The organism is Streptomyces sp. NPDC048295, from assembly GCF_040652135.1.
Lineage (GTDB): Bacteria > Actinomycetota > Actinomycetes > Streptomycetales > Streptomycetaceae > Streptomyces.
This window is the reverse complement of the sequence record NZ_JBEZLL010000002.1, coordinates 342,751-400,421: the sequence shown is the minus strand read 5'-3', so window position 1 is coordinate 400,421 and position 57,671 is coordinate 342,751. Positions and strand designations below refer to the sequence as shown.

Genomic DNA, 57,671 nt, shown 5'->3' with positions numbered 1-57,671 from the left:
GACGGCAGCGCGGTTGACCTGGGCGGCCCCCGCCACCGTGAGGTACTCGCCCGGCTCGTCGCCGCCGAGGGACGGATGGTCACCACCGACACCCTTGTCGACGACCTGTGGACCGATCCACCGGCCCGCTCCGTGGGCGCTCTGCGTACGTTCGTCGCCGCGCTGCGCCGCGCCCTCGAGCCCGACCGGCCGCCCCGCAATCCGCCGCGCGTGGTCGTCACCGAAGGTCCCGGATACACGCTGCGCCTGCCGCGGGAGGACGTGGACGTCCATCGGTTCCAGGACACCCTGGCCCGCGCCCGGCGCAACCCCGACGCGGTGACCGACCTCGGCGCGGTACTCGCGGCCTGGCGCGGACCCGCCTACGCCGATGTGCCCGGCTCCCCATGGGCGCAGCGCGAGCGGGCCCGGCTGGAGGAACTGCGGTTGGAGGGGGTGGAACTGCGCGCCCGCATCCTCCTCGACTCCGGAGAAGGGGCCGGTCTCGTCGCCGAACTGGGTGCTCACGTCACCGAACACCCGTGGCGCGAGCCGGCCTGGGGGCTGCTGGCCCGCGCGCTGCACCGCGCGGGCCGCCAGGCCGACGCCCTGGCCACCCTCCGCCGCGCCCGCACGATGCTCGTCGATCAACTGGGACTGGACCCCGGTGCCGACCTTCGGCGCCTGGAGATGGACATCCTCAATGGATCCGCGCATCTCGAAGGCGTACGTACCGCGTGGACCGGCCCTGGTGCCCCGCTCGGCCCGCGCACCACCGTGGATCTGGCCCGCACCCTCGCACTGGCGGGTGGCGACGCCCTCGTCCACTCGCGGCGCGACCGCCTCGCCGCCATCCTGGTGGCGGAACGCACGGGAGACCTCTCCCTGACCGCCCGGATCATCGGCGCCTACGACGTGCCCGCCATCTGGAGCCGGGCCGACGACCCCGAGCAGTCCCGCGCCGTCGTCGCGGCTTCCGAGCGCACGCTCACCGCGCTCGGCACCGACGGCCCAGCCGACCTGTCCGCCCGCCTCCTGGCCACGATCGCCGTCGAGAGCCGCAGCGCCGATCTGTCAGAGACCGAGCTGAGGCGCGCGCAGCAGGCGGCTCTGCAGGCCGAGGCGCTGGCACGGGGCCTGGCCGATCCGGCCCTGCTGGCCTTCGCCCTCAACGGGGTGTTCCTGCAGTCCTTCAGCCGCCCCGGGCTCGCGGCGGTACGAGACGGGATCGGCGCCGAGATCCTCGACCTGGGTACCCGGCACGAGCTGCCGAATTTCGCCGTACTCGGCCGGCTCGTCCGCCTGCAGTCCGCCTCGGCCCTCGGAGACCTCGACGCCGCAGCCTTGCACGCCGAGGCTGCCGAACAGCTCGCCGCCACCACCGAGGCTCCCCTTGTCCCCGTCCTCACCGGGTGGTTCAGGGCCCGGGCCACGGCCGCCCGCAGCACCGAACCCGGCGGACCGACCGCCGCCACGGCCGCAGCGCACTACCGCGCTGCCGAGGAGGCCCTCCGGACGGCTGGAATGCCGGGGCTGCACCGCGGCCTGTTCCCGCTCGCCCTCCTGGGGCTGCGCCTGCTGCACGACCGGCCCGCGCCCACCGACCCTCACCTCGACTGGGGTCCGTACCGGCCTTGGGCGCGCCCCCTCGTGCTGCTCGCCCAGGACCGGGACGAGGAGGCCCGTGCCGCCCTCGCCGCGGTGCCCGAACCACCGCATGACCACATGCAGGAGGCCATGTGGTGCCTGACCGCCCGCGCCGCCGTACGCCTCGGCGAGCGCGGAATCGCCGCACACGCCGAGGCTGCCCTGCGCGATGCCGGGGCAGAACACGCCGGCGCCGCCGGCGGAATGCTGACCCTGGGCCCGGTGGCGCGATATCTGGCGGAGGCGGAGGCATGCGCCGCAGCGGGGTGAGCCGCGGCAATCAGTGAGACCTGAGCCCGTCACCGCGCTCCCACGGTCCCGCCCAGTCGACTCCGGCCACCTGCGCCGACGGCTCCGCAAAAGCGGCATCCGCCACCGCATCGCCCGCAAGGGCACCGAGTCCTCAACCCGCCTCGGCCGCCACCGCTGGGTCGTCGAACGGACGGTGTCCTGGCCCGCCGGCTGCCGACGCCTGCACCGCCGCCACGAACGCAAACCCGAGCACTTCCTCGCCTTCGTCGGCATAGCCGCAACCCTCATCTGCCACCGCCGCCTCACCGAGTGAAACGACCTCTTTCCGGCCGAGCCGGTCCAGGGCGAGCACGTTGATCCGGTCGCCTGGCCGCGCGAAGCCGAGTAGTACGGTCAGGCCCTCGCCGTCCACGCTCGCGCCGGTGCGCGTCTCGACGTGGATGTGTTCCTCGGCGATGCCGGCTTCGCGAAGCGCGCCGATCTGCCGGTCGAGGTCCTGAGCGGTCGTACTGACGCGGGCGTGGGCGAGATCGTCCTGCCGATCCGGCACACCCGGCCAAGCGGTCCGGGTGTGCCGGGCACGGTCCTGAGACCTACCGGCCGCTGCGGTCAGCGGCTGTAGCGGGGCGGCAGCACGAGGCGGTCGTTGGGGTCCAGAAGGATGTCGGCAGGGCCGAACTTTCGGGCCAGCTCTTGGATTTCGGGGTCGTCGAGGAGCAGCAGGTGGCCGTCCTCGATGAAGGGCTTGCCGTCGAGGGTGATGGTCGGCGTGTCGAACTGGCAGTCGCAGTGGGCGTGCCCGGGGCCTTTGCGGTCGGCCGTTCCCTCCGGGGTGAGGCCGTCGAGGCCGAAGTAGAAGGCTCCGGCGTGCTTCTCACGCTCGAACTGGGTTCCTCCTGCGGACCGCACCTTGGGGTTGAGCCCGATGAGCGCGTGACGCATGTAGTAGCCGTTCGGTGCGTAGCGCCGCAGTGCGGCGGCTGCGCCGCCCTCGATGGCGGTGACGCGGTTGTTGGCCAGCTCGATCGTGGTCCGTTCGGCGGGGACGCCGGTGACGGTGGATTCCTCGATGACGACGACGCCGTCGGTCTGGTCGGGGTAGAAATTGACACCGCCGTAGGGGAAGGGGCGCCACATGCCGGGGGTCAGGGGGGCGTGGTGTCCGGCGGTGGCGAAGTTACGGAAGGTCACGTCGGTGCCGAGTGCGGTGGTCACCCGGATTTCTTCGGCAGCGGCGAGCTGGGCCGTTGCCCTGGCCTCCAGCGCAAAGTACAGATCGAGGGGGAACCGGGCACCGGTGGACAGGGCCGCGGCGGTCGCCGTTTGGTGCAGCGAGACGAACCGGGCTCGGCGCTTGGCGATCTCGTCGAAGAACAGGTGCGGTGTGTGCACCTCTCCCCACCAGGTCAGTGAGATCACGACATCGGCAGCGCCATGGGCGGCGGGCAGGAGCGGGGAGGGCGTCGCGCGGTCCCAACCGCCGGCGCTGAACGGTGCGGTGGACAGCACGTGGACGTCGGCGTTGCGGTAGGCGGCCGCTGCCGCGATGGCCTGGATGACCACCGGGTCGGTACTGTGCTCGGCAAGTATCAATACCTGTTCCCCTGCCGCGACGGCGGCGTACTCCAGCAGGTTGTAGGCGCCGGGCATCAGCTCGGCGATCGACAGGGGTGCCGCTGTCGGCGTGTCCAGGTAACTGAAGGGGGCGGTTACGGTCATGGTCGTCAGTCTCCGATCCGTACGGGTGCAGAACTGCTTGAGGTGGTCTTCAGAAGGAGGTCCCGGCCGGCGCCGGCGCCGACGACGGCCTGGGTGAGGGTGAGGGCGACCAGCACGGTCAGCGGAAGCGCCCAGCCGCCGGTGAGGTCGTGCAGCGCGCCCAGAAGCAACGGCCCCAAAGCTGCCACCAGGTAGCCGACGCTCTGGGCCATGGAGGCGAGCGCGGCCGCCTGCGAGGCATCGGCCGCCCGCTGGCCCTGGAAGGCCAGGGCCAGGACCAGGCACGCTCCGCCGCCGAAGCCGATGAGCACACTGGAGACGACCGCCAGCTGGGGGGCCACCGCCAGCAGTGCGAAACCCAGAGCGCCGATCGCCGAGGCGGCCGCGGCCAGGATCCGCTGGTCTTTCCACCGGCGGGTCAGGACAGGCAAGGTGCTGCTGGAGACGAGGCCGACGATCTGGAAGAGAAACAGCTGCCACCCGGCGGCGGCCTCGCCCACTCCCTGATCGTGCACGATGCTGGGCAGCCAGGTGATAGTGCTGTAGAAGCCGAGGGACTGCAGCCCCATGAACAGGCTGACCTGCCAGGCAAGGGGGGAACGCCAGGGAATGCGCTGTCGTCCCCCATGCGTGGGCGTCGCGGGGCCGGTGCGGCGGTACTGCGGAGCCCACACTGCGTAGGCCAGCACCGCGAGGACGGCCCAGCAGCCCAGCGCTGCGCGCCAGCCCCCGGGCAGATGGTCGGCCAGCGGCACGGACACTCCTGACGCCACGGCGGCCATGAAACCCATGGCGGTGACGTACAGGCCGGTCACCTGGCCGATCCGGTCCTCCGGCACGGTGCTCTTGACCACGGACGGCAGCAGCACGTTGCCGTAGGCGATCGCGGCGGCGACCACCACAGTGCCCGCGAACAGGAAGAACGTGCCGGGAAGGGACCGCAGCAGCAGCCCGACCGCCAGGACGGCCAGAGAGAGGCCCAGGGTGCGCGGGGCACCGTAGCGGTGTGTGGTGCGGCCGACCAGCGGGGAGGTGGCGGCGAACGTGAGCAGTGGCAGGGTGCTGAGCAGTCCGGTCCAGGTTCCGGACAGGCCGGTCGATCTGCCGATGTCCGGAAGCAGCGGACCGACCCCGGTCAGCGCGGCGCGAAGGTTCGCGGCCACCAGCAGCACGCCCACCAGCAGCAGCGCGGACAACTGGCCGCCACGTACGGCACCGGGCACCTCACGCATCAGGACCGGCCCCGGTCCACCGCGTCGTCGTGTTCGACGACCGCGTCCTGGCCCGCTTCGTCGGCCAGCCGGCTGGTCACCCGGACCAGCATCGATGCCGCGTAGCGGGCGGCAACCGCGTCGCCTGCGGTGACTGCGTCGACGAGCGCACCGTGCCAATGGTCGTGCTCGGCAGCGACGTCGTCGTCCCAGGGCAGCGCGGTCAGCAAGGACGACAAAGCACTGCCCAGGTAGTCGTACAACTCCCCGAGCAGTTCGTTGCCACCGGCCTGTACCACTGCCTGATGGAAAGCGCCGTCGGCGGCGGCGACCTGCGTCATGGACCCGGAGCGGTTGCTCTCCTGCACCGCCGCAAGCACCTCGCGCAGCCGCTCAATGTCTGCCTGGGAGCGCCGTTCGGCGGCCAGCCCGGCGGCATGCTCCTCCAGCACCGCCCGCAACTCCAGAACATCGATCGGCCGCGTCGTGGCCGTCCGTCGCAGCAGGACGGCTTCCAACTCGTTGGCCACCCGGACATAGGTGCCGTCGCCGACCCGCGACTCCAGCAGACCCAGATGCACCAGGGCCCGCAGCGCCTCACGGACTGTATTCCGGCTGACCTGGAGCAGGCCGGCAAGCTCCAACTCTCCCGGGATCCGGGTGCCTACCGGCCATTTCCCCGTGGCCAGCTGCTCCCGCAGCTGGTCGGCGACCTGCGCGGCAAGAGTCGAAGCTCGGCGCGGCTGCCGCAAAGCATCCATGAAGACCTCCAAATGTTGGACATCTGAACATCTGCATAAGAACACACGGACAGCCGAATCGGCTAGGCCGCTTCGTTCGGATCACCAGGTGAGGCTGACGGCATTGCAGGTCGCCTCTGGACTGAACACCTGGCCGGCGCGATCCTTTGGATCAGATGCGGGCTGACGGCTCCGCTGCACGAGGACCATGTGCCTCTTCGTTCAGCAAGCAGCGTGCTGAGATGTGCACCGCGAACCAGGAGTGGGTGCCCAGGTGATCGCGTTCCTGATCGACGTGGTGGGGGGCTTCTTGGTCCCCGATTCCAGCGGGAGACGGCGAGCGAGGGCTCAGGCTCGCACCTTCACTGAGGGCGGTGAGGTCCTCTTCGAGGCGTGCATCCTCGGGAACCGCCCGTACTGCAGACCGGCCATAGCCTTCCTCGCAGCCTCCAGGACTGCTCTGCACGTATCGCCCACGGAGCTGAAGACGCTCGCGCGAAGCGCTCTGCCGACCGAACATATCGAGATACGCCAGATCCGCAGGAGGACTCGATCGGACTCTCGGATCATCCGCCCCTTCTGGCACATTGCCGAGTGCCACGACGGGAGCGCCGGCTTCGTGATCGCCTGCGCCCCTGAGCACATGCGCTATCTCACCGGGGCCCTCGCAACGGAAGGCCCCGGACTGAACACCAGAGATGCTGACTGACTCCCTCGGTCAACGGGCGGACCAGATGAAGATGCCTGCGAGCTGAAGTCCGGCGAGGTAGAGGATGGCGGTCTTTTCGTAGCGGGTGGCGAGGCCGAGCCACTGCTTCAAACGGTTGGTCGCCTCGGCGTCAGCGCGGTGAACACCCGCTCCCAGGTGCCGCCCGAGGCCCGCATCCGCAGCCGGTTGTAGACGCCACGCCAGTTGCCGTACCTCTCCGGGAGGCGGACCCACTGGGTCCCGGTCCGGAACTTGACGGCGATCGCATCGCTCACCTCCCGGTGATCGCGCCACCGGCCTCCCTGCTTCGGCGTCCGATCCGGAAGCAAAGGCTCAATCCTCGCCCGCTGCCCATCGGTCAACGACACGCTCCCGGCAACGAGCAGGTGATCCGAACGAAACGGCCTAATCGGCTTGCGAATCCCGCTCCGCCGCCTCGGCGACCTGCTTGATGTGTGCCAGCCGCCGGTCCCAGTCGGCGGCGAGCGAGGCCATCCATTGCGCCGTCGCATCGAGCGCCGCGGGCCGCACCGTATAGCGCACCTCGCGCCCGATGCGGCCGCCGCTCACCAGCCCGGCGGCGTCCAGGACCGCAAGGTGTTTGACCACGGCCTGACGCGAGACGGGAAGATGTTCGGCGAGCGTCGTCGCGGTGGCCTCGCCCTTGGCGGCAAGCAGTTCGAGCAGCCGGCGCCGCGTCGGGTCGGCCAGAGCCGTGAGAACGGTGTCGACCGCTTCGACGGCGCTGCGGGGTTCGTCGGTCACGCGGAGGGCTGTTCGGCGCGCGTCTTGAGTGCGTCGAGTTCCTGGGGCCAGCCGACGCTGTTGTCCCTGACCGCCTGGCCGCGCAGTTCCTCGGACCCGGCCAGCGCCGCGAACCCGCTCTCGACCACGCGCAGCCGTGTCTTGCCGTCTTCCGCTGTCAGCGTGAACTCCACGAGGGTGCTGTTGTCCTCGCGCAGTTCTTCTCCGGGGAACGCGCTGGCCCAGCGGTAGGCCAGGTAGGTCGGCGGCTCGACCTTCTCCACGCGCACCGGGAAGTCGCCGTACTCCGGGTTCTTCGCCAGCAACTTCTCGCCTTCCCTGGCCACGGTGCCGGGCAGGCTCGCCTTGTCGGCCACCCAGAAACCGGGCTCGGCCACCAACGACCAGACCCGCTCCAGGGACGCCTCGATCAGGGTTTCGCGTTCGATCCGGTCTTGGCTCATGAGGGGCTCCTTTTATGGTCGGCATTTGATGCAACTACAGAGTTGCACAATGCCCGATCGAGTGCAACCCAAGAGTTGCACCTCGATCCGGTCCGTCGATCAGGCCGCTTCGTTCGGATCGCCTGCTCGTTGCCGGGAGCGTGTCGTTGACCGATGGGCAGCGGGCGAGGATTGAGCCTTTGCTTCCGGATCGGACGCCGAAGCAGGGAGGCCGGTGGCGCGATCACCGGGAGGTGAGCGATGCGATCGCCGTCAAGTTCCGGACCGGGACCCAGTGGGTCCACCTCCCGGAGAGGTACGGCAACTGGCTTATCCAAACGCCTCCGAGGCCTATTCGCCCAGGACAGAGGCGGAAGACGCCCGTGATGACCTGGAGCGGGCGATGCTGCACCTTCCCCCCAGAGCCAGACGGGACTTGGGGCGACTGATCACGCGCGCGGGACGCTGCGGGGGCAGCCGTCGCGCAGGGCGCGGGTCCAGCGCTCGGCCTCCGAGCGGATGCCGGGTGCGAGACCCTCCAGTCTCTCGGCGAGCCAGCGCTCGAAGGAGGGTTCACTGTCGCCCTTGAGGATCCCTCGGCAACTGGTCGAACTCGCCGGCGACATGCACGTCATCACCACGAAGCGAGCCGCGCCTCGACAGCCCGAACATGCGCCGGGCCTCGCGCACCCGCCCGGCCGCCCCGGCTGCGCGAGTGTTCTGTACGAACACCTCAGCCAGGCAAGGACATGGGCCGAGCGGCGTTGAGCTTCCGTACTCGACCGTCATGTACGTGAGGTCAGTGAGTACCGGTCCTGGCATCGGCACTCATTGACCTCACGTACATGAGCCCTGCCCCTCGAAGCCGTTCAGGTTGCGCGGCGCAGAGGGACGACGACGTCCTCGCCCGCGCTTTTCGCGCTGAGCCGGTAGTTGCTGATGTGCGCGAGCCGGCCGGCCTCGATGACCTGGCGCCGGGTCCGGGAGAAGACGGTCGGAGACATGCCGACGAGCTTGGCGAGGTTGGCGCCGGTCTCGATGACGGCACCGGCACGGTCGGTGGGGTGCATCGCGTAGAGCATGACGACCAGGCGCTGGTTGGCGGTCATGCCCGCGGTGCGGTGGAGGACGTCCAGGAGCTCCTGCTTGTCGTCGTTGTTCACCGGGCCTCCCAGAGCGAAGGGATGGTGCTGTCGAAGTCGGGGATGTCCGGCGGGCTGCACGTCTTGATCGCTTCCCGCTGCTAGATCCCGGGTCCGTGGAAGGCGATGTACGGACTGATGCGGTACAGCCTGTAGTTGCCGATGCGTCCACGCTCGATCAGGATGCGTCGTTTGAGGAGTTTCTCACGATGCTGAGAACTGGCTGCCAGATCGTCAGAACCGGTTGCAAGCACATGTTTTCGCAGGTCAAGAAGCCTTTGAGGGCTGCGCTCTCCTTAACAGGAAGGACAGGCTGTCGACCCGACAGCTCCACACCACACTCGGCCTTTAAAAAAAAGCGGCCGTGCAGGACAAGGCTCAGTACTTCCGACAGGGCCTTCAGCCCGCGCCCGCTTGCTCCCGTCGGTGAAAACCCTTGCCCGTATCCCCCAGCCTCAGCCGACGAAAGCACGCCCCAACGCAGCCGCAGCCGACGGAGCAGCGGCCACGTATGCCTCGCTCAGCCCCACCGGCCTCGGCCACTCTGTCCGTCACTCCCCCTACCGGCCCGCAGTCGCCCGAGTGCCCGCGGACCCCGTCGGTGCACCGGAGGCCCTCCAGGGCCGAGGGCGCACCGACCCATGGGCGTGGAAAGCGGCTTTCGGCGCCTGGTACTGCTCAGGGTCAAGGAGATCTTGAGCCCCGAGGTCCGGACGCATGGAGGCCCGGAGGGCGCCATACACTCGGGTGGCTTCACAAGGCAGACGGCTGCCGGGCCCCGCCAAGCGTGGTGGCTTCCCCGTTTGTCGGCGACGGACGAGGAAAGCGTCGACCTTGGGGCGCGGGCGCCTGGCCGGGAAGGCCTGACTGAGCGCGATGATTGCCCGGGCTCCCGTCTCCTGCCTCGGTCGGCACCACGGCACTCATCTGTCCGAGCTATCCGCAGCTCATCGACGGCAGCGGCGGATCGAGGAAGGGGCGGCCATGCAGCGGTCGGGCACAGCCCCTGCACCGCCGTTCCCCGCCGGCGCCGTGCCTCATCAGGAACACATGCGCTATAGTCGATCTTGAAAGTTCGCCGCAACTCGCGGTGACTTTCACTGCGTTGGTGGTCCAAGGAAAGACGCCCCGCTTCCCGCGGGGAAATGCAGGTGCAAGGCCTGCCCAGCGCTCACCCACGAGGCCCTTCCCTCCACCAGGGAAGGGCCTCGTCGCATTCCCCTGATGCAGCCTTCGGAAGGCATCACCTGGGCCCTGTCACCTACTCCTCCGCCCGCACCGAGCGAGACCCGCTCGTCCGCACGGCCCGTGCCACCGGGCAAGAACAGCTCGCAAGGAAAGAGTCGCCGGCTCGGCCGTCCGCGAGAAAGCCACGAAGGCACAGGCGGTTGACGCCGCGGCCCTGGCCCGTATGAATCAGGTCCACTCGGCAGTTTCGTTTGGATCAGCGCCAGAGATCCCGCGCGCTCTCAGGCGACGGTGACTGATGGCTGCGGCGGTTCGAAACATACGATGCGGCCGTGGATGCATCGCGCAACGACTCGGACTGTGGGCTCTGTGGGCAGCCTTTGAGCGTCCAGCATGAGCAGCATGGCGATGGATCGATGGCTGGCTCGGGAAAGCGGGTGGAGTATGTAATCGTCGGGCTGCGTGGAGCCCTGGCCTGCTATCAGGCCGCCGATGACCTCTTGCGGACAGGCAAGACCGTTGCTGCCGGGCTGGCACAAGAGCTAGGGATTGGTCTCGCAGATCTTCCCGGACGCCGTTACACCTGCTGGGAGACACCTGCGGAGTACGGCGTCATCCAGAGTGGCTTCGAGTTGTCCTGACGCGCAACGGCACCGGACCATTGCCGGTGGATCATCCGATCGTTGGTTGATGTGGGGGCTGCCAGCCATGACCGAAGAACGTCTCGTTCGTGACGGTGACCGACGGCTCGGGCTCGACGGCCCGCGTCCGAGAAGGGGAAGTGACGTGGAGCCAAGGATGCGTTCCCAAGAGGCGGCGCCGTGGGCGGCAGTGGCTCGTGGCTCCCCTTGGGGGCGGTGGAGTCGAAGGGTACTGGGCTCCGTCGGCGGTGGTGACATCTCGGCGAGAGAGGTCGGTTTTGGGCTTGATGTCGAATTCACTGAAACTGCTTCAAAAGCGTCTCAGCTGAGGGAAGAACAGCAGGCCAGGAAGACTGCTCCCCGCGCCCGCGGGGATGGTCCCCGTTGTCGTTGGCCACGAGAACGTCATCACGTTGGCCACGAGAGGTGTCAGTAGCCGCCCAATGCCGCCAGGCGTCACGCAGCAGTGTCAGCGGCGGATGGCAGCATCGGGCCGCATGACGACTACGACATCTTTCGACTGGCGGCCGTTCCTGCTCAGATGGAGCGGGGAGTGGTCGGATTCCCTGCCCGATGACGAGACGCAGAGCGAGGGGGACGAAACCGCCCGGCGGGTGCGGTGGTTGGGGTTCCCGCGCGCCTCCGAGGAGCGGGTCGCAGCCATGGAGAAGCGCCTCGGCCGACGAATGCCTCCGTCGTACCGGGAATTCCTCAAGGTCAGCGACGGGTGGCAGCATGCCGGCGGTTTCATCAGTCTGCTGGCGGGGACCACGGACGCGCGTTGGCACAACAACGAGTCCGGGCTGGCGGACATGTTCGAGGAGTACATGGACGATGACGCCGGACCCGACGAGCGGCGGGAGGCGGACGTCTGGCGGCGCGGGCTTCAGCTCGACATCGAGTCCGACGCCACCTACGTCGTCCTGGATCCGGAGGACATGGGCGAGGACGGCGAGTGGGCCGTGTACACGTGGGCGAGCTGGCGGGCCGCGCCACCCGAGCGGTACGCGAGCTTCGTCGAGTTCATGCGGAGCATGTACCAGGAGTTCCACAGCCTGCGGGCGCGCCCGGCCGACGGAAAGCCGGAGTTCGCCAACGGCACGACGCGAGAGTTGGACGCCCTGGTCGAGCAGGCCCGGCTGCAGGCGCTGCGCGGCGACTGGGAACGGGCCGGGCATGCGTTGGACGAGGCGAAGGAGTACGGCAGACCGCGGGCCGTCGGGCTGGGCGACCAGATACGCCGCCTGCTCGGACGGACCTACATGGTGTATTTCGAGGACGTGGTGACCGACTCGCAGTACGCGCCCGATCTGCTGCCGGCGCTGGTCGCCGAACACGCGGCGCACTCGTACAGAGACGACTCCACGCTGATGTTCCACCTGCGGGGAGCCGGTGACGACGTGGTGTCGCTGGCCTACGCGACGCTGGAGCAGGTACGCAACGGCACGTACCGGTACACGGCGGCCGGACCGTTCGGGGCAGCGGTCGAGCGGGCACGGGAGCTGGCGCGGTGGGGCAACACCGACGGGGCATGGCGGACGCTGATGGACGCCCTGCCGGTATGGCAGCCGCTGGGACCTGACCACCTGGCCCCGCTGGGGTGGGTGGCCGACCCTCTGCTCGGCCCCTTGCTGACCCCGGAACGGGGCCGCGAGCTGCTGTCCACCCCCAGGGGCGGACAGACGGGTGAGGCACCCAGCCGGACGGCCGGCCTCGATCCGGACGACCTGGCGTGGCTCGCGGACCCGGAGCACCGCGACCACCTCACGTCCTACCGGTTCGTCCTGGCCGAAGGTGTGGAGCCGGAGGACCTGCCCGGACGCCTCGCGGACGGGGACGAGACGGCGCTGGACGTTGCCATGACTTTCGCCGAAGCGCGCCACCGATCGCTCCGCGGACAGAGGGAGTTCTCGTCCTTCGACGACAGAGCACTCGTGGCAGTCGGCCGGGCCGGGACCCGTTGGAGCTTCGCCTTCGACAGCGACCCTGCGCATTTCGACGCGCAGCGCTTCGTCTCCCCAGCCGCGGCCGCCAGCGCGGGCACCCGCGCGGTGGTCGTGTGGAGCGGACTGAGGAACCGGCGCGGGGAACCGTTCTTCCACCTCTCCGTGGCGCAGGACGGTGCCGAGCAGTACGCCTTCACGTACGCGGACGGACAGATCCGCCGGACCGGGGAGATACCACGGGCACTGGACCCGGACCGGTTCTTCGGCTCCCGGGACGAGGACGGAGAACGGCTGCTGCTGGAGGCCTTGACCGGCGAGTTCGGTGTCCAACTGCCGTGCCACGCGATCACGAACGGACGGCTGCACACCTTCACCACCCGCTCATGGACACGGCCGCCGGGAAACGGGGAGTCGTACGCCGTGATCAGCCTGAACTGGGATGCCGCGCGCTGACGAAGAGTACGGCTTCACGGCACACGTCGGCGTTGCGTAGACGTACCTTGCGGATTCGACAGGCCATGACTTGTCCGACCGTCTGCGGGCGCTCGAAGCCGCAGAGTATGTCGAGCACGCAGTAGGTGGCATCGAATCGCCCTCCGTGCGGGATTGCTCCGAGGGCGATTGGTGCGATTAGAGCTGGGTGGCGCCGCCGTCGACGAACAGTTCCGCGCCGGTGGTGAAGGAACTCTGGTCTCCTGCCAGGTAGAGGGCGGTGGCGGCAACCTCGTCGGGACGGCCGGGTCGGCCGAGTGGGGTCGGTGCGGCGGGCTCGGCGGCCTGGCCGTCTCGCGGGAGTGCGGCCCTCAGTTCGTCGGCGCCGGGGGTTGTGACGGGGCCGGGAGTGAGGGCGTTGACCCGGATGCCGCGATCGGCGAGTTCGGCGGCCCAGGTGCGGGCGAGGCTGCGGATGGCGGCCTTGGTGGCGGCGTAGACGCCCAGGCCCGGGACACCGCGCAGGGCCGCGCTGGAGGAGAGCAGGATGACCGAGGCACCGGCCGACAGCAGGGGAAGTGCCTTTTGGATGGTGAAGACCGTGCCCTTGAGATTGATGGAGGTGGTGCGGTCGTACTCCTCCTCGGTGATCGTGCCGAGCGGGCCGAAGTCGCCGACGCCGGCGTTGGCCACGACGATGTCGAGACGGCCGCTGCGCTCGGTGATCTCGGCGAAGAGTCGGTCGAGGTCGTCGAGTTTCGATGCGTCGCTCCGGATGCCGATGGCCCGTTCACCGATCTGTTCGACGGCGTTCTCGAGCTCGGTCTTGCGGCGGCCGGTGAGGTAGACGGTGGCTCCCTCGGAGGCGAACCGGCGGGCGATGGCCAGGCCGATGCCCGTGGAGGCTCCGGTCACGAGGGCGGTCTTGTTGTCCAGCTGTCCCATGGCATTCTCCGAACACTTGATGTAACTGTCGTGGTTACATTTATAGGCGAGAAGCGCCCTGTTGTCGCGACCCAGAGGGGGCCCACGGTCGAAGTCAGGCGGCTTTCAGTACGTCGCGCAGCACATCCTCCAGCGTGGTTCTTGCCAGTTCTGTACGCAGGGCGGTCTCGACGCCGTCGTAGGCGGCGTCCAGGACCGGCGCTATGCCGTGGCCCACAACGCACCCCGGGTCGGGTGCGGCGGGGTGCAGGGCGAAGATCCGTCCTGGCTCCACCGCTTCGTAGACGTCGAGCAGGGTGATCGTCGACAGGTCCCGCGACAGTGTCCAGCCGGCGCCGGCACCTCTTCGCGAGTCGGCCAGGCCGGCCTTGCGCAGCTGGGCCAGCAGGCGGCGGATCACCACGGGGTTGGTGTTGACGCTCGTCGCGATCTGCTCGGAGGTCGCGACCTCATGGCCGCGCCGCTGATACAGCCCGATCCAGGTCAGGGCGTGCGCGGCGACGGTCAGCCTGCTGTTGGCTCCCATGTCGTGCATTACCTCCCGTCCGTGTTGTAACAGTAACAGTTATGACCGTCTCCGGCGAGTGCAGTGGGCCGGTTGACCGGACAGAGGCCCGTTCGGGGAGTGAGCGCGACGGACCCGGCGGTCTCAGTCACCGCCGGTCGGCCGTGTCGCTCCGGTCGTCTGGGCCCTGTTCTCGTATAGCTACGGCGACCGGACATGTAGCGCTGCGTGACGGTCGGGGTGCGGTGTTGACCAGGTGGCGTGTAGCCCTGCGTGATGTTCGGAACTGCGGTCCTGGACGGCCGCTTCAGCACTGGATGTCGGCCACGAGGATGTTGACGCGGTTCTTGTACTCGCGGCGGGCCTTTCGCTGTGCCGGAATGGCCGGGGTGCCGTCGAGGGGCTGGCAGCGGGCTAAGGGCTGTCCCGCAAAACGATCTCCGTCTCAGGGGCGTCGGGGGTAGTCAGGATGATCGCCGTAAGGTGACGCGAGGTCGAGCAGGTCATCGCATGGCCAGGTCTCGCCGTCGTACTGGCAGTCATCGCGGTTGTCCCACGGTAGTTCAGGGTCGCCCGTGGCAGGACTGAGTACATGGCGGGCGAGCATGCGTCGCTTGGCTTCAACGTCCCGCAGGACGCGAGCCGGGTCGTGCAGCGCGACGTGCAGGGCGGTCGTGGGATGGAAGCCGGAGAGTTCTACTTGACAGAAGTCGACCGTGTGCCCGTGAGCGGTCCACTCCCCGCAGCCGTCACCGTCGCAGCGTCGGGCCAGGTCGGCCTCCTCATCCAGCCGTGTGTGGAGGAACGTCACAAGGTCTTGGCTCATGGGGTCATCCTGGATGATGCGCCAGGCCCGGTCGCCTGATTTCCATGCTGTGGGCAGGACCCGGCTGGCAGGCCGGCAACTGTAATGATCTTGATGTGGCTGGTGTGATCACGGCGTCGGAGCCGTCTGGACAGCCCCGTTCTCCGGGCTGAGTCCGAGGCAGTTCGGGAAGCTGGTGATGGTGCTGCGGCGCGAGGGTGCGGACGCGGTCCGCAGGGGCCGACCGTGGAGCCTTCCGCTGGAGGACCGGACCCTGCTCGTCGCGGCGTACTGGCGCACGAACCTGACCATGCGCCAGCTCGCCCCGTCGTTCGGGATCTCGAAGTCGCCGGCGGACCGGATCATCGACCACCTTGGGCCGATGCTCGCCCTCCAGTCCCGCAAGCGGTTCGCCAAGGGCACCGTGCTCATCGTCGACGGCACCCTGGCCCCCACCCGGGACCACGCTGTGGCCGAGCGGTCGAAGAACTACCGGTACTCCACCAATCACCAGGTCGTCTTCGACGCCCACACCCGCCTGGTCGTCGTGGTCGGTCGGCCCCTCGTCGGGAACCGCAACGACTGCAAGGCATGGGAGGAGTCCGGCGCCAGGCCGCCGTCGGCAAGACCCTCACGATCGCCGACGGCGGCTACCCGGGCACCGGACTCGTCATCCCGCACCGCCGCAAGCGTGGCCAGACCGAGCTCCCGGCCTGGAAGGAGGAACACAACAAGTCCCACAAACAGGTCCGAGCCCGCGTCGAGCACGTCTTCGCCCGCATGAATGCGTGGAAGATCCTCCGCGACTGCCGTCTCAAAGGCGACGGCGTCCACCACGCCTTGCTCGACATCGCCCGGATGCACAACCTCACCCCGACCGGATAGACCAGCGGGCCGCACTGCGGCCAACCACGGCCGAGGCGACTCGAAGATCATTTGCGGGACAGGCCTTGAAAGCTGCGCTCTCAGGGGCAAGGCCGAGGCGGACACTCCAGGATCCGGCCGTCGACGGTCCCAATGAGCAAGTTCCCTCGAGGTGCCACAGCGAGGGACAGTGCTGTGGTCGGTGCTCCGTCAATCTCAAGATCGGTATGCCATCGCACCGAGCCGTCGTTGGCGTCCAGTGCTGTCAGGGCGCCGGAGTTGTAGGCCACGTAGACGGTGTGCCCGTCGGTGTCGAGGGCGGTGGCGGGATGATCGGTGCGGTGTTGCCACCGCACCGAGCCGTTCAGAGATCGCCGCACTACGTAGGCGCCACCGGGTTGGAGTCCATGGCCGTGATGGACGGCGCCGGCATAGACCAGGGACTGCCCGATTTCTGCTGCGGGACCCCCGAAATGGTGTTCTGACGGTACCCAGGAGTGGGGGAAGAGCCGCCGCAATGTCCCATCGGGGTCCAGGTCGGTGACCCACTTGTCCTTGTGCGGCTTGTCCGGGTCAGTGCCGACCAGGACGTACGGGCGGCTTGCGCGACGGACCGCGAACGGGTGATTGAACAGGTCGAAGTGGCCCACTTCCGGACCGTTCACCGGACCGTCGAGGTCGAACATCATCAGCCGGTCGGGGTGCTTGCGGCGGCCGTCCAACGGCCTCAGGATCGTCCTCTGGCCGCCCGCGACGAGAACCGTGAACACGCCAGGGCTCAGGGTCTCCAGCACCTGCCCTGTGCCGACGGCGATCCGGGCGACTCGGGGTACAGATGCCTCCCAGCGCCTTCCCTTGCGCCGACTGCGGCGTTCGGCATTAGTCCAGACCGATGTGCCGTCGGAGGCCAGAACCAGCTGTCGGCCGCCTTCCTCGTCCTCGACCACCCATTGCAAGTCGCCTGATGGCAGCCACGACTCCGCCAGGACCCCGTCCAGAGCGGCCAGCACGCGACCGTCCTCCGCACCTTCGACAGCCCACACCCGCCGACGTACGGACCACTGTCGACCGGCAGAGACCGCGAGGTCCGTGAGAATTCGGCGGGCTTCCGCGCTGTGATCGGGCTGGACGGCCGCTTCCGCGGGGGCGGCCAGCTCCTCGGCGCCGATCGCCCCCTGCCCGACGGCACCCCAGTCTGAGCGAGCCACAACGACCGCATGCCCTTGCTCGTGTGCCTGTGGGTTCTCCCAGTCGTCACACGGCGCCAAGACCAGACGAAGTGCCGTCTCGCTGCGCCATTCCAAGTCGAGCACCTCCCGCGGATACTGCAGGGCGGACACCACGTCGCCGGAGCCCAGGTGGATCAGCAGCAGCTCGCCTTCGAACGAGTAGCCACCGTCGTAGCTCCCCGTACCAACGGCCAACAGGGGAAGAACGGGATGGAAGGCGAGAGACCGAACGGGGTACCTCGACCGCACCAGGTGCCGACACCGCAGCCCGTCCCGCTCATAGACACCGATGCGGTGTCCCGTCCATCGGGAGTCCGCGGTCCCACTGCCACTCCACTGGATATGTCCGAGGTCCCCACCCACAGCGACCGTCCGCGAGCACTCGTCAACGACGGCCAGAGCGGGTTCTCCGATCTCGGCGAATGGGCCGTTGCCGAGCACACGTCGGACAGTCGGCACGAGGGTCATACAGGGTTCCTCCCAAAGCGGCACATGAACGACCGCCGTCCAGAGCGCGGCACGGCGGCAGCTCATGTTCCCGCCGGGCGGCGGGGTACATCAACGGATTTCATCGGGGCAAGGCGCTGACCGTACAGCCCACGCCCATCTGGGTGAACATGGTGCGCTGATGGCATTGGAATCTCCCTGTCGCGAGACACCCAGATCGCGAAGAACACCTTCACGGCTACCTCGTTCCCCGCACCGCCAACGACGGCCTCGTACTCCCCTGGCCCCACCTCACCCGCGAACAGGAACCCACCCCATGAAGCGCAGCGAGACCGAATGCATCTGGCCCTCGGCGAGGATGCCGTGGAGAACGGCTTCGTCTCGCATCGCGGCCCGTACGAAGGCGCGACCGCGACCTGGGTAGCCTCACCCTCCCCAGCGCACCGTGAAGGCCCGTACCCGTCCTGCGCCCAGTAGGGAGATATGGGCCTTTTGCGTTTCATGGGCTCCGCGGCAAGTCGCGAGCCCCGGACGGACGGCGATGGCTTTGGTGTCCGCGTGAAAACAAGGAACCTCATGGACTAGCCCGACGAACTCGCCGACCTGCTGAGGGAGCGGTTCGGTCCGAGGAAGGACCGTAGCCAACCAAAGCGGTACACAGCAGCGGTCTACCTGACTCGTGCGATGGCCGGCCTTCTCACGGAAGAGGACTTCGCAGTCTTCCTCCAGGCCGCGCTCCGCGCCGACCCGCCAGCCACCGCCCGGACGTCAGGCGGCCACTCCCCAGGCATTCATTGACCACTTTGCTCGCGAAGTACGCACCCACCTCGGACCGTTCGAGGAAGCCGAAGAACGACAGCAGGCATGGCACGTCATGTTCACCCTGCACGCCGTCCTGGCACCGGATCTGGTCTGCCCGTACATCCGCTGCGCGTACGACGCACCGGAGAACACTACGGAAATCGCGCGGCGGCTGGCCGGAGAGAAAGCAAGGTGAGGGCCGGCCGTCGGCAACCGGGAGCTGCCGCGCCATCTCCTCACCTGATTCGTCTCACGAACCGACCCGAGCGCCAGCAGTAAGGGCCTCAGTTTCCCTGCAACCTGCAAAGAGACTGCTGGCCCAGTACGTACAGCGGGGCACTGAAGGCGTCGACGTCACACTCTTGAGAGGTCGTTTTCGTTCGATGTTTCATCCTGAGATGGGATGTTCTGTGGTCTCCTTCGGGTCACGCCAGGAGATGGTGTTCTTCCTGGTGAGGCTGCGGGACATGAGGTCGGTCATGGCAAGGTGGATCACGGCTTCGGAGCGGGTGGGCAAGGTTTCGCAGTCTCGGGCCAGACGGCGGTGGAGCATGAGCCGGCCGTAGGTTCGCTCGACCGCCCACCGCTTCGGAATGGGAGTGAAGCCTCTGTTCCCGGGCTTGCGGGCGGTGATCTCCATGTCGATGCCGAGGGTGGCGGCATGCTCGACGAGGTGCTGGCGGTAACCGCCGTCGACCCACACCTTGCGGATGCCCGGATGGTTGGCGGCGACCTGGTCGAGCAGCGCGGTGCCGGCAACAGAGTCCTGCACGCCGGCCGCGGTCACCAGCACGGTGAGGAGAAGGCCGAGCATGTCGGTGATGCATGCTTCCGGCGTACCGCGCCGGACCGAGTGCTCCCAGGCGCACAGCGATGGCGACGGAAGCACACCACCGCGGAGACCGGACATCCTGGGACGACACAGGAGCACGTAGTCTTCCGCCCCACCCACAACCCCACCCGCCCCGCAGGCATCGCCCACCGCCTGTCAGCCACGACATGGTCCGTTCGATGACCCACCTGTCGTTGTAGAGGACGAACAGGATGCCCTGGAGACAGAGCCGGTCCGACACCGGTCTCGGCCCCGGCGACCGCTCCGGCCAAGGACGCAGCAGCGGTTCAATCAGCGCCCACAACTCGTGGTCCACGATCCACGGTCGAGTACCCACAACATCACGAACAGCCGAATCATCACACCGGTCACAACCAACCAGGACGTTTCAGCAAGATCGTGTTACGAGTTCTGACAGCAATCACCACCTGGCTGCGAGACTCCCTGCGCTCGCGTGACCGTCGACCGTCGTCGCCCCGTTCACGCGTCTCACGCCCCCATTCGGATTTGTCTATTGTGGTGTCATGCGGGCATCGGATGGTTCGGTTGAGTGGCTTGAGGGATTTATCACCGCGTGGCACGGTCCACGCCAACCGAGCTATGGCCTGACCGAGACGGAACTTCCCGAGTTCCTCCCAGTGCCGCTCCGACGCCTGTATCGCCATGCCGGACGCTGGCCCGGCCCGAATCCGGAGGAGCACTTGCCGGACTCGCCCGGGATCTTCCAACAACAAGATGTGCTTGTACGCGCCGAGGCCCTGAGCCTTCACGATGGAACGGTCGAGTTCCTCAGCGAGAACCAGGACAGCTGGACATGTCGTGTTACAGCCGCCAGTCCAGCGGCACCCGTCGTGCTGAGCAACGCCCACTGGATGTGGGACGACGACTCGGAAGACGAGTACACCCCGCTGACACCCTCTCTCGAACAGTTCCTCACGAGCTTCGTGCTCCAAGAAACGGTCTTCGGATGTCGCAACCTCGCCACCACTTGCGAGCCGGCGGCCCTGCCCGACCAGTCAATCCCTCTCTGGCTGGACGGCTGGTACGTCTTCGAAGAACCCAGCCACAGCTTCTGGAGCGTTGACTCCGCGCTCGTCGCCGACATCAGTGAAACCCGCTGGATTGGCTGGAACGGTCCAGAAGCGCCCTCAGCTGAGCTCGGCAAGCTGGAAATGATCCGAAGCTAGTGTTCTGCGCCAATCGGCGCCCTACCTCAAGATCCGGACCATACGCGGGCCAACACCGCTTCCCATGCCTAAGAATCCTTGTGCGCGGGCGGACCGGATCGCGGCCGGTCGACCGGCCAGGCTGCCCGAGGCAGGATGGTTGGCGCCTGCTCGCCGCGTTCGTGACGGGCCAGGCCGACAACTGCCCGGCCGCGGCCTTCGCGGCCCCTGCCCGGGACCAGGTCGGGCCTGCACACCATGGGGGTCCGCACCAGCGGCCGCGCCAGCTCCAGAACGCTGTGTCCGCCGGGACGTGCCCACTGCGGCTTTCCCTTTGCACGTCGTCCGGTATCGCCTCCCCCGTCAGTGCTGGACGACCGTCACGAAGCCCCCAGCGACCGCTCTGCACCAGCAGCGCCGGGGATTTCTTCTCTGCGGGCGCCCTCGGCCGCCCGACCGGGCCAGAGCGGCGGGAACGGACCGGCTACGGGGCGAGCTCGAACGTCACGACCATTTCCGGGCAGCTGGGCAGCCGGGCTGGGCGCGGCGGGGTACCGCACGGTGGTAGTCGCGGCCGCCCGCGCCGCAGCCGCGACTACCACCGGCCGGGCCGGAGCATGGGGCCGTCGCCCCGGCCTGGGCCGCGAAGGCGGCCACCTTCTCCAGGGAGCCGCCCCTGAACGCCAGTTGGGACGCGAGGACCCACACCACCCGTTGCCCAGCCGTCGTTCACTGGTCCTGCCCTCGCGGTCTCTCGCGCGGGCCAGCAGCACAGGGAGCGCCTGGCGCAGGCGCCCGTACGCCCCCGCGGCGAACAAAAGCCGCACAGCCGCCAGGTCTCCGTCCGCCGCCCGCGCCCCCTCGGCGGGTCCGCCAGAAGGAGGCCGTGGCCGACGAGCCGTACGACCACGTACTCGCCTTCGCTGCTGTGACGGCCCCGTATGAGTACCTGAGCCGGCGTGGCATTCGGGTGGTTCTCCCACTCCGCCCTGCCCTTGTGGGTGGTGTTCGCGCTCTGGTCCCGTAAGACGGTCACCGGCTTCCCGGGCTGCTTCGGGCTCGGCTCGGTGAACGGTGTTGTGCTCCGTCGGCGTGATCACGGCGACGCCCGTGGGTGGGTGCCAGGCAGCGTCGGCCGCCCCGCGTTCCTTGCCGCTCAGATGGCCAGAATGCCGCCGTCCACCGCCACATGGCTGCCGGTGGCGAACGAGGAGCGGTCGCTCAGCAGCCACAGGGCCGCTTCCGCCACCTCTTGCGGTTCTGCCATCCGCTTTTGGATCTGGCGTGCGACGAATACCTCCTCCAGAGCCGGGTTGGCCGCCACCGCCGCGTTGATCATTTCCGTCCTGGTGGTGCCCACAACCAGGGAGTTGACGCGAATGCCGTACGCCCCGTACTCGGCGGCCGTGGCCTTCGTCAGGCCCAGCACAGCGTGCTTCGCCGCGACGTAAGGGGATGGTGCGCCGGTGGCGATGAGGCCTGCCGAACTGGCGGTGTTGACGATCGCCCCGTGGCCGGCGTCCAGCATGACGGGAATCTGACGGCGCAGGCAGTTCCATGTCCCGCGTACGTTGACATCCATGATGCGGTCGAAATCCTCTTCCGGCAGTTCGTGCGATCGGCCGAAGGCGGAGCCGGCGTAGCCGGCGTTGTTGAAGGCGCCGTCGAGGCGGCCGAAGCGTTCGACGGCTGTCGCCACGGCGCGCTCGACGTCGTCGGCCCGCGCCACGTCGCCGACGCTGCAGGCTGCTTGTCCGCCGGATGTCTCGATCTCATGGGCAAGGTCCTTGAGCCGGTCTTCGCGGCGGGCCATCAGGACGACGGCCGCGCCTTCGGAGGCGAAGAGTCGCGCTGCGGCCTCACCTATGCCGCTCGACGCTCCGGTGATCATCACGGTCCTGCCGGTCAGCAGGCCGGTGTTGTGCGCTGAGGATGTCCGATCGTTCATGACGCGAGTAAACCTGAAGCGGCGGGCCGTCACACTGCTTTCACCAGAGGGGCGTTCGATTCGGTGATGCGGTGCGGGCTCGATGGCGCATTGTGCCCTCAGCCTTGATGGCAGATATGAGCACAATGTGTCCCGTTCTCCGACTCAGCGGGAGGCCGTGGGGGCTTGGCGCCGAGATGCCTCAGGGGCCGATCTCAGTTCGTCCCCGTCCCCGTCCCCGCCCTTGTTCGTTTGGGCGGGACTCTCAGCTCCCGGTCTGATCTGCGGCAGTCGTCCTGTTTCTCTCGCGGGGGCTGTTCAGCATGTTCCTCGCAGGCGATCTGCCGGGCGAGGACGTCGCGGTTGGCCCACGGGGCGACGGCGGCGAGGACCAGGCACTGGAGCTCGCCCGACTCCACCACCTCCACCGGGCGACAGGGTCGCCGTGCCTGCCCTCGGTGGCGGGCAGCCCGTAGGCGCAGACCTGGTCGTAGGCCGGCAGAACCCCCTCGATCCGGCTGTCCGCAGCCGTCCGGCAGGCCTGCCTGTACACGACCGGCGTCGGCAGCGAGGTCTGCGCGTCGAGCTTCAGAGTGCGGGCATGCCGGAGGAAGCTGCTCTGCCCGGCGTCTGCCGCCCGTCCGACCAGGGCCACGACCCGAAACGCCAGGACTTGTCCGCCGATCGCGTTCGGAGCCAAATGGCGAGGGCTGCTGCGGCGGCTGCGCCGAGGAAGACATGGCCGAACTCTCCGACGCCGGCGAGCACGCCGGACGGAAGCCGGCCTCCAGCTCCGTGTTCCACCACCGTGCCGCATCGTCCAGGATGCGGTGGGCGCGCGGCTCCAGCGGGGTGTCGCCCGGGCCCGGACGACGCGGGGCGTGGGCGTCGAGCGTGGCCAGGAGCCGACAGACAGCAGCCGCGCCACCGGAGCCGACGCTCAACTCCATCCAGGTGGCGCGCGGATCGCCGAGCATGCCCTGGCCCATGAGCAGGGCATGCGCGAGGTGCCGGTCGGTGCCGGGCAGGTGCCCGCGCACCGCGGCCAGGAGCCGGCCGGGGTCCAAGGCGACCAGCAACAGGGCCGCGGCCGCTCCAGCACAGCCACGCGGCGACCGGCAACGGTCGGCCGGGGTCGAAGGCGTACGACTCGGGGGGCGCGACGGTGAACTCGCCGGCGTAGCGGTGCAGGGCCGGCAGACGCACGCCGACCGCGGTGGCGACCACCTCGCCGCCGGCGCGCGGCCAGGTCGTCGGCGACCAGGTCAAGGACGCTGCCGGACACTGCGGCGCCGCGCCGGCCCGGGTGGCGGCGTCTTTCAGCAGGCACCCAGCTCGCGCACCACCGAATCCGAGCCCGACAAACCCCGGCCGGAAGTACTGGCGGCGGAACTGGCCCGGCTCCGCCACGAGTGCGGGTGGTCCGCTCTCGCGTACGCGGGCACAGCTCTGGCAGCTGTCGTCAGTGGACACGCCCTGCGCGTCAGCGGCCAACTCGCCGTGCTGCGCACGGCGTTGGCTCGCCGGCGGAAGACCTTGATCACCCTTCGCGCGCCTGACGGGCCAATAATTGGTCTGTACCAAATCTGGCGAAGCTCTTGCCGGAAGCCGCGCACCTGGGCAGGATTTGACTCGCGATCAAGCAGGTAATCACCTGCTTTCACATCTATTGTCACGCTTTGGTATCCGCGGCGTCCGTGGCACCCCATGGAATCCGCCCGTCGAAGCCGGATCGCTCCTCTCCTCGCTCCACCTGTACATGCGCCTCTTCCCCTCACGCGTCGTCATCGGATGAAGGAGTCCCCATGTTCATGAAGTCCCCTTCCAGGAAGCGCGGTTTCGCCGGTGCTGTGGCCTTCGCGGCGGCCACGGCGGGCATGTTGCTGGCCACGGCACCCGCCGCCCAGGCAGCGCCCGGCGACTGCACCGTCCTGTCCGGGAGCAGCACCCTCTCCAGCCTCTGCACCAGCGGTACCGGTCAGCACCGGATTCACGCGGTGCTCAACCCGCTCGACCCCAGACTTCCGCAGCGCATCATCCTCGGTAACTGGGCTCCGGTCGGCCAGACTTCGACCGCCTCCAATCCGTGGGGTGCGCAGTACGTCGTGAGCGCCTGGGTGGACCGCGTCGACTAGGAACTGCCAGGTCGATCGTGTTGCTGGTCAGGGGTGCGAGCGTGTCAAGGACGAGCGTGAGCAACGAGACCAGCAACATGGTCCGCCTGTGGGTCGAGCCATGGGGAACCGATCACTTGATGCGGCCGGGTGAGGAGTTCACGGTGGTGACCGAGGCGGAACCGGAGCAGTCGCCGTTCAACGTGGCCGTGCATGACCAAGGCATCACAGTGTGGGTGAACGCCGGTCATGACGCCGAGGTCTTCGACGGGAACGACGTACTGGTGCCCTGCGGGCATCAGCGGCCCGTTGCCAAGGGCGGTAGCTGAGCTGCGTCCGATCGTCAGGTCCGGAGCGGGATGACCACGGTTGCGGCAGTGGCGATGCCAAGGAAGACATAGGCAAGCATGTCGTATCGCGTGGTCACCGCGCAAGACTGCTTCAAGCGACTGATCGTCTGTTGGACAGTATGGACGCCGGCGCGGGATCGCCGGGACAACTACCTGCAGGCAGTCCTGTCGAGGTCGAAGAACCGCCTCCCTGTACCGCAGAGGGACCATTGAGGCACCACCCGGAGGCGAACACCGCCTGGAAGCGACATCCTGTAAGGGAGGTATCGCTGCGTCCAGGCGGGACAGTCATGAGGGAACCGGAGATCGACTACAAGGCGGTGTTCCAGGCCCTTCCCGGGGCGGTGGCTCTCCTGACCCCGCAGCTTTTCTTCACGGACGTCAACAAGGAATGGCTGCTCATTGTCGGCCGCAGCCGCGAGCACGTGATCGGCAGCTACATGCCCGACGACTACGTCGACAGGCCCAGCCACCCCAATGCCGCCGTGGCACGCAACATCGAGGAGTCACTGCGCCGGGTCTCGGAGACCGGCAGGGCCGAGACCATGGAGCTGCAGCGGTTCGAACCGGAGGGCATCCCGGAGGCCACCGCCGCGCGGCCCGGGACGGCGGAAGCGCACTACTGGAGCATTACCAACATCCCCGTCCTGGACGCGGACGGGCGGGTGGCGCTGCTGTTGCACCGGGTGGAGGAGGTCACCGAACTCATCCAGGCCCGCGTGGTCGCACTGAGTCTGCAGGAGGCGATGCTGCCCGCTCCTCGCCCGGCCGGGCGCCATCCCGTGGCCGTGCGCTACCGGCCCGCCGTCGGCACGCTGGAAGTGGGCGGCGACTGGTACGACCTGGTGGATCTGCCGGGCGACCGCCTCGGAGTCGCCGTCGGCGATGTGGTCGGTCACGGACTGTCCGCGGCCAGTGTCATGGGGCAACTGCGCAGCGCGCTCAGCGCCGCCTCGCGCTCCTCCGTTGGTCCCGCCCAGGCCCTGGACATCCTTGAGTTGTACGCCCACTCCGTCGCCGGCGCCGGGAACACGACGGTGGCCAACGCATTCGTCGACTGGAACACCCACATCATCACCTACAGCAGCGCCGGCCACCTGCCGCCGGTCCTGTTGCGGAACAACGGCACTGTCGAGTTCCTGGACCAGGCCACCGACCCGCCGCTCGGCGCCTGCCTCGATCACGGCACCCGGCCGCAGGCCACCACGCCCTTCACCGAAGGCGCGTCCCTTGTGCTGTACACCGACGGCCTGGTCGAACGCCGGCGCGAGGACATCGACACCGGCCTCGACCGGCTCGCCGACTCTCTGGCCCGCCACTGCGGGACCGACGCCGAAGCCCTCGCCGATGCCCTGCTGGCCGACCTGTTCCCGTCGACAGGCAACAGGGACGACACCTCACTCGTCATCGTGCCCCTATAACCCGACGGTCCACGCGTTCACTCCGGGAAGTACCACGCAGATGCCCCGCTGCGATGTCGGTGCACGCCACACCTCAAGACGGCACTGTCACGTTGTTGGGTGCGCGTGATTCTGACGGCGCGTCGGGGCGCGCTGAGGCAGGTTGGTGTGCGCGACGCACACCTCGGTGGCCGAGTCCACCGACTCCACCCGGTCCGCATGATCACGCCGCTCGGCCGGGCCCGTAGTCGAACCCGCTCGTACGGGCTGGAGGCCCTGGAGGCGCCGCAGGGAGAAGGGGGCCGGGGCGGGGTGTCCTGCTTCTGTTCCCTCGCGACAGGTCGGTCACGGACGGGGTCGTCCGTGATCCGGCGATCCAGCCGCGGTTCACCGGGCGCAACGCCCGGTTGGCCTGCTCGGTGAGGTCGGTTGTCGCAGGTGTCGAACATCCGGGAGCGGGAGGTGGCCTCGGCGGGGTCGGCGGTGAGGTGGTGTGGCCTTCACGCCGATCCAGGCCCGGCTGTGGGTGGGTGATACGAATGGAGCGAGGGGCTCCAGTTCCCGAGGGTCTTGTCGTCCTTCCTCCAATTGCGGTTGCCCTGCACCGCGATCAGCTGCGAACCGGACCGGTTCATACGGGAACTGCCCGTTCCTCCCGCGGCTGCCCCGCTCCGGACCAGTGGTTCCAGTCTCCATTCGGTCCGAGGCCGGTTCTTCCGGACGGTGGTCCGCGGAGCAGCCGACCCGGGGGCTACCGCTGCGCGAACTTCTCCTGGAGTGCGGCCAGTCCGCTGCCGTAGGTGCCGTCCCCGAAGACAGCCTCGACCTGGGGCACGGTCTCCTCGGCGGCCCGGTAATGGGCGGACCAGACGACTTCGGTGGCCCCGCTGTCGTGCGGCAGGACGGCAAGCGTGGCGACGTATTCGGTGACCGGCAGCATCGGATCGAGCACGGTGTAGGTGTAGGAGCGGGCGCCGGGATCGCGGGAGAGCAGGCGTTCGCGGGCCAGGACCTTTCCGTCGATGGCGAAGACACGCACCGCAGCGTCCTCGCCCACCGTCGACGGGGGGACCTGCGGGTGCCAGTCGGCCAGCCCGTGGAAGTCTCCGACGAGGTCCCAGACCTGCTCGGGAGAGGCCGTGACGACGGCAGTGCGCTTCAGCGTCCTTGGCATGGTGTCGTTCACCAGGCACCGTCCCCGCGCAGCACGGCGTCGGCGCCGCCGTCGATGAAGACGACCTGGCCGGTGACGTGGGTGTTCTCGGGTGTGGTCAGCCAGTCCAGGAGCGGGGCGACCTGCTCGGGCCTCGCATGTCCGTGCAGCGGCATCGGGACGCTGGCGTCGACGACAGCGCGTGACTGCGGGTCGTCGAGCAGCGGCCGGGTCATCGGCGTGACGATGGTGCCGGGGGCGATGGCGTTCAGGGGGATCCCCGCGCCGGCCCACTCGTCCGTGATCGCGGTCCGGCGCACCCAGCGCGCGACGGCCTGCTTGGACGAGCCATAGATGACACCGCCCGCGCCGCGGTCCGCGGCTGCCTGGGCCGCGCGGACGGCCGCGTCCTCGTCGCCCGCGAGCACCGCCTCGACGATCGCCTGGTCGGCCGGGTGGACGGAGGCGACCGAGGCAACGACCACCGCCCGTGGGTCGTTGCCGGCCGCGAGCAGCGGACGGAGTCCCTCCAGCGTGGCGAACGCCCCGAAGCAGTTGACCTTCACAGTGAGCGGATCGAAGAGCGACAGCCCGGCGCAGGCGATCACGGCGTCCAGTCGCCCTCCGCTCAGCTCCGTGGCGCGTTCGACCAGTTGGGCGCGCCCCTCGGAAGTGGAGAGGTCGGCCGCGATGTCGCTGCCCTTGAGATCTGCGCCGATGACCCGGTGCCCTGCGCCCTGCAGTCGGTCCCTGGTGGCCTTACCGATGCCGGATGCGGCTCCGGTGACCAGATAGGTACGAGACACGTCGTACTCCTTACTGCTTGTGACCCCCGTCCGCTACGCCACTCTACGCCAACCTGGCACAACATGCCATGAGGCTCAGTTGTGCCAGACTGAGGCCGGGCAACGCCCGCCCCACGAGGAGGACCGTCATGGCAGGCGCCGACACACCGCGCCCCACGTTGATCGAACGGCGCCGGGAGACGACCAGGCTGGACATCGCCGAGGCCGCTGCCGACCTCTTCATCCGGCGTGGCTACGACGCGACGACGGTCGACGAGATCGCCCGTGCCGCGGGGATCTCGCTGCGCACCTTCTACCGGCACTGCCCCGCGAAGGAAGACGCCCTCACTCCCCTGCTCACGGGGGGCGTCGTCGGTCTCGTCGACCACCTGGAGCGGCAGCCGTCCGACGTGCCGCTGCCGGCCGCCGTGCAGGAGGCGTTCATCGCGTCGGCAGAGGGCCTGCGGCCCTCGGGCCCCGCCCGCACCCGGGAACTGATCCGCGTGATGGGCGGCGTGCCGGAGATCCGGATGCGCTGGCTGGCGGCTGCACGCTCGATGCAGGACCGGCTCGCGCCCGTGCTGGCGGCCCGGGGCGGACCGGCGGCGGACAGTCTGGAAGCGAGGCTGCTCGCGGCCGTGGTCATCGACGCCATCACCGTCGCGCTGGAGTACTGGGCCGAGCACGACAGCCCCGATGACGTCACAGACGTCTCCGCACGTACGCTCGCCCTGCTCCGGCTCGAAGACCGGTAGGACCGTAAGAACCCAAGCACCACAGCCCGGGCCGCCCGCGCCTATCTCGATGTCTGCTTCTTCCATCCCTTCGACGACGGCAACGCCAGGTCCGCCTTCCTCACCCTCGTCTTCGTCCTCGCCCGCGAAGGTGTCGCACTCGACGAGATCAGCCTGCTGCGCCGTGTCACGTTCCAGGCCGACGAGCCCGCAGACGCACTGATCCTCACCCGGTACATCGACGTCCACCTCACGGCGACCCGGCGCAGAGCAGCGATTCCCGGCTCCTGAGGGCTTGCAGAGAATCAACCGGTTGCTTCTCTGCAAGCCCTCAGGCAGCGTCCTGACGATCTCCGGCTTCAGTAAGCTCTCCTGAAGCCCAGGACCTGGAGCCCCAGGTCGGCCGACGACGGGGAAGGCCGGCAATGCGGGTCCAGTACGACGCATCGGCGAATATGGCGTACATCTACCTCGTCGACAGGATCGCCCCAGGAGAGGCCGTCCGACAGGTACCTGCCGAGGACGACACGGCGATACTCGACTACGACTCGCACGGACGACTTCTGGGCATCGAGCTGTTCAGCGCCAGACGCCGGTTGCACCCGGAGCTGCTGGCCAGCGCCGAGAGGATCGACCGTGAGCGGCGTCCGCCGAGCGCGTGATTCGTCGAAAGAGCTATGGGGAGTCGGGGCGATCCGACGGCTGCCCAGTGGGAGCGGCTTGAGCCGCTTCTGCCGGTGAGCAACGGCCGCTGGGGCAGGTGGCGGACCATCGGCAGGCACTGTGCGGCTCCCTCCTCACCGGACAGGACAGCATCCGGCTTTGCATCGCCGTCGACGAAGCCGATGGACTCGTCGCGGCCGATGTACGCCTCACCGGCGCACTGACCGCCCCGCTCTCCGCACTCCCCACACTCGTACGCGAAAAGGAGCGCTGGACGACCGACTGAACTGCGCCCACGCGGTCGACCTGGCCGTCTGGTAGCCACCGGGCAGAACAACGGCAGTCTCCGGACACCCCGTGGCCTGCGGGGGATCGCCACCGTCGTCATCGCCCACATCGGCGTAACCCTGGCCGAGCTGATCAACGACCAACGAGCACGTGCACAGTCAGTCCCAGCGAAGGTCCTCGGCATACGGGGGCGCATTCTCCAAGTCGGGCCGGAGTCGATTTGCACCAACGCGCCCCTCCCGGCATCACACGCTCCATCATCGGCGATTCCGCCAACCTCGCAGCTCCACAGACTTGTTGCAGGAAATGGGGCCATGCATCCTCCACGCGCCGCCACCCGCTCCGTCCCAGGATTCCAGGACCGAACGGAACACAGGTATTCGACATCCCGGCATGGCGGTTGAGCCGGACGACCTGCCGGACGACCACCATGGGGGGGGACCAACACCGACTACGGCCGCCATGAATGAGCAGCAGGTCAACGCGCCCGCTCCGCCATCGCCGGCGGAGATCGCCCACCACAGGCAGTACTCCGTCAAGCCGCTCGCCGAGGCTTCGTTCTGGCGGATGTGCGTGCAGATTCCGGCCCGCCCCGAGCCGGATCGCATGGATGCCGCGACAAACTGGCCGGCGGGCGTTGGGGTCGCTCGCCGCCTCCGGGCATTCAGGACGGCGACAGGGTGGAGGGAACGGGCGGAAGCCATGCAGGGGTGTTATGGCGGAAGCTGTACCCGACAGGGATGATCCCGGAGCCGTCGTCCAGGGCCGAGACGCAGATTCCGAGGTACTCCTCACCGTCGGCCGCCGCCCCGAGCGGCGTACTGCACACGGGGCAGGACCAGCGCTCCATCGTGGGCCAGGACCGGTACGAGCGCGGCGTCCCCGGCCCGGTCCAGCTGAAGGCGGTCCGGCGGAACCCGACCCAGGCCATGAGCGGGCCGCCGGACAGGCGGGAACAGTGGGGGCAGGCGCACAGGTGGGGATCGTAGGGCTCTCCGGTCGCTTCGAACCGGATGTGTCCGCACAGGCACCCACCGCTGAAAACCTCTTGGGCAGTTGCGTGGTCGTTCGGCATGGGAGTTCCTCGCTGTCGCGGCAGGGGCATCGGGCGCGCCGGTTCGCCCCGAGCGGGCGGGGCGGCGGGCGGAAGCCGGGGCGGCTGAGTGCGCCTCGGGGCGGCAGCCTGGCACGCCGGATCCGCGGCTGTGGTGCGACCGCGCAGGTTCGGGCCATTGCCGCCCCCCTGAAGCCGCGCGGTGCTTGCTGGAGGGGCACGGTCGCCGCACGGGTCGGCAAGGATTTCAGGTTGGCCGGAAACCCGCGACCGATACGGCCGAAGGGGTGACCATCCATCGAACGGAGACGTTTCAAACGCCCAGTCCCTGTGCGACCGGTGCAAACCGCAGTATTCGCACAAGCATCCAGGATTCCCCTCGCCGTCACCCGTTACGGCGAGCCGTGTGGCCCGTTCTTAGAGCACCCGTGCCATTCGATGACCTGATGGAGGACACGATGACTTCGCTTTCCGCCTCCGCGCACACGCCACTCGGATTCGAACGATTGCGGCCCGCCCCTGACCATCGCGCCACTGGTACGCAGCCGATTGGGGAGTCCGCCCGCTGCTCGTCACGGCCGGACACGGGGTGGTCGACCGAGCGGCTCCCGAACCGCCGGTCACCAGGGACGGACACGCCGGACGGCCGGATGTCCGCCGGGCGGGGGTACCGACGGTGAGAGCACGCAGGAAACAGGAACAGGGTGGTATCTCGCAAGCCGAGCAGGAGCTCTACGGGGGCCGGCTCAGGTGGGACCAGAGCTTCGTGCGCTACGAAGGCGCGCTGACCCGGCTGGGGTTCGGTCAGATGGCGGCGGCCTTGCCGCGGATGGCCGGGATGGTGCTGCGTACGGGGTGGGACGTCGACCGGCAGGCGCTGGCCGGGGTCGTGGCAGCGCAGGCCGGGCAGGGGGTGACCGCCGCGTGGGGTCTGGTGGCGGTCAACAGTGCCCTGACGCAGTTGTTCGCCGACGGCCCGACCGCGGACAGGCTTCGCGAGTCACTACCGTCCCTGATGGTTTTGGCAGTGGTGTCGGTGGCAGCGGCGCTGCTGGCCGCGTGGTCGACGGCGATGTCCGGGCGGCTGGAGCCTCAGGTGGAACGTGCTGTGTCCGCCCGCTACTACGAGGCCGTGACCCGGGTCGAGGTGGAGGCAACCGAGCGGCCCGAGGTCCAGCGTGTGCTGGAGGCGGGCAAGTTCGGAACGGACTCGGCGCGCGCGATGCTGCGGCTGACCGTGGGTGTGGGCAACGTCCTGATCGGCATGGTGGCGGCCGCCGCCGTGCTGGCGGCGCTGCACCCGGTCTTGCTGCCGATGCTGCTGGCCATCGCCCTGCCCAAGGGATGGGGTGCGGTGCGCTCGGCTCGCCGTGACTACACCTCGCGTCTGAACTGGGTCGATCACCGGCGGGCGATCGCCTCGCTGCTGGCGTATCTGACCCGGCCCCATGCGGCGGGCGAGATCCGTGTGCACGCGGCGGGCAAGAAGCTCCTGGCCGGATACGAGGAGATGTCGCGGCAGTCGGAGACCGAACAGCGGCGTCTGGCGCGGGCGCAGGCGCAGACCGACCTGGTCGCCGGAGGGTTCTCCGGTCTGGCCTCCCTTGCCGGCTACGGGTTGTTGTGGTGGCTGTTGAGCCGTGGCGGTCTGCCGCTGGCGGTCGGCGGGACTGCGGTCATCGCCATCCGTACGTGCACCGCACGGCTGACGTCGCTGGTGCAGCAGGTCAACCGGCTCTACGAGGAGATGCTGTTCCTCTCCGACACCAAGAACGCCACCGAGGTGGCGGGCAAGCACGCCATCCCGTCCACCGGCACGCCGCTGCCGCCCCGCGTGTCCGCCGTGCACGTGAAGAACGTGTCGTTCGCCTACCCCGGGGCGACGTCCCCCTCTCTGAAAAGGGTGAACATGTCGGTCCGACGCGGCCGAGTAACGGCCTTGGTCGGCGCGAACGGCTCGGGAAAGACCACGCTGACCCGTGTCCTCGCCGGACTGCTGCTGCCCTCCGAAGGCCACGTGTGGTGGGCAGGCGAATCCGGCGATCAGGTCGAACTGCGTGAAGCGGACCGGGCACAGGTCTTCGCCCAAGTGGCGGTACTCGCCCAGGACTTCCCACGCTGGGAGATGACCGCCGCAACGAACGTGGCCATTGGTATCGGTGACCGGCCCCGGGACATGGACCGGGTCGAGGAAGCCGCCAGAGCCGCAGACGTGCAGGACCTCGTCGAGAATCTTCCGCACGGCTGGGACTCGATCGTGTTCAAGGGGTACGAGCGTGGAGTCCAGCTGTCCGGCGGGCAATGGCAGAAGCTGGGTACCGCACGCGCCTGGTACCGGACTGCGCCGTTCCTCCTCGTCGACGAGCCGACATCGGCCCTCGATCCCCATGCGGAGATCGCCGCTTTTCAGCGTCTGTGGTCGCTGGCAGAACACGGTCACGCCGTTGTACTGGTCACGCACCGGCTGGCCGCGACAGCGAAAGCCGACCATATCTACGTCCTCGATCAGGGCGTCGTCGCCGAAGAGGGCACCCACGGCGAGCTCATGGCTGTCGACGGGGGTCTCTACCGGCAGATGTACGAGGCCCAGGCTGCTCAGTACGGGCTCGACCAGCCGGCAGCAGGCACGATTCCCGCGCCGCGGAGCGGCACCGACCGGCACCAGGGAACGCGATGACCCTTCGGGGGCGCGTACCCGAAACACCAATCAACTCCCCAGACCCAGGCGGTATTTCCTTGAACACGTCCACCTCCTCCCAGCCCGCAAGCACCGCCGTCCTGATCGTCAACGGGCGGGGCGATTACCTTCTTCACCTGAGGGATGCACACAAACCGATCTGCGACCCCGGTACCTGGTCCCTGGTCGGCGGCGGGCCCGAACCCGGCGAAACCCTGGACGAAGCGATCGAACGCGAGATCCTCGAAGAGACGGGGCTCGTCCTCTCCGGTATCACCCCTTACACGACCGTGCAGGCCCACGGCCCGAACGTCACCGAGGGACACATCCAGGTCTACACGGCCCGCTGGGACGGCGTCGCCCACGACCTGCCCGTCAGCGAAGGGATCATGTTCGCCTGGTTCGACATCGCCACCATGGAGCAGCTGGTGATGTGCTCGTGGGCTCATGACGTGATCGAGGCCCACCACTCCGAGTACCCCGCTCCGCCGCTGCCCGGGTCACCGGACGACGCCGGTCAGGGTGGGGCGGGAGCGGTGAAGAACGTGATCGGCGCGCACCTGTTCCTGGAGCGCGACGGCCGTACGCTGCTCGGTCGGCGTCATCCGGATGCGGAGTTCGCGGGTGGCGTGTGGCATGCCCTGGCCGGGCATGTGGAGTGGGAGAGCGTTCGCGCGTGTCTGGTCAGGGAGGCGTACGAAGAGGCCGGGATCGTCGTCGAGCCTGGAGACCTCACCCTGGTGCACACCGTGCACGTTCTCGACGATCGCAAGGGCGCCGAGCCCCGGATCCAGCTGTTCTTCCGGGCGAGCCGGTGGTTCGGGGAACCGGAGGTCCGCGAGCCCGACAGCTGCACGGCCTGGCAGTGGTGGCCGCTGGACGGCCTGCCGGAGCCGATGGTCCGCTACACCCGTGCCGCAATCGACGGCATCCTCACCGGTACCGCGTACACCGAGCTCGGCTGGGCGCCCGCGGTGCCTGCCACCGGTGGCAGGTGAACTGCGGTGAATCGCGAATCCGGTACGGCCGACCCGGTGGCCGAGGGCCGGGTCGTCGATGCAGCATCGGCGCGTCTGGCGCTCGTCGAACGCCTTCAAGCGGCTGGGGTGTTGACCGATCCACGCCTGCGGGATGCGCTGTCGCGTCCGGACCGCGGCGTGCTGATGCCACGGGCGTATGTGCGGCGTAGTGAACAGGGCAGCGAGCCTGTGGTGTGGGAGCTGCTCGACGGAGCACACCGCAAGGACCGGGCGGAGTGGCAGGACCTCGTGTACTCGGGCGAGTCGGTCGTGGTCCAGCGTGACGGGGAACAGCTGGAGGGGCAGGTCCGTGGCGTGGTGAGCGGGGGCCGCATGACGGCGAAGTCTACGTTCACTCCGTACACCGTGGCAGTCCTGCAGAGGATGCGGATCGCCGAAGGGCACAGGTACCTGGACCTCGGCACCGGGCCGGGTGTCTCGCTCGCGCTCGCTGCGACGCTCACCGGGCCCGGGCGGGCGGTCGGTGTCGAACGGGACGTGCGCATGGCCGCGTTCGTCCGGAAGACTCTCGACCGGGTCGGCGCCGGCGCGAGGGTGGTGGCCGGTGACGCACTCGACGGGCACGCTCCGCGGGCGCCGTACGACCGGATCCATTCAGGGATCGGCGTGCCGTGTCTGCCGTCGGCGTGGGTGGACCAGCTCGTCCCCGGCGGGCGGCTGGTGACCACGTTGGCGACGCGGATGCCGAGCCGGCCCGGGCACTGCCTGGTGACGCGCACACCGGCAGGGCACGTCGAGGCCGTGCTGGAAGGCGGACCTCGCGGCCACCGCCCCCTGCACGGATACACGTGGCTCACCGCCCGGCATCATCTCCCCCGGATCGCGGACTGCCCCGGGAAGAAACGCCCCACCGCTCTGGCTCCGCCGCCGGATCACACGTACGGGTTCTGGCCGGCCGCCGCCTATCTCGCTCCGGGGGTGGTGCGGCACTTCCAGGCCGACACACTCACCGTGGTGGCCCCCGAGGAGAACTCCTGGGCCGTGGCCGGCCCGGGTGACGGCACTGTCCGTGTCCACGGTCCGCGCGATGTGTGGGCCCCGGCTGCGCGCCGAGCACCGCTCCCGCGACTCATGGACTGGAGAACGCTCATGACCGACCCCTTGGCCCCCTTCGCTGCGGCCAGAACGCCGGGAACAGTCCGGCGACCGGTGGTCCGCGCGGCCCTTCCCGCAGACGCCGAGAGCATCGTCCGGCTGCGCTCCGCCTATGTCTTGTCCAAGCCCATGGACGAGGAGTGGATCCTGCGGTGCACCGAGAATCTGACGCCGCGGCTGGCACGTGCGGGGGACACGCGGGCGTTCGTCATCGATGCCGAGGACGGTTCGATCGACGCCTGCGCCCTCGGCCTGATCCATCCCGTACTCCCGTTACCGGCCTGTCCCAAGGGCCTTGCCGCCCGGGTACATGTTGTCGCTACGCGTCCGGACGTCAGGCGCCGTGGCTACGCCAGGGCCGTGGCGTCCGCCCTCCTCGACCACCTGCGCACCGAACAGGTCACGCTGTTCGAGCTCCACGCCAGCGAGGAGGCAGCACCGCTCTACCGCGAGCTGGGGTTCGCCGGCAGTCCTGCGCTGATGCGGATGACGGCTACGGCTACGGCTACGGCTACGGCTACGCAGATGACCGTCCCGGGCGTGCGGCCGGGCAACGCGGCCGACACGCCCTCGCCAACGCTGGAGCAGTATGCCGAGACAGTCCCCAAGGCAACCCTGTGGGGATGCCTCTACTTCACTGATGAGGACGACCGGCCGCTCCAGGTCCACTCCGTCTACTCCCCCGCGTACCCGTGGCAGCTGGTGGGCGGCACGACGGACCCGGGCGAGCACCCCTGGCAGACGGCCGTGCGGGAGTGCGGGGAGGAAATCGGGATCACGCCCGCCGGGCCGCCCCGGCTCCTGGCCACGGTGTTCAGCCCGCCCGGCGGCGGCTGGCCCTGTCCCACGATCGGTTGTGTTTTCGATGGCGGTCGGCTCACGGCCGCGCAGATCCGTGCCATCACCCTGAATCCGAAGGAACACGACGAGGTCCGCGTCCTGCCTCTGCCCGGGTGGAAGGAGCTGATGCCGCCCGGCGACTTCGCGCGCCTGAGCGCTGTGGAGGAGGCGCGCCGGACCGGCGTGGCCGCATATATCGACTCCTGGGGCTGGGGAAACAGTTGAGCATCATCCTTATGGCCGACCTGCGGGTGGTCGCGATTCCGGTGCGCGACAGCGGCGAGCCACTCGTCGATGTCCGCTCGGGCCCGACCATGGCCTTCGTCAAGCCGTAGCCCCTGTGGGCCGTTGGTGGAGGGGGCCGTCGCGAAGCATGGCGAAGGGGACGTCACCGCGGCGTCGGGCGAGTGCGATGTGGGCGGTGAAGACCTCCACGAACGGCCCCGGCCATCCGCAGTGCCTTGGGACGTGTCGAGGTCATGAGGCGACGGCGCCCGGCTTTTGCGGACCCGAGCCCGGGAACCGAACTCGTCGAGCAGCTGGAGCACGGCTTGGTGCTGGATGCGCGGGCCCAAGTCCCGTTCCAGGGAACGTGGATCCGGGTGAGGAGGTCGCGGAGCCGGTCGGTGATCCGGGTGGACCCACCTGCGAGGTCGTCGTCGAACCGTGTGAGCACCGCGAGCTCGGCTACGGTCTCGTCGTCGGGATCGATCGTCCGCAGGGTGCGGGGGCATCGCTCTGACGGCGTCCGCGATGACGACTGCGTCGCGGACGTCCGTCTTCGCCTCGCCGGAGCAAAGATCGGCGATCCACCGCATCGCGAACCGAGCACGTCCTGTTCGCCGCCCCCCGCGACGGCACCTTCTACGAACACGCCTGCCCGAGCAGCCGCCGGGTGATCACCTCGGACTTGACGCAGGGCGTGGAAGCCCGCGGGTGAAGGTCCTGACATGCCATTGGCTGGAGCAATGGTCGGCCCGAAGCGTCGCGGGGCAGCAGGATGGACGTCTTGCCCACATCATGTGCCAGGAGTCCCGCGTGTACAGGCTGTTTGAGTGGAGCCGCCAGGAGCAATGTCCGCATGCGGGCCCACACGGCGGCTTCATCCCCCGACTGAGCGGCGTCCGCGTCTGCGCTGCTCGCTCTGCGACGGAGTGAGCAGTGAGGTGGCCGGGCCGCCCCGGGGCGGCGAGTGGCGGGGCAGCGCCGCCCGGCGGGGGGGCGCCGCAGGTGCCGCCCGCGCCCGTGTGGATGCGGTGGCTGCCCGCCTTCTATGTCGCAGGCATCCTGGTGCTGGAACCACTTACGCCCGTGCAGTGGCCGGTGAGCTTCCTGCTCATCGCCCTCCCCGTGATCACAGCCTTCGCCCACGGCCCCGCTGCCGTCGCCGGCGTCACCGTGTTCGCGATCGCCTTCGAAGGAGTCCTGGCCGGCACCCCGTGCTGTGCGGGTCGCCCGGTGAGCTACGTGTGGGAGCGCCACTACGTGGCCACCTACCTGAGCACCGCTGTGGTCGGCGTCCTCGGAACTTTCCTGGCTGCCCACCGCGTGCGTCGGGAACGCACCCTCGCCAACGTGCGCTTCGTGGCCGAGATCGCGCAGCATGTCCTGCTGAGCCCGGTCCCGCACCGCGTCGGCCCGCTTCTGGTCGAATCCCTCTACCTTTCCGCCGCTGCGGAAGCGCGCATCGGCGGTGATCTGTACGAGGCCGTCCCCACCACGTACGGACTCCGCATTGTCATCGGCGACGTCCGCGGCAAGGGACTCCTCGCCGTCGAGACGGCCGCCACCCTTCTCGGCGCCTTCCGCGAGGCCGCCCACGACGAACCCGACCTCGCCGGCGTTGCCCGCCGGGCGGAGACGAGCATGAATCGCAGAGCCGCCCGCATGCCCGGAAACGACGTGAGCGAGCGCTTCGTCACCGCTGTTTTCGCGGAGATCCCCCGCAGTCACGTGGTCCGCATCGTCAACTGCGGTCACCCCCCACCCCTCCTCATCCGCTCCGACGGTGTCACCGAACTGGAGACGGCCGATCCCGCACCGCCCCTCAACCTGGGCATGCACCTCACAGAGACCTACCGGATCGACGAGTACCCCTTCGGTCCCGGCGACCAGTTGCTGCTCTACACCGACGGTGTCACCGAAGCCCGCGACCGCACCGGGGCCTTCTACCCCCTTCGCCGGCGTGTCCTCTCCTGGGGTCCTCTCCAGCCCCGAGAACTCCTCGACCGCCTCCACCACGATCTCCTCATCTACAGCAGCAACCACCTCCACGACGACACCGCGGCTCTCGCCATCTACCACCTGCCTGAATAGAAGTGCCTTGGAGATCTCGAAATCGCGCCCGCCTCGCATCGGTTTCATGCCGGTTGGTCTTCCGGTGATCCAGCGCGAACCCGAAAATAGGTGCAGCATCCACGTAGTTGTCGGTCCGGTTCCGGAGGAGTCGGCCGTCAGAGACCACGTCGAACCGTTTCGCATGGGCACACAGCACGCGCACGAAGTGGCGGGATGGGAGCAGGCCGCGTCGCGCTCGCCGCCCGACGCCTGAGCGAGAGCACCTCGTGCTTCTCACGGTCGTCGGTCCGCTCCTCGCCGGACGCGACAACCCCGCACAAAGAAATTGAGCATCCCCTGCGAACGCGGCCCGACTCCCCCGGCTCACCCCATGGAAACACCCTCGGGCCCCGGGGCAGTGGAGCAATCCGCGGCCGGCCCCGATGTCGCCGGGTCCGGCAACGGCTCTACGGGCACGGCAGGATGCACTACCAGTAGCGGCCCTCCGTCATGGCCTCCAGCGCCGCCCGGTTCATGACCAGGTCATCGGTGGTGGCCGGCGCCGCGACCTCGCCGAAGTGGATCTGCCGGTAGCCGACTCGTAGCATCACGATCGCGTGCCGAAGGCAGGCGTAGAGCGTGTGGAAGTCCATGTCCCGCGGTGTGTGCCCGGTGAGCTTCGCGTACCGCTCCTCCACCGCCGCCCGCCGGAAGAACTCCGGCAGTCCTTCCTGCCCCAGTGCGACTGTGAGGTCGTGAAAGAAGCGGTGCAGGTAGATCGCCCACCCTAGGTCCAGCTCCCGTGGTCCGAGGGCGGCCATCTCCCAGTCGAGGACGGCGGTGGGCTCGAAGCCGTCATAGATGATGTTGCCGATCCGCGCGTCGCCCCAGCTGAGCACCGTCTCGCCCTCCTCGGCCGGCCACAGCTCCTCCAACCGGGCGAAGGCGGCCTCGATGGCCGGTGAGCGCGGACGGCCGTCGACGACCCAGCCGTAGTACGTCCGAAGGTCCTCCACATGCCGCCGCAGCGGGCTGCCGCTCCCCCGCCCTGCGAGGAATCCCGCCTCCGACACCGGCACCTGGTCGTGCAGTCGCGCCAGGATGGAGATGCTGGCCTGCTCCAGTTGTTCGCGCTCGGCGTCCGTGGCGGCGTGCAGCCAATTGCCCTCGTAGGTGTACGGCATCACGTCGGGCGGCACACGCCCCTCGACGCGCTCCATCACGAAGAACTCCGCACCGAGATGGGCGGGGTCGGTCTCCAGCCAGTGCACGGCGGGTACGGGCAGGTCGGTGCGTGCGGCAACAAGACGCATCACCTGGTACTGACGGGTCATGTCGTAGGCGGGAAAGATGGTGTACGCGTTCGGGTCCGCGGCCAGGCGCAGTACGCAGCGGCGGACGGGGGGCGGCGCGGCGGCTTCGTCCTGCTCGATGTCGAAGAGCAGGGTCTCGCTCGACATGCCGTTGGAGTCCGGCACGGTGACGGTGGCCGGGCGGGCTCCGGGGTGGACGGCCGCCAGCCAGGATGCGAGCCGGCGGGTGAGTTCCTCCGGGTCGCGGGTGGTGCGCCGGATCCGGGGTGCTTCGGGAATTGCTGCCATACGAGGTCTCCGTACGTCAGGGCGCCACCGAGTCGTAGCCGGTGAAGCCGCTCGGGTCGTGGCGGCCGAACGTGCCGTGCTCGAAGATCCCGTAGCCGGTGGTGCCGTCGAGGGTGAAACGGGCGGAGTGTTCGGTGACGCCGAATGCGGCCATGGGGTGCGCAGACAGGTCTGCGAGGTCGTAGCTGCGTCGGTCGACCCAGTGGCGGCCGTGCCACGTCCCGTGGCTCCAGTCGTCAGCGGGTGGGTAGCCCGCGCCGACGGCCAGCGGGGAGGAAACGAGGATCTCCGCGGTGAGCTCGATGTCCTTGCGCCGGCGGTCGGCAAGATGAATGACCGCGTGCTCGGGGTGGCGTGTACCGGAGCGGTACGTGATGTCCGGCTGAGGCCAGCCCAGTTGGGTGTCGGGGTGGCTGTCACGTACCTCGACGGCGTCGCTGAGGGTGCGGTAGCCGTCGGGCTCCTCCTGGACGATCACCATCAGGAACCGGTCGTCGAACCGGACGGGGCACCACAGCCAATGGAAACCTCCGGGGACGTGCTCCTCCCCCGCGCGTCCGCCGTCCTCGCCGGGGATGGGCCGCACGCCCCAACTGCGGTCGCGTGTGCCGGTCCACTCGTCGGCGGTGACGTCGATCTCCTCGCCCTTCGCGCGGATGACGCCGGTCACCGTGCCGGCCTGAACGAAGCGGCGGCCTTCCAGAGTGAGGCGGTTGCCGCGGCGCATGGTGTGGTGCGGCTCCCACAGCGGCTCGAAGGCTCCTTGCCAGCTGAGATCGCACGACAGGCCGCCGGGGTCGGCCGGGTCGGCGGCGCAGTGCAGCGTGAAACGCTTCAGCGGCTCGTCGACGGTGATGCGGAGCGGGCCGACCTCCATCCGCATCCGGTCCTCGGTGAGGGCGTCGGAGGCACGTACGGCGAGGAGTTCGTCGCCCAGGCGGAGCGTGACGAAGGCGTCGATCACGCCGGTATTGGGGTAGACGCCCAGGCCCAGGACGAGCAGGGCGCTGCCGGTGTGGTCGAAGACGTGGAAGATGCAGCGGTCGTAGGCGTTGCGGTCGCTGGTGGCGATGTGACGCATGGAGAGCGGCACTTGATGCACGGGGTATTCATCGAGGGCTACGGGGCGTTCCGGCACAAGGGCCTCCGGCGGGGCTCATCGGGAGCTTGCACAGGACCTGACGATATGTCAGATCCATAACCGTGGCCAGAGGCTCGGCGCCGTCACGGTGTCCGTCGACAGCGGTGTGCCATTGCGGGGTGGAGTGGGCGAGGTGGACGGCGGCCCGTCTGTTCTCGATGCGCCCGGCAGCGCCGATGTACGGCTGCCCCAAGCCGACAATGCGGGTGCCTTTCCTCAGGTTGCCGGGCCTGGACGAACATTCCTGGACGAACCGCATCTTTCCTGCATCCAGCTGGTGAGGAAAGGGACTCGCAGGAACGGGCGGCCCTACGGCTGAGAGCGGAACCGTCCGGAGTACCGGTCGCCGTCGCGGACATCAGTGTCCGGGGCCGGCCGTGGTCGGCAGTGCGAGGGGCAGGCCCTTCCGGAATACACGGTCTGACAGAATGGTCTTCGAAACTCAGGCGACGCGCGTCAGGAAACCGGTGTGAATCCGGTACGGTCCCGCCACTGTGACCGGGCTGCAGCAGCCCGGAAGCCAGATACTGGCCGCGCCGCCTTCTCGTACGAACCAGGGGACGAGGACATCCCCCGGAAAGGCTCGGCCATGCCCCGAATCCGCCGCGTACCGCTCGCGCTCATACCGCTGCTCCTCCTGCCACTCACCGGCTGCGGCTCCGGCACGGGCGGCGAGAGCAAGCCAGAGTCCGCACCGGCCGCCGACGGTTTTCCCTACACGGTCACCAACTGCGGCACGAAGACGACTTTCGACGCCCCTCCGAAGCGGGTCGTCACCATGAACCAGCACGTCACCGAGATCATGCTGGCCCTCGGGCTCCAGGACCGGCTGGCCGGGACCGCCTACCTCGACGACAGCATCCTGCCGGAGTACCGGTCCGCGTACGCCGGGACCAAAGTGCTCGCGAAGGAATACCCCTCCAAGGAAGTACTGCTCGGCGCCAACCCCGACTTCGTCTACGGCGGGTACAGCAGCGCGTTCGACAAGGCCAAGGGCCAGGACCGGGCGGGGCTCCAGAAGGACGGCATCAACACCCGGCTGAACATCGAGAACTGCGCCAAGGGCAAGGTCGGTATCGATCAGCTCGCCACCGAGATCACCGAAGTCGCCAGGACCTTCGGCGTACCGGAACGCGGCAGGAAGCTGATCGCCGAGGAGCGACAGAAGATCACGACGGTCGAGGCGGGGCTCAAGGGCGCCGCACGTCCCTCGGTGTTCGTGTACGACTCCGGCGACAGCTCGGCGTTCACCGCGGGCGGCAAGGGCATCGGCAACGAGATCGTCCGGCTCGCCGGGGGCAGAAACGTCTTCACGGACCTCGACTCCACCTTCGGCGACGTGTCCTGGGAGCAGGTCATCAAGCGCAAGCCCGAGGTGGTCGTGATCTACGACTACGGGGGCACCACGGTGGCGGCCAAGAAGAAGCGGCTGCTCGACGATCCGGCACTCGCGGACGTACCGGCGATCAAGAACAAGAAGTTCGCGGTGCTCCCGCTGTCCTCGGCCGTGCTCGGTGTCCGGGTCGCCGACGCCGTACAGGACCTGGCCGGGCAGCTGCACCCCGGCACCCCGTGAGCGCGGGGTCCGCCCGCCCCGGTCCGAAGTCCGTCCTCCGCTCGGCCCCCGTCGTGATCGGCGTCCTCACGGTGCTGCTGCTCGCGGCGGTGGTGGCCGGTCTGGCGCTCGGCCCGGTACGGATTCCGCCGGGCGAGGTGCTGAGTACGGTCCTGGGCGGTGAACGCACCGGTGCATACCCGACGATCGTGTGGGAGGTGCGGCTGCCCAGGGTGCTGCTCGGGGCCGTGGTCGGCGCCGGGCTGGCCCTGTCGGGCACGGTGCTCCAGGCGCTGGTGCGTAATCCGTTGGCCGATCCGTTTCTGCTGGGCGCCTCGTCCGGGGCATCAGCGGGCGCTGCCGTGGTCGTCGTGCTGGGAGTCGGCGCCGGGGCGGCCACCGACGTGGCGCTGCCCATTGCCGCGTTCATCGGGTCCATGGCAGCGCTGGTCGCCGTCTACGCGATGGCCCGGCGCGGCGGCACCATGACAACGGGCCGGCTGATTCTGGCCGGGGTGGCGGTCCAGTACGTACTGTCCGCGTTCACCAGCCTGATCCTGGTGTTGTCCTCGCGGGCCGAGCATGTGCGGGCGATCCTGTTCTGGACCCTGGGCGGCCTGGGTGGCGCCCGCTGGGACCAACTGGCGCTGCCCGCCGTGGTACTGGGCGTCGGGGCCGTACTCCTGATCAGCCTGGCCCGTCCGCTGGATCTGCTGCTGACCGGGGAGGAAGGGGCCCGCAGCCTCGGCCTGGACCCCGGACGCTTCCGGGGCGGGGTCTTCGTGCTGGTGTCACTGATCATCGGCGTGCTGGTCGCCTACAGCGGGGCGATCGGGTTCGTCGGCCTGATGATTCCGCACGCCGCCCGGATGATCGTCGGCGCGTCCCATCGCAGACTGCTGCCGGTGACCGCGCTCGGCGGTGCCGTCTTCCTGCTGCTGGCCGATCTGCTGGCGCGGACCGTGGCAGCGCCCGAAGAGGTTCCCGCCGGAGTGGTCACCGCCCTGGTGGGCGGCCCGTTCTTCCTCTGGCTGCTGCGCCGCTCCAGCCGTACCGAAGGGATCACCGGATGAGCCAGGCACCGTCCCCGACGGCGCTCGCCGCCGACGGGATCAGCTACGAGGTGGCCGGCCGTACCCTGCTCGACGCGGTCACGCTGGACGCGGCCCCCGGCGAGACGGTCGGCCTGGTCGGGCCCAACGGCAGCGGCAAGACCACCTTCCTGCGCTGTGTCTACGGTGCCCTGCGCCCCGCAGCGGGTCGGGTCCTCCTGGACGGAGCGGACGCCGCGGCCCTCGGTGTGAAGGAACGCGCCCGCCGCGTCGCCGTCGTCCCGCAGGACAGCCCCGGCACCTTCGGCCTGACCGTACGCCAGATCGTGGCGATGGGCCGAAGCCCGCACAAACGGTTCTGGGAGCAGGACGACGCCGACGACGCCCGCCGCATCGACCGGGCGCTCCAGCGCGTCGGCACGGCGTCCCTGGCCGACCGGCGGTTCGAAGAGCTGTCGGGCGGGGAACGGCAACGGGCTCTGATCGCCCGCGCCCTGGTCCAGGAACCGGGGCTGCTGGCGCTCGACGAACCCACGAACCATCTGGACATCCGCTACCAGTTGGAGATCCTTGGCCTGGTAAGAACCCTCGGCACCACCAATCTGCTGGTGCTGCACGACCTCAACCTGGCCGCTTCCTACTGCGACCGGCTGTTCGTCCTGAGCGCCGGACGACTGGTGGCCTCCGGTTCCCCGCACGCGGTACTGACGGAAGAACTGCTGGCCGAGGTATACGGAATACGGTCCCGGATCGGCGTCCACCCGGTCACCGGCTCCCCCAACGTCGTCTACCTCCCGCTGTCATGAGTGACGGCACTTCCCCCGTCTGGACGCCCTTGCGGCACGGGCCGCGCTGGCAGGTCACCGAAGGCGAACCCTCCGCGGGCGAATCAGGGGCGTGGCTGGCAGCCGACCGACTGGCCGATCCGGCGGGCGTGGAGCTGTCGGTTCTGTTGGAGCGCGAACACACCGGCAGCGGCCACCGCACCGGTCATGCGACCGCGCTGACCCTGATGGCGGTGTACGCGGGCTGGGTCACTGCCGCCGCCGTACTCCATTGGGCACTGTACGACGAGGTCCCGGACATGCGGTCCGGCAATGTCCTGGTGCGCCCCGCCGCGCACGGGATCGGCGGAGTCCGGGTGCGCAGTGCCCGGCTCCTGGTGCCCCGGGCCGGGGAGGATTCCGTACGGCTGTTGCACCGCACCGTGCTCGACGGGCATCTGCTGCCCATCGCCGATGCGTTGCACCGTCGTACCCGCGCCGGGGCCAGGCAGTTGAGTGGAGGGATCGCCCATGGCTGCGCCACGGCGCTGTGCGCGTACGAGGCCCGGGTGGATCTGCTGGCCGCCCGGTGGCGGCAGTTCGTGGACACCGCACCCGGCGGACTCGCGGCGCTGGGCGAGGTGGAACGGGTCCGGCGTACACCGGACGGCCCGGAGCGGCTGGTCTATCTGCGCAACACCTGCTGTCTGTACTACACGAGTGCGGAGGCGGTGCGATGTGCGAGCTGTTGTCTGACAAGCCGCGAGGAGCGGATACGGGCTTACACGAGGCCGAAGTAGAACCAACGGGCACGGGTATCCGTGGGGTTCTCGGCGCAACAGGCGGCTGTCCAGGGCAATGCGGTGACCTGCGGGTCAGCGGTGGGGGAACGCCGGTGGGCGCTTCTCCGCAAAGGCCCTCATGCCCTCCTTCCGGTCGGCGGTGGCGAAGACGGCGTGGAGGAGTCAGCGGCCAGCAGCGCCTGTCGAACCGGTCCTGGGTCACCGCCTGCAGCAGCCGGGCGCCGGGGCCGCCGCCATGTGCTTGGGCCGAGACGGCGAGTTCGTCCGCCTCCCGGGCACCGCACGGCCGGTCGGCGGCGCGTTCTCCGCCCAGCCCCGCCGATATCCCCGGGTAGCAGCGGCTGGTGGGAAGGGGGCCGGGGCCGTCCGTGCCGTCACCCGGCCGACCACCGTGTGTCGTCCGGGGCGAGCGCGACAGTGAACCCGGGCCTGTCGATGTCCTCGGCGAGCCGCTCCGGATAGGCATCGGCCTTCCCGGCGCCTCGCCCCGGGGCGGTGCACCGAACGCGTCCGCGTACACGGCGCGCAGGCCATGCCCGTGCGACAGCGGCTCGCCGCCAAGGACCGGCCGTACGACAGCGGCCATCACCGGGCGATCCCCGCCGCGGCCGGGAGCGGGGTCAGGGAGGCGAACCCGAGCGGGGCGGACTGGTCGCTGGACGCGTCCAGCGGAGCGAGTTCCGCTCCGGAGCGTACGAGGAGGTCACCAACGGCCGCGATCACGGCGCCGTTGTCGGTGCACAGCGTCATCGGCGGCACGCGCAGCTCGACACCGGAGGCGGCGTGCCTGACGCGGGCGGTCGGCGGCCCCTCGGGACGGTACGAACGGCTGAGAGGCGTGGCTTTCGGGCCCGTCCGTGGCAAGCTCCGCCTCTGCGGTGCCGTGAACGGTGCGGGTACGGCGCCGCAAACGAAGGGGCGGGCGCGTGCCTGCCGGGGCGGACGGACCGATGACCCGAATGTGCTGCGGCGCGGAGCGATGCCCTGCGCGCTCGACGGGCAAGGATCTCCAAGGCGGAGGCCCCTGTCTCCTCCCGAGCAGAAACTTGAAGGACAACTGCCCCTGATTCCGCCACCATCATCCAATGACCACAGAACCGCATCTGCTGTCCCTCCGCATCGTCGTGCCACCGCTGGGAAGTCGACAAGGCTCCGTGGAATGCCGACCGCTCATCGACGGACGAGACGTCCTGGCCGAAGTGTTCGATGCGGGTCCGGCAGATGACCCTCGAAGTCTCTTGGGGCCGGATGCACCGCTTCGCGCGACAGACACCCCCCGTGAGGTTCGGCTTGCCACGGCCGAGTGCACGGAAGGATGCTGCGGCGCTGTCTACGTGACCATCAGGCGCGAAGGGCAACACGTGATCTGGAGCGGCTGGCGCAACCCGGACGAGGGTGATGTCGATCTTCCAGAGCTTCGATTCGACGTCGGTCAGTACGAGGTGGAGGTCCGCCGGGCCTCGACGGACCACAGTTGGGAGTGGCCGGCCCGAACAGTCGCCAGGCTTCTGGAGGAAAGGCTCCGGAAGGACGTCGGCCGGCTGACGACCTGGGAATGCGAGCCGGGAGCCGTCTCGGCCTGGCACTGGGAGCCTGACCAGATCAATGTCTTCCTGTTCCATCCCGGCCTTTCCGCGATCGGGGAAGACCGTCCCTGGCTTCAGTTCAGAATGGTCCTTCCGGTCTCCGGAGACGACCCGGCTGATCAAGCAGAGCTCCTGGAGGCGCGTCTCATGGCCGAGGACCCCCGCGAGGTCGCCGAGATCTGCGGCGGTTCGAAGATGTCTGCCGATCAGCTCGGCTACCCCTGGCCGGGCCCCCGACGACGTGCATGACGCATGGTCGAGGCGCGGAGGCCGCCGGTCACGAGGGCGCCGTGCTCGGTGAGCAGTCCGGTGGGCGGTGCGCAGGCCCGCACAGCCGAGCCCGTCGGGAAGGGGCAGGGTGTGCCGGTGGCCGGCCGGCGCGTACGGGGCGAAGCCGGCGGGCGGCGTCGGCGTTCGAGCGCCACCGCGTGCGCGCGCACCACGATCCGGCCGGGGCCCGGGGCGGGGACGGGTAGGACCGGGGCCGTGGAACGTGCCCTCCCCCTGGTCACCGTTCAGGTCCCTCGTTTCGCTCGCCGCGCAGGGAGGGGCCGCGGGCGAGCAGGAAGCTCAGCGCCGCGTAGTCCGATCCGGGGCGGCGGACGGGCATGAACACCTCCAGCCGGTCGCCTTCGGTGCGGTAGCCGGCCTTGGTGGCGCGCGCCGACAGGGCCGGGCTGCCGACGTGCGCCGCCAGTCCTCGTACGTCGATCCGGACGCCGTTGTCCGGGTTCCCTGAGACGTAGGTGATCCGGGACCAGTCCAGCGTTCCGGGGAAGGGCGCGAGCGTGAGCCCGTCGCGAGTGAACGTCAAGGCTCCCCAGCGCAGTTCACCGCCCGCGGCCAGCTCCTCCAGCTGCCGCGCCGCGAGGGCCTCGGCGACGCCCTGCGACGCGCGCGTGGAGAACGCCTGGGCAGTGCCGAGGGGCGCCGCCGCGGCCAGGCGCCAGAAGCCGGATTCCTGACGGACCTTGATGTAGTCCAAACCTCTGAGGCGGATCGGGCCTCCCTCGTACGGACGGATGACCGTCTTGAGCACGTCGTGCGAGTGGCCGAGGTTGATGTGGACGGAAACCTTGGTCGCCTCCACGGAGGCGATCTCGTGCCAGGCGTAGCACGACGTGCGGCGCCCGGGGCGTCGTAGCTCGAAGCCGTGCTCGTACTCGTGGATCCGGATCCGGGTGTGCCGGACACTGAGTGCGATACAGACCGCGGCCGCCCCGGGGATGGCCCAGAAGGCGAGGCGGAACGAGGACTCCTCGTCGTAGTAGTCACCGGCGATGGTGCACATCACGATGAACGCGATGACCAGCGGGACGAGAACGGTGAGGGGCCGCCTCGGCAGAGCCCCCTGGTAGGTCCACACTCGCTCCCCCAGCCGCCTGGGCTGCTCGCCGCGCCCCGCTGCCGCGTCTGCCGCCAACACACACCTCGCATGATCGTCCGCTTCCACACCGTCGAGTCTCGGGCCGGTGTGCGCGCGGCGGTACGGGAGAACTACTCAATTACGCCTGCTGCTCGGTCGCGCGACTTCGGTGCGGTGGCGGTGCGGTCGCCGTGCGTCCGTAAGATGGCCCCTCGTGGAGACGGGGGCAGGCGCGGGGGCGTTCGTCGGGGCCGGCGGCGAGCTGACGTCGCTGATCGGGCGGCGGGCGGAGACGGCCCGGATCGCCGGCCTGCTCTCCCGCGCGCGCCTGGTCACGCTCAGCGGGGTCGGCGGTGTGGGCAAGACCCGGCTGGCGCTGCGTGTGGCGGCAACCATGACGGGGTCCTTCCCCGACGGCGTGTACGTGGCCGAGCTCGCCGACCTCAGGGATCCCGAGCTGCTCGCGCCGAGCGTGCTCGGCGCCCTCGACGTGGCGAACCCGGGGTGCCCCGGTGCCGACGCGACGGCCGCCCTCGCGGCCCGCCTTGGCGAGCGGCGCGTGCTGCTCGTCCTGGACAACTGCGAGCACCTGATCGACGCCTGCGCCCGCCTCACCGACACACTGCTGCGGGCCGTACCCGGGCTGCGCGTGCTGGCGACCAGTCGGCAGCCGCTCGGCATCGCGGGCGAACAGGTCTTCCCCGTGGAGCCCTTGCCTGTGCCGAACACGGGCGAAGCCGGGCGCGCGGGGCATCGTCTGCGTGACCTGAACGGCAATCCGGCGGTCGCTCTGTTCGTCGAGCGGGCCGCCGCCGTGCTGCCCGGCTTCGCCGTGACCGAGTCCGATGCAACCGCCGTCGCCGAACTCGTACGCCGTCTGGACGGGCTGCCGTTCGCGATCGAGCTGGCCGCGGCCCGCGTCCGGAGCCTGACGCCGCTGGAGATTCTGGAGCGGCTCACGGACCGGTTCGCGCTGCTGACCGGAGGCAGCCGTGTCGCGCCGGACCGGCAGCGCACCTTGCGGACGTTGATCGACTGGAGCCACGAACTGTGCACGGCGCGCGAACGGCTGCTGTGGGCGCGGGCCTCGGTGTTCCGCGGCGGCTTCGACCTTGAAGGTCTGGGACGGGTCTGCACGGACGCCGACCTGCCGCCCGCCGCCGTGCTCGACACCCTCGACGCACTAGTGGTCAGGTCGATCGTCAACTGCCGTCAGGAGCATGGTCGTTCGCGCTATCACATGCTGGAGACGGTGCGGGAGTACGGGCACGAGCGGCTGGCTGCGGCGGGCCCTCCCGACGTGCTCCGCAGCCGCCACCGGGACCACTACGCCGAACTGACCGCACGTGCCGGGCAGGAGTGGTTCGGGGCCCGGCAGGTCGACTGGTTCACACGGCTGCGTCTGGACCACCCGAACCTGCGCGCGGCACTGGAGTTCTGTCTGGAGCGGCCCGGACAGGCGCGGGCCGGTCTCGCCCTGGCCGTGTCTCCCCGGCACTACTGGATCACGGCGGGCCTGCTGGCCGAGGGCCGCCGCTGGCTGTCGCTGCTGCTGGCCGCCGACCACGCGCAGGTCCTCGACGAAGCGGCCGGCCCCGACGCCGCCATCCGCGTACAGGCCCAGGTCACCGACACGTATCTGGGCATCCTGCAGGGTGCCCCGGACTCCGATGTGCAGCGCGCGCTCGCCGCGTGCGAGGCGGCGGCCCGGCTGGACGGCAACCGGCGGGAGTCGGCGTGGGTGTGGCACCACCACGGAATCCTCGCCGTCTGGCGCGAGGACTACGCGAGCGCCGCCGAGCTGTTCGCGCGGGCACGCACGGAGTTCCGCGCGCAGGGCTGCCTCGACGCGGCTCTCGAATGCCGGGTCAAGTTCGCCATCGCGCACGCCTACGGAGGTGAGGCCACCGAGGCCGACGAGGCGTGCGGCGAGGTCGAAACGGCCGCCCGCACCCACGGCGAGTCATGGCTCCACGGCATGGCCCTGCTCGCCCGCGCCCTGCTCGCCCGGCGCGCGGACGCGCCCGCCGACGCGATCGCGCACGCCAGGGAGGCCATCGCCCGGCTGCGCCCGTTCCAGGACTGGTGGGACGTGGCCATGTGCGTGGAGGTCGTCGCGTGGAGCACCCAGGACACCCCGCGGCGCGCGGCCCGGCTCCTGGGCGTGCTGCAGCTGCTGTGGGAGTCGCTGGGCGGGCGACTGGGCTCGGCACCGTTCATGCGCGCGCAGCATCTGCGCTTCGAGGCCGCGGTGCGGGAGGCACTGCCCGGCGCCGCCTTCGACCGGGAGTTCCGCCGCGGGGCGCGTGCCACCGTGGACGAGGCGATGGCGTACGTACTGGACGACGCCGCCGGGACGCCGGGGCTGACCCGGCGCGAGAGCCAGGTCGCGGAGCTGGTCGCCGAAGGCCTCACCAACAAGGACATAGCGGTGCGCCTGACGATCGCCCGGCGCACCGCGGAGAACCATGTCGAACGCCTCCTGGGCAAGCTGGGGCTCACCTCGCGCACGCAACTGGCGGTGTGGGCGTACGAGCAGCGCGACAGACCTGCCGGGAGCTGACGGCGGTCGCCAGGGACGCCATCCCCCTCGACGCGGAGCGACACTCGTCGGGCTCCGCCTTCTGCCTCCTCCCGAGAACAGATGTTCAGGGGTCGGACATGTACGCACTGCAAGCGAGCGGTACGTACTCCGTTTCCTGCTCGGCAGTCGACGCATCACCGGGGCCGGGCCTCCCGACCGATCCGGGCGCGGCCGTATCCGTGCCGCCTTGCACCGATCCGGTCCCACCGCTGCCGGATCGTCGTCGGCCGCCGCGCGGTCCCGCCCCCGAGCGAGCCCCTACCGCACGCACCTTCGACCCCGCAGTGTTACAAAAGGCACTGTGGTTAGTCGTTTCGGCCGATTCTGGAGCGCACAGATCCGGTCACTCAGAGGTAAGTATCCCCGGAGTCTCGCAGGCCAGGTCTTCGCCCTGCAGGTGACTGTGGTCGTGCTCCTCGTGGCCGCTGCGGTACTGGCGCTCGTAGTGCAGTCCCGGCACGACAGCAACGCAGAGGCGAGAACCCGTTCCGTCGCCGTCGCGCAGACATTCGCCCACTCACCGGGCCTCCTGACCGCGCTGAAGGCCCCTGATCCTTCCAGGGTGCTCCAGCCGCTCACCGAGGCGGGGCGAAAGGCGGCCGGCGTCGACTTCATCGTGGTGATGGACACGAAGGGGATCCGTTACACGCATCCCCAGCCGGAGCTGATCGGGAAGAGGGCCATCGCCACCATCGCGCCGGCCCTGGCCGGTCACGTGTACACCGAGAGCGTCAACGGCCCGCTCGGCCGCGAGGCGCAGGCGGTCGTCCCCGTCCACGATCACGCGAAGGTCGTGGCCCTGGTGGCTGCCGGCGTGAAGGTCAAGCATGTGACCGGAGCAGTGGCGCGGCAGATTCCGATCATCCTGGGTGCAGGCGCGGTTGCGCTCGGAGTGGCCACGAGCGGGACGGCCCTGGTGGCCAGGCGGCTGCGGCGGCAGACCCACCGACTGGGCCCTGCCGAGATGAACCGCATGTACGAGCACCACGACGCGGTGCTGCACGCCGTGCGCGAAGGCGTGCTCATCATCAGCAAGGACGGTCTCCTGCTGCTGGCCAACGACGAGGCCAGACGGCTGCTGGATCTGCCGGTCGACGCCGAGGGGCGGCACATCTCCGACCTGTCCGGCCTTGATCCCGGGATGGTGGAGCTGTTGGCCTCGGGCCGTGTGGCCACGGACGAAGTACACCTCGCGGGGAGACGACTGCTCACGGTGAACCAGCGGTCCACGGAACGTCACGGCGGCCCCCGGGGGACAGTCACGACCTTGCGTGACTCCACGGAGCTGCGGGCGCTGTCCGGCAGGGCGGAGAACGCCCGCGAGCGGCTGCGCCTGCTGTACGACGCCGGTCTCGGTATCGGTACCACCCTCGACGTGGCCCGTACGGCCGAGGAACTGACCAAGATCGCGGTCCCCCGGCTCGCCGACTTCGGAACCGTCGATCTGGCCGAACCGGTTCTCCACGGGGACGAACCGACCAGTGCGGACACGGAGATGCGCCGCACCGCTGTAAGCGGCATCCGGGACAGCCATCCCCTGTACGAACTCGGTCGGCTGATCAGCTTTCTCCCCGCCACACCACAGGCACGGGCCCTGGCCACCGGTCGGCCGGAGCTGGTGCCCGACCTGGCCGCCGCACCCGGCTGGCTCGCTCAGGACCCGGAGCGGACGCGGATGATCGTCGATTACGGCGTCCATTCACTCATGACGGTGCCCCTCCAGGCGCGGGGGGTCGTCCTGGGCATGGCCAACTTCTGGCGCTCCGAGAAGCCCCAGCCGTTCGAGGAGGACGACCTGTCCCTGGCCGAAGAACTGGTCGCCCGGGCGGCCGTCAGCATCGACAACGCCCGCCGCTACACCCGTGAGCACACCGTGGCCATGACTCTGCAGCGCAGCCTGCTCCCGCGGACCCTGCCCGAACAGAGCGCGCTGGTGGTCGCCCATCGCTACCTGCCCGCAACCGCTGGGGTGAGCGGCGACTGGTTCGATGTGATCCCGCTTCCGGGCAGTCGAGTGGCGCTGGTCGTCGGAGATGTCGTCGGCCATGGCCTGCACGCAGCCGCCACGATGGGACGGCTGCGCACGGCCGTACACAACTTCTCCACGCTCGACCTGCCGCCCGACGAGATCCTCCGCCACCTCGACGACCTGGTCGGGCGCATCGACCAGGAGGAGGCGGGAACCGCCGATGCGGGGATCATCGGAGCCACCTGCCTGTACGTGATCTACGATCCCGTCTCCCGCCACTGCGCCATGGCCCGGGCCGGGCACCCCCAGCCCGCACTGGTCCGGCCCGACGGCAGTGTGTCGTTCCCCGATCTTCCGGCCGGCCCTCCCCTGGGCCTTGGCGGTATGCCGTTCGAGACAGTGGACATCGAGGTGGCGGAGGGCACACAGCTCGTCCTCTACACCGACGGACTCATCGAGGACCGCACCCGGGACATCGACGTGGGGCTCGAACTGCTGCGTCAGGCCCTGGCGCACCACCCCGACCGGTCGCCGGAGGCAAGCTGCCGGGCAGTGCTCGAAGCGCTCCTGCCCAGTCGGCCGAAGGACGACGTGGCGCTGCTCATCGCCCGGACACTGGTCATCCCGCCCGACCATGTCGCCGACTGGGACGTACCGTTCGATCCTGCCGCTGTGGCGGGGATGCGCGCTGCCGCGGCCGAGAAGGTCGACGACTGGGGTCTGTCCGAGCTTGCGTTCGGCACGGAGCTGTTGCTCAGCGAGTTGATCACCAACGCCATCCGCTACGGCTCCGCACCGGTCACCGTACGACTGGTGTACGACCGCGCCCTGACCTGCGAGGTGGCCGACAGCAGCAGCACCTCGCCCCATCTGCGCGACGCCGCCGCGATGGACGAAGGTGGGCGCGGCCTGTTTCTCGTCGCACGACTGGCCGAGCGTTGGGGCACCCGCTACACCCCCCGGGGAAAGGTCATCTGGGCGGAGACCTCGCTGCCCCGGCCCGACGGGAGCGCGGAGGACATGGCGTGGTCGGATGTCCTCGGCGAGGAACTCTGACGCCCGAGGCCCGGTGAATTCCGGCGGCACAGTGCGTTGAAGGTGGCGAAGGGCGCGGGCGTGCTCGGGTTGCCCGTCGAGAAGGGGACGCGAGGCAAAGGGCGGATCAGGGTGCCTCAGGTGCCTCGGCCGTAGGGACCGGGTAGATGCACTCCTCGATCCGGTCGATGAGGCCGCCGTCCTCGAAGCTGAAGCAGACCGCGGCGTGGACCTCGCTGTCCGACCCGTCGGCCATGCTCAGGTGAAGCACCTGCTGCTGGAAGACCTCGTTCGCATTCCGGAACTGGCGGATTACGTCGTAGCGCAGCGCGTCGACGTCGGCGGCGAAGGCCTCGAACTGCTGCAGCGTCGCGTCGATCGCCCGCTCCCCCTGGCCGTCGTTCTGCCACACGGTGGCCCCGCCGGTGCACATCGACCGGCATCCGGCGAAGTCGTGGGCCTCCAGACAGCGCAGAAACGAAGTCGCTGTCTCGCTGTTGTTCTGTCGCATATCGAGTTCCCATTCGCTGTCTCGCATTGAATGTGCGGCCGGAGAACGGCCGTTCCGCGCTGTTCAGCGGCAGGTGCCGGCAGGCGTACGCCATGGCCCGGCCGGGACCCCGGCCGCCGGACGGAGCAGCCTTCAGAGCAGGTCGAGCCGGCGCAGGTCAGTGACGTACTTGCCGATGAGGGCCGCCGACAGATGGGGGATGTCCTGCCCGGGGCCGATCTTCGCAGCGTGCACAGCGGCCTGGAACCGCTCCGCGGGTATCGCCGAGCCGGGAACGCCCTCCCCGGGCTGCGCGAAGGCGTGCAGCAGGGGCAGCAGCGAGCGCTGACGCTGCCTCTCCGGCAGGGCGCGGAGCGCGGCCGTGATACGCGCGAGCCATTCGTGGTAGTCGTCGATGCGCCGGATCGGGTGACCCGCCTCCACGAGCCAGTCGACGAAGGTGTCCAGCGAGATGCCGTCGTCGTGCGGATTCAGCACATTGAAGGTCCGGTAGCCGTCGGTGGCCCGCGCGCCCAGCGCGGTGACGGCCTCTGCGGTGAAATCGACCGGCAGACCGGCGTAGTGCGCGCGGTCACCGGTCCGGTGGAACGAAGCCGGCGCGAGGCCGGTGGCGAGCAGGCTCAGCAGCAGCCGGGTGAACAAATCGGGGACATTCAGCTGTCCCCGGTACCTGCTGTGCGCGAGGATCATGTCCGACCGGAAGGTGGCGACCGGCAGGCCGCACAGGTCGTGTGCCTCCCGGAGCAGGACCTCACCGGCCCATTTGCTGGTCGCGTACCCGTTGGCGTAGCTCTCGTCGATCCGCCGCACCGGGCTGGTGCTGCGGATGTCGGCGTCCTCCGCGAGGGCCGACGTCCCGGCTCCGGCCGCTACGGCGACGGTGGACACGTAGGTGAGGGGCTTGATCCGCGCGGTGAGCGCCAGCCGGATCAGTTCCGCCGTGCCGACGACATTGGGTCCGAACAACTGTCGGTAGGGCAGTACGTGGTTGACCAGGGCGGCCGGATGGACGATCAGGTCCACGGTGTCGGCCAGGCCGTTCCACGTGTCCTCGTCCAGGCCCAGGTGCGGCTCGCCGATGTCGCCCGCGATGACGTCCAGGGTCCCTTCGGCCAGATCCCGGTACCGCCGGAGCAGTTCCGCGTCACCGCGGTCGAACGCCTCCTCAAGCCGCTTCGCCGCGGTAGCCGCGTCGCTCGCGCGGACCACGCAGATCAGCTTGCCGCCGGAGGGCGATAGCCGCTCCAGCCATTCCAGGCACAGAAACCTGCCGAGGTAGCCGCTGGCTCCGGTCAGCAGGACGGTGCGCACGGCACCGCAGGGGCGGGGCAGCGTGGGCGCGGCGGCAAGCGTCGCCGCGCCGATGAACTTTCCCAGGGTGAGGTCACCGGCGTGGACCTCGGTGCTGTTCTCACCGTGCACGGCAGCGAATGTGGGCCGCGCCGCCCCGGTCTCGCGCTCCGCCTCCACATAACTCGCCAGCCGGGCCAGGTCATTGGCCGGGCTGGTGACCACCCCGACCGGAACCTCGATGTGGAAGATCTCCTTCATGAGGAGGGAGAAGGACAGCGCGGAGAGGGAGTCCCCGCCCAGGTCCGTGAAGTGCGCGTCGGCGCCGACAGCGGTGTCCGCACAGCCCAGAAGTGCCTGGACGGCCAGGGTGACCGTCTCCAGTACCGGCCGGTCCGGACCTGCCTGGCGCAGGTCGCGCACCTGCCTGACCTGTCCTTCGGCGATCTCGGCGTACAGCCGGTCAAGAGCCTGCCCGTAGCGCTCCTTGAGCCTGGGGCGCAGCAGCTTGTGGCTCTCCGAGAGCAGGCCGTTCTCCGGGCTGAAGGGTTCGGGCTCGATCAGGAAGTCACGCGGGATCTCGTACGAGTTGAGCTCGGCCTCCCTGCCCATCTGCTGGAGCGCCTCGCTGAGCAGCGGCTTGAGCGAGCCCGGCGCCCCGCCGTCGGCCGACGCGTGGGGCGCGGGCACCACCACCGCGAGGAGGTAGGCGCGTTCGCTGTTGCCGTGCACATAGATCTGCCGGATCAGAGGGCTGCCGGTGAAGACGGTCTCCAGGCGGGAGACGGCGACGAATTCACCCTGGGACAGCTTCAGGGTGTCCTTGGTGCGGTCGACGTAGACCAGCCGGTCGGGTCCGACCTCGGCCATGACGTCGCCGGTCCGGTAGTAGCCGTCCTCGTCGAAGATCTCGGCGGTGACCTCGGGCCGCTTGTAGTACCCGGGAATGATGCTCTCCGTCCTGAGCAGCAGTTCCCCGCGCGGATGCGGCAAGTCGGTGCGGAAATAGCCCAGTTCCGGGACGTCGGCCAGCTTGTAGTCGATCACCGGAGGGCGCTGCACCACCGTGTCGAGCAGTACTCCGCCGGCCTCCGTGGAGCCGTAACCGGTGTACAGGTGGAGGTTCAGGCAGGACTCGACGAAGGCAGCCAGCTCCGGGGACAGCGGGGCGGTCCCGCAGAACGCCTTGGCGACGCGCCCGCCCAGGAGGTTCTCGCGCAGGTCCGTCATGACCGCCGTCTCGACGTCACCCGGCTCGCCGGCTCTGCGGCCAAGTTCGCTCTGGTACTGCTGGAAGAGCATGTCGCACAGGCGCGGGACCATGGTCAGCTCGGTGGGACGGATCAGCGCGATGTCCTCGAACAGGGTGGACAGGTCGCTCCTGGCGGTGAAGTGGCCGACACCGCCCCGGACGAGCGAACCCATCAGGGCGTAGCGGCCCGCGAGATGGCTCTGTGGCATGTAGAGGATGCTGATCGGGGGCCCGTCGGCCGCCCCGTAGCTGAACCCGTACCACGCGGTGCCGACCAGCCGCTGGGTGTACATGGCCCCTTTGGGTGTCCCGGTGCTGCCGGATGTGTAGATGAGAAGGGCCAGCGGATCGTCTCCCGCGTCGGCGGTGAACAGGGGG

The 57,671-nt window shown here is 69.3% G+C and carries 44 protein-coding genes, 10 pseudogenes and 1 riboswitch (2 of these 55 only partly in view); of the genes and pseudogenes, 26 read left to right on the top strand and 28 right to left on the bottom strand.

Annotated elements, in window-relative coordinates; translation table 11 throughout:
* Together AB0D53_RS04130 and AB0D53_RS04125 are read left to right on the top strand one after the other, a co-directional pair.
* Window positions 1–1,896, top strand: partial view of an AfsR/SARP family transcriptional regulator gene (locus AB0D53_RS04130; RefSeq protein WP_362439762.1) — the 3' portion only. The gene continues 42 nt to the left of window position 1, outside the view; 1,896 of the gene's 1,938 nt are visible here — the last part of the coding sequence; the start codon falls outside the window, past its left edge; its stop codon occupies window positions 1,894–1,896.
* 67 nt (window positions 1,897–1,963) lie between these two features.
* Window positions 1,964–2,191: pseudogene (locus AB0D53_RS04125) on the top strand (IS5/IS1182 family transposase); the annotation flags it as partial.
* A 21-nt stretch (window positions 2,192–2,212) separates the two neighbouring features.
* Here AB0D53_RS04125 and AB0D53_RS04120 read toward each other — a convergent pair.
* The 4 genes and pseudogenes from AB0D53_RS04120 to AB0D53_RS04105 all read right to left on the bottom strand — a co-directional run.
* Window positions 2,213–2,428: pseudogene (locus AB0D53_RS04120) on the bottom strand (recombinase family protein); the annotation flags it as partial.
* A 59-nt stretch (window positions 2,429–2,487) separates the two neighbouring features.
* Window positions 2,488–3,597 (bottom strand): hypothetical protein, encoded by a 1,110-nt coding sequence (locus AB0D53_RS04115; RefSeq protein WP_362439760.1) that lies wholly within the window; start codon window positions 3,595–3,597, stop codon window positions 2,488–2,490.
* A gap of 5 nt (window positions 3,598–3,602) precedes the next feature.
* On the bottom strand, window positions 3,603–4,829 hold the full coding sequence (locus AB0D53_RS04110) for an MFS transporter (protein ID WP_362439757.1): 1,227 nt from the start codon (window positions 4,827–4,829) through the stop codon (window positions 3,603–3,605).
* A complete protein-coding gene (locus AB0D53_RS04105) occupies window positions 4,829–5,581 on the bottom strand; it encodes a FadR/GntR family transcriptional regulator (protein ID WP_362439754.1) in 753 nt (250 codons plus the stop codon). The genes AB0D53_RS04110 and AB0D53_RS04105 overlap by 1 nt, the downstream gene beginning before the upstream one ends.
* Window positions 5,582–5,822: 241 nt before the next feature.
* Here AB0D53_RS04105 and AB0D53_RS04100 point away from each other — a divergent pair, with 241 nt between their 5' ends.
* Window positions 5,823–6,257: a hypothetical protein gene (locus AB0D53_RS04100; RefSeq protein ID WP_362439751.1), complete on the top strand. Its 435-nt coding sequence runs from the start codon at window positions 5,823–5,825 to the stop codon at window positions 6,255–6,257.
* 107 nt (window positions 6,258–6,364) lie between these two features.
* On the opposite strand, the gene AB0D53_RS04095 is transcribed toward AB0D53_RS04100, so the two are convergent.
* Genes AB0D53_RS04095 through AB0D53_RS04085 form a run of 3 tightly spaced genes read right to left on the bottom strand, consistent with a single transcriptional unit; the run spans window position 6,365 to window position 7,465 of the window.
* Window positions 6,365–6,769 (bottom strand): transposase, encoded by a 405-nt coding sequence (locus tag AB0D53_RS04095; protein WP_362439747.1) that lies wholly within the window; start codon window positions 6,767–6,769, stop codon window positions 6,365–6,367.
* Complete coding sequence (locus tag AB0D53_RS04090; RefSeq protein ID WP_362439744.1) at window positions 6,663–7,022, bottom strand: metalloregulator ArsR/SmtB family transcription factor; 360 nt, start codon at window positions 7,020–7,022, stop codon at window positions 6,663–6,665. The genes AB0D53_RS04095 and AB0D53_RS04090 overlap by 107 nt, the downstream gene beginning before the upstream one ends.
* Entirely contained in the window at window positions 7,019–7,465 is a 447-nt protein-coding gene (locus tag AB0D53_RS04085) for an SRPBCC domain-containing protein (protein WP_362439741.1), read from the bottom strand. Before AB0D53_RS04085 ends, AB0D53_RS04090 begins: the two co-directional genes overlap by 4 nt.
* A gap of 140 nt (window positions 7,466–7,605) precedes the next feature.
* Between AB0D53_RS04085 and AB0D53_RS04080 the strand changes: the two genes are divergently transcribed.
* Window positions 7,606–7,893, top strand: a complete 288-nt coding sequence (locus AB0D53_RS04080) for a transposase (protein ID WP_362439738.1) — start codon at window positions 7,606–7,608, stop codon at window positions 7,891–7,893.
* On the opposite strand, the gene AB0D53_RS04075 is transcribed toward AB0D53_RS04080, so the two are convergent.
* From AB0D53_RS04075 to AB0D53_RS04065, 3 genes and pseudogenes are all read right to left on the bottom strand, one after another.
* Entirely contained in the window at window positions 7,894–8,070 is a 177-nt protein-coding gene (locus AB0D53_RS04075; protein ID WP_362439735.1) for a hypothetical protein, read from the bottom strand.
* A gap of 243 nt (window positions 8,071–8,313) precedes the next feature.
* Window positions 8,314–8,607: a replication initiation protein, RepL2 gene (locus tag AB0D53_RS04070; RefSeq protein WP_362439732.1), complete on the bottom strand. Its 294-nt coding sequence runs from the start codon at window positions 8,605–8,607 to the stop codon at window positions 8,314–8,316.
* Window positions 8,604–8,789: pseudogene (locus AB0D53_RS04065) on the bottom strand (MarR family transcriptional regulator); the annotation flags it as partial. The pseudogene AB0D53_RS04065 and the gene AB0D53_RS04070, both read right to left, overlap by 4 nt.
* 1,317 nt (window positions 8,790–10,106) lie before the next feature.
* Here AB0D53_RS04065 and AB0D53_RS04060 point away from each other — a divergent pair.
* Window positions 10,107–10,415, top strand: coding sequence for a hypothetical protein (locus AB0D53_RS04060; RefSeq protein ID WP_362439729.1), 309 nt, complete (start codon window positions 10,107–10,109; stop codon window positions 10,413–10,415).
* A gap of 497 nt (window positions 10,416–10,912) precedes the next feature.
* Window positions 10,913–12,814 (top strand): SMI1/KNR4 family protein, encoded by a 1,902-nt coding sequence (locus tag AB0D53_RS04055; RefSeq protein WP_362439726.1) that lies wholly within the window; start codon window positions 10,913–10,915, stop codon window positions 12,812–12,814.
* 177 nt (window positions 12,815–12,991) lie between these two features.
* Here AB0D53_RS04055 and AB0D53_RS04050 read toward each other — a convergent pair whose 3' ends face one another.
* From AB0D53_RS04050 to AB0D53_RS04040, 3 genes are all read right to left on the bottom strand, one after another.
* Complete coding sequence (locus AB0D53_RS04050) at window positions 12,992–13,738, bottom strand: glucose 1-dehydrogenase (protein ID WP_362439723.1); 747 nt, start codon at window positions 13,736–13,738, stop codon at window positions 12,992–12,994.
* A gap of 94 nt (window positions 13,739–13,832) precedes the next feature.
* Window positions 13,833–14,264, bottom strand: a complete 432-nt coding sequence (locus AB0D53_RS04045; RefSeq protein WP_362439720.1) for an Rrf2 family transcriptional regulator — start codon at window positions 14,262–14,264, stop codon at window positions 13,833–13,835.
* 424 nt (window positions 14,265–14,688) lie between these two features.
* Entirely contained in the window at window positions 14,689–15,069 is a 381-nt protein-coding gene (locus AB0D53_RS04040; RefSeq protein WP_362439716.1) for a DUF6221 family protein, read from the bottom strand.
* A 95-nt stretch (window positions 15,070–15,164) separates the two neighbouring features.
* Between AB0D53_RS04040 and AB0D53_RS04035 the strand changes: the two are divergent.
* Window positions 15,165–15,933 (top strand): annotated as a pseudogene (locus AB0D53_RS04035) (transposase).
* 80 nt (window positions 15,934–16,013) lie between these two features.
* Here AB0D53_RS04035 and AB0D53_RS04030 read toward each other — a convergent pair.
* The 3 genes and pseudogenes from AB0D53_RS04030 to AB0D53_RS04020 form a co-directional block, all read right to left on the bottom strand.
* Window positions 16,014–17,336: a PQQ-binding-like beta-propeller repeat protein gene (locus tag AB0D53_RS04030; RefSeq protein WP_362439714.1), complete on the bottom strand. Its 1,323-nt coding sequence runs from the start codon at window positions 17,334–17,336 to the stop codon at window positions 16,014–16,016.
* Between the two features lie 1,441 nt (window positions 17,337–18,777).
* Window positions 18,778–19,212, bottom strand: a pseudogene (locus AB0D53_RS04025) (transposase); the annotation flags it as partial.
* A gap of 208 nt (window positions 19,213–19,420) precedes the next feature.
* Window positions 19,421–19,558: pseudogene (locus AB0D53_RS04020) on the bottom strand (IS5/IS1182 family transposase); the annotation flags it as partial.
* A gap of 187 nt (window positions 19,559–19,745) precedes the next feature.
* Here AB0D53_RS04020 and AB0D53_RS04015 point away from each other — a divergent pair.
* Window positions 19,746–20,408 (top strand): hypothetical protein, encoded by a 663-nt coding sequence (locus AB0D53_RS04015; RefSeq protein WP_362439711.1) that lies wholly within the window; start codon window positions 19,746–19,748, stop codon window positions 20,406–20,408.
* Between the two features lie 1,135 nt (window positions 20,409–21,543).
* Here AB0D53_RS04015 and AB0D53_RS04010 read toward each other — a convergent pair.
* Window positions 21,544–22,335, bottom strand: coding sequence for a glucose 1-dehydrogenase (locus AB0D53_RS04010; RefSeq protein WP_362439708.1), 792 nt, complete (start codon window positions 22,333–22,335; stop codon window positions 21,544–21,546).
* 1,790 nt (window positions 22,336–24,125) lie between these two features.
* Between AB0D53_RS04010 and AB0D53_RS04005 the strand changes: the two genes are divergently transcribed.
* From AB0D53_RS04005 to AB0D53_RS03995, 3 genes are all read left to right on the top strand, one after another.
* Window positions 24,126–24,449, top strand: a complete 324-nt coding sequence (locus AB0D53_RS04005) for a hypothetical protein (RefSeq protein ID WP_362439705.1) — start codon at window positions 24,126–24,128, stop codon at window positions 24,447–24,449.
* A gap of 56 nt (window positions 24,450–24,505) precedes the next feature.
* The gene (locus AB0D53_RS04000) at window positions 24,506–24,757 is read left to right on the top strand and encodes a hypothetical protein (RefSeq protein ID WP_362439702.1); all 252 of its coding nucleotides are present in this window, start codon (window positions 24,506–24,508) and stop codon (window positions 24,755–24,757) included.
* A gap of 311 nt (window positions 24,758–25,068) precedes the next feature.
* A complete protein-coding gene (locus tag AB0D53_RS03995) occupies window positions 25,069–26,199 on the top strand; it encodes a SpoIIE family protein phosphatase (protein ID WP_362439699.1) in 1,131 nt (376 codons plus the stop codon).
* A 730-nt stretch (window positions 26,200–26,929) separates the two neighbouring features.
* On the opposite strand, the gene AB0D53_RS03990 is transcribed toward AB0D53_RS03995, so the two are convergent.
* Both AB0D53_RS03990 and AB0D53_RS03985 read right to left on the bottom strand, forming a co-directional pair.
* Window positions 26,930–27,352: an SRPBCC family protein gene (locus AB0D53_RS03990; protein ID WP_362439696.1), complete on the bottom strand. Its 423-nt coding sequence runs from the start codon at window positions 27,350–27,352 to the stop codon at window positions 26,930–26,932.
* Window positions 27,353–27,360: 8 nt separating this feature from the next.
* A complete protein-coding gene (locus tag AB0D53_RS03985) occupies window positions 27,361–28,137 on the bottom strand; it encodes an SDR family oxidoreductase (protein ID WP_362439693.1) in 777 nt (258 codons plus the stop codon).
* A 128-nt stretch (window positions 28,138–28,265) separates the two neighbouring features.
* On the opposite strand from AB0D53_RS03985, the gene AB0D53_RS03980 reads away from it, so the two are divergent.
* From AB0D53_RS03980 to AB0D53_RS03965, 4 genes and pseudogenes are all read left to right on the top strand, one after another.
* Window positions 28,266–28,871, top strand: a complete 606-nt coding sequence (locus AB0D53_RS03980; RefSeq protein ID WP_362439690.1) for a TetR family transcriptional regulator — start codon at window positions 28,266–28,268, stop codon at window positions 28,869–28,871.
* A gap of 66 nt (window positions 28,872–28,937) precedes the next feature.
* Window positions 28,938–29,141: pseudogene (locus AB0D53_RS03975) on the top strand (cell filamentation protein Fic); the annotation flags it as partial.
* A 134-nt stretch (window positions 29,142–29,275) separates the two neighbouring features.
* A complete protein-coding gene (locus tag AB0D53_RS03970) occupies window positions 29,276–29,512 on the top strand; it encodes a DUF2283 domain-containing protein (protein ID WP_362439687.1) in 237 nt (78 codons plus the stop codon).
* A gap of 98 nt (window positions 29,513–29,610) precedes the next feature.
* A complete protein-coding gene (locus tag AB0D53_RS03965) occupies window positions 29,611–29,799 on the top strand; it encodes a hypothetical protein (protein ID WP_362439684.1) in 189 nt (62 codons plus the stop codon).
* Window positions 29,800–30,465: 666 nt separating this feature from the next.
* On the opposite strand, the gene AB0D53_RS03960 is transcribed toward AB0D53_RS03965, so the two are convergent.
* Window positions 30,466–30,732, bottom strand: coding sequence for an aldehyde-activating protein (locus AB0D53_RS03960; protein ID WP_362439681.1), 267 nt, complete (start codon window positions 30,730–30,732; stop codon window positions 30,466–30,468).
* Between the two features lie 1,012 nt (window positions 30,733–31,744).
* Here AB0D53_RS03960 and AB0D53_RS03955 point away from each other — a divergent pair.
* The 3 genes from AB0D53_RS03955 to AB0D53_RS03945 are packed head-to-tail and all read left to right on the top strand — an operon-like array spanning window position 31,745 to window position 36,732.
* Complete coding sequence (locus AB0D53_RS03955; protein WP_362439678.1) at window positions 31,745–33,532, top strand: ABC transporter ATP-binding protein; 1,788 nt, start codon at window positions 31,745–31,747, stop codon at window positions 33,530–33,532.
* 59 nt (window positions 33,533–33,591) lie between these two features.
* The gene (locus AB0D53_RS03950; RefSeq protein ID WP_362439675.1) at window positions 33,592–34,530 is read left to right on the top strand and encodes an NUDIX hydrolase; all 939 of its coding nucleotides are present in this window, start codon (window positions 33,592–33,594) and stop codon (window positions 34,528–34,530) included.
* Between the two features lie 6 nt (window positions 34,531–34,536).
* A complete protein-coding gene (locus AB0D53_RS03945) occupies window positions 34,537–36,732 on the top strand; it encodes a GNAT family N-acetyltransferase (protein ID WP_362439672.1) in 2,196 nt (731 codons plus the stop codon).
* Between the two features lie 220 nt (window positions 36,733–36,952).
* On the opposite strand, the pseudogene AB0D53_RS03940 reads toward AB0D53_RS03945, so the two are convergent.
* Window positions 36,953–37,328: pseudogene (locus AB0D53_RS03940) on the bottom strand (transposase); the annotation flags it as partial.
* Window positions 37,329–37,737: 409 nt separating this feature from the next.
* On the opposite strand from AB0D53_RS03940, the gene AB0D53_RS03935 reads away from it, so the two are divergent.
* Window positions 37,738–38,823, top strand: coding sequence for a PP2C family protein-serine/threonine phosphatase (locus AB0D53_RS03935; RefSeq protein WP_362439669.1), 1,086 nt, complete (start codon window positions 37,738–37,740; stop codon window positions 38,821–38,823).
* A 449-nt stretch (window positions 38,824–39,272) separates the two neighbouring features.
* On the opposite strand, the gene AB0D53_RS03930 is transcribed toward AB0D53_RS03935, so the two are convergent.
* Together AB0D53_RS03930 and AB0D53_RS03925 are read right to left on the bottom strand one after the other, a co-directional pair.
* On the bottom strand, window positions 39,273–40,376 hold the full coding sequence (locus AB0D53_RS03930; RefSeq protein WP_362439977.1) for a phosphotransferase family protein: 1,104 nt from the start codon (window positions 40,374–40,376) through the stop codon (window positions 39,273–39,275).
* Between the two features lie 25 nt (window positions 40,377–40,401).
* Entirely contained in the window at window positions 40,402–41,523 is a 1,122-nt protein-coding gene (locus tag AB0D53_RS03925; RefSeq protein ID WP_362439666.1) for a hypothetical protein, read from the bottom strand.
* A gap of 430 nt (window positions 41,524–41,953) precedes the next feature.
* Window positions 41,954–42,077: riboswitch (cobalamin riboswitch) on the top strand.
* A gap of 38 nt (window positions 42,078–42,115) precedes the next feature.
* Here AB0D53_RS03925 and AB0D53_RS03920 point away from each other — a divergent pair.
* Genes AB0D53_RS03920 through AB0D53_RS03905 form a run of 4 tightly spaced genes read left to right on the top strand, consistent with a single transcriptional unit; the run spans window position 42,116 to window position 45,697 of the window.
* Window positions 42,116–43,102, top strand: coding sequence for an ABC transporter substrate-binding protein (locus AB0D53_RS03920; protein WP_362439663.1), 987 nt, complete (start codon window positions 42,116–42,118; stop codon window positions 43,100–43,102).
* Window positions 43,099–44,154: an iron ABC transporter permease gene (locus AB0D53_RS03915; RefSeq protein WP_362439660.1), complete on the top strand. Its 1,056-nt coding sequence runs from the start codon at window positions 43,099–43,101 to the stop codon at window positions 44,152–44,154. Before AB0D53_RS03920 ends, AB0D53_RS03915 begins: the two co-directional genes overlap by 4 nt.
* Complete coding sequence (locus AB0D53_RS03910) at window positions 44,151–44,939, top strand: ABC transporter ATP-binding protein (protein WP_362439657.1); 789 nt, start codon at window positions 44,151–44,153, stop codon at window positions 44,937–44,939. Before AB0D53_RS03915 ends, AB0D53_RS03910 begins: the two co-directional genes overlap by 4 nt.
* A complete protein-coding gene (locus AB0D53_RS03905) occupies window positions 44,936–45,697 on the top strand; it encodes a (2Fe-2S)-binding protein (protein WP_362439654.1) in 762 nt (253 codons plus the stop codon). The genes AB0D53_RS03910 and AB0D53_RS03905 overlap by 4 nt, the downstream gene beginning before the upstream one ends.
* Window positions 45,698–45,772: 75 nt before the next feature.
* Here the strand turns inward: AB0D53_RS03905 and AB0D53_RS03900 are convergent.
* Both AB0D53_RS03900 and AB0D53_RS03895 read right to left on the bottom strand, forming a co-directional pair.
* Window positions 45,773–45,868 (bottom strand): annotated as a pseudogene (locus AB0D53_RS03900) (enoyl-CoA hydratase); the annotation flags it as partial.
* 417 nt (window positions 45,869–46,285) lie between these two features.
* Window positions 46,286–46,483, bottom strand: a pseudogene (locus tag AB0D53_RS03895) (tRNA (adenosine(37)-N6)-threonylcarbamoyltransferase complex transferase subunit TsaD); the annotation flags it as partial.
* A gap of 302 nt (window positions 46,484–46,785) precedes the next feature.
* Here AB0D53_RS03895 and AB0D53_RS03890 point away from each other — a divergent pair.
* A complete protein-coding gene (locus AB0D53_RS03890; protein WP_362439651.1) occupies window positions 46,786–47,535 on the top strand; it encodes a hypothetical protein in 750 nt (249 codons plus the stop codon).
* A 259-nt stretch (window positions 47,536–47,794) separates the two neighbouring features.
* Here AB0D53_RS03890 and AB0D53_RS03885 read toward each other — a convergent pair whose 3' ends face one another.
* Window positions 47,795–48,709, bottom strand: coding sequence for a hypothetical protein (locus AB0D53_RS03885; protein WP_362439648.1), 915 nt, complete (start codon window positions 48,707–48,709; stop codon window positions 47,795–47,797).
* Between the two features lie 157 nt (window positions 48,710–48,866).
* On the opposite strand from AB0D53_RS03885, the gene AB0D53_RS03880 reads away from it, so the two are divergent.
* Both AB0D53_RS03880 and AB0D53_RS03875 read left to right on the top strand, forming a co-directional pair.
* Window positions 48,867–51,215, top strand: coding sequence for a LuxR C-terminal-related transcriptional regulator (locus AB0D53_RS03880; RefSeq protein WP_362439645.1), 2,349 nt, complete (start codon window positions 48,867–48,869; stop codon window positions 51,213–51,215).
* Window positions 51,216–51,573: 358 nt separating this feature from the next.
* Window positions 51,574–54,261: a SpoIIE family protein phosphatase gene (locus AB0D53_RS03875; RefSeq protein ID WP_362439974.1), complete on the top strand. Its 2,688-nt coding sequence runs from the start codon at window positions 51,574–51,576 to the stop codon at window positions 54,259–54,261.
* 106 nt (window positions 54,262–54,367) lie between these two features.
* On the opposite strand, the gene AB0D53_RS03870 is transcribed toward AB0D53_RS03875, so the two are convergent.
* Both AB0D53_RS03870 and car read right to left on the bottom strand, forming a co-directional pair.
* Window positions 54,368–54,751, bottom strand: coding sequence for a nuclear transport factor 2 family protein (locus tag AB0D53_RS03870; RefSeq protein WP_362439642.1), 384 nt, complete (start codon window positions 54,749–54,751; stop codon window positions 54,368–54,370).
* A 132-nt stretch (window positions 54,752–54,883) separates the two neighbouring features.
* Window positions 54,884–57,671, bottom strand: the 3' portion of a protein-coding gene (gene car, locus AB0D53_RS03865; RefSeq protein WP_362439639.1) for a carboxylic acid reductase. 611 nt of this gene lie beyond the right edge of the window; only the last 2,788 of its 3,399 coding nucleotides appear in the window; its start codon lies off the right edge, out of view; its stop codon occupies window positions 54,884–54,886.

What these genes read in the sequence shown, in the direction of transcription:
- AB0D53_RS04040 (WP_362439716.1), bottom strand. Translation starts at nt 15,069, where the DNA reads ATGAGCCAAGACCTTGTGACGTTCCTCCACACACGGCTGGATGAGGAG.
- AB0D53_RS03995 (WP_362439699.1), top strand. Translation starts at nt 25,069, where the DNA reads ATGAGGGAACCGGAGATCGACTACAAGGCGGTGTTCCAGGCCCTTCCC.
- AB0D53_RS04115 (WP_362439760.1), bottom strand. Translation starts at nt 3,597, where the DNA reads ATGACCGTAACCGCCCCCTTCAGTTACCTGGACACGCCGACAGCGGCA.
- AB0D53_RS04010 (WP_362439708.1), bottom strand. Translation starts at nt 22,335, where the DNA reads ATGAACGATCGGACATCCTCAGCGCACAACACCGGCCTGCTGACCGGC.
- AB0D53_RS03890 (WP_362439651.1), top strand. Translation starts at nt 46,786, where the DNA reads ATGACCACAGAACCGCATCTGCTGTCCCTCCGCATCGTCGTGCCACCG.
- AB0D53_RS03920 (WP_362439663.1), top strand. Translation starts at nt 42,116, where the DNA reads ATGCCCCGAATCCGCCGCGTACCGCTCGCGCTCATACCGCTGCTCCTC.
- AB0D53_RS04015 (WP_362439711.1), top strand. Translation starts at nt 19,746, where the DNA reads ATGCGGGCATCGGATGGTTCGGTTGAGTGGCTTGAGGGATTTATCACC.
- AB0D53_RS04085 (WP_362439741.1), bottom strand. Translation starts at nt 7,465, where the DNA reads ATGAGCCAAGACCGGATCGAACGCGAAACCCTGATCGAGGCGTCCCTG.
- AB0D53_RS04075 (WP_362439735.1), bottom strand. Translation starts at nt 8,070, where the DNA reads ATGTCGCCGGCGAGTTCGACCAGTTGCCGAGGGATCCTCAAGGGCGAC.
- AB0D53_RS04055 (WP_362439726.1), top strand. Translation starts at nt 10,913, where the DNA reads ATGACGACTACGACATCTTTCGACTGGCGGCCGTTCCTGCTCAGATGG.
- AB0D53_RS04095 (WP_362439747.1), bottom strand. Translation starts at nt 6,769, where the DNA reads ATGCGACGGCGCAATGGATGGCCTCGCTCGCCGCCGACTGGGACCGGC.
- AB0D53_RS03990 (WP_362439696.1), bottom strand. Translation starts at nt 27,352, where the DNA reads ATGCCAAGGACGCTGAAGCGCACTGCCGTCGTCACGGCCTCTCCCGAG.
- AB0D53_RS03905 (WP_362439654.1), top strand. Translation starts at nt 44,936, where the DNA reads ATGAGTGACGGCACTTCCCCCGTCTGGACGCCCTTGCGGCACGGGCCG.
- AB0D53_RS03870 (WP_362439642.1), bottom strand. Translation starts at nt 54,751, where the DNA reads ATGCGACAGAACAACAGCGAGACAGCGACTTCGTTTCTGCGCTGTCTG.
- AB0D53_RS03980 (WP_362439690.1), top strand. Translation starts at nt 28,266, where the DNA reads ATGGCAGGCGCCGACACACCGCGCCCCACGTTGATCGAACGGCGCCGG.
- AB0D53_RS03960 (WP_362439681.1), bottom strand. Translation starts at nt 30,732, where the DNA reads ATGGCCTGGGTCGGGTTCCGCCGGACCGCCTTCAGCTGGACCGGGCCG.
- AB0D53_RS04110 (WP_362439757.1), bottom strand. Translation starts at nt 4,829, where the DNA reads ATGCGTGAGGTGCCCGGTGCCGTACGTGGCGGCCAGTTGTCCGCGCTG.
- AB0D53_RS03910 (WP_362439657.1), top strand. Translation starts at nt 44,151, where the DNA reads ATGAGCCAGGCACCGTCCCCGACGGCGCTCGCCGCCGACGGGATCAGC.
- AB0D53_RS04050 (WP_362439723.1), bottom strand. Translation starts at nt 13,738, where the DNA reads ATGGGACAGCTGGACAACAAGACCGCCCTCGTGACCGGAGCCTCCACG.
- AB0D53_RS03970 (WP_362439687.1), top strand. Translation starts at nt 29,276, where the DNA reads ATGCGGGTCCAGTACGACGCATCGGCGAATATGGCGTACATCTACCTC.
- AB0D53_RS04005 (WP_362439705.1), top strand. Translation starts at nt 24,126, where the DNA reads ATGAAGTCCCCTTCCAGGAAGCGCGGTTTCGCCGGTGCTGTGGCCTTC.
- AB0D53_RS04045 (WP_362439720.1), bottom strand. Translation starts at nt 14,264, where the DNA reads ATGGGAGCCAACAGCAGGCTGACCGTCGCCGCGCACGCCCTGACCTGG.